General features: G+C 71.1%; 46 protein-coding genes, 1 pseudogene and 1 riboswitch (1 of these 48 running past the window's edge). Of the genes and pseudogenes, 26 read left to right on the plus strand and 21 right to left on the minus strand.

Going from position 1 to position 57,671, the window contains the following annotated elements:
• Positions 1-569, plus strand: partial view of a hypothetical protein gene (locus IE107_RS14560; protein ID WP_189544163.1) — the 3' portion only. 97 nt of this gene lie to the left of the window's left edge; the window shows 569 of its 666 coding nt (coding positions 98-666); the start codon falls outside the window, past its left edge; the stop codon is at positions 567-569.
• Positions 570-619: 50 nt separating this feature from the next.
• Positions 620-922: pseudogene (locus IE107_RS34875) on the plus strand (hypothetical protein); the annotation flags it as partial.
• Between the two features lie 25 nt (positions 923-947).
• On the opposite strand, the gene IE107_RS14565 reads toward IE107_RS34875, so the two are convergent.
• Positions 948-2,216, minus strand: a complete 1,269-nt coding sequence (locus IE107_RS14565) for a THUMP-like domain-containing protein (protein WP_189544164.1) — start codon at positions 2,214-2,216, stop codon at positions 948-950.
• 82 nt (positions 2,217-2,298) lie between these two features.
• On the opposite strand from IE107_RS14565, the gene IE107_RS14570 reads away from it, so the two are divergent.
• Complete coding sequence (locus IE107_RS14570; protein WP_189544165.1) at positions 2,299-3,330, plus strand: polysaccharide deacetylase family protein; 1,032 nt, start codon at positions 2,299-2,301, stop codon at positions 3,328-3,330.
• Positions 3,331-3,538: 208 nt separating this feature from the next.
• Here IE107_RS14570 and IE107_RS14575 read toward each other — a convergent pair whose 3' ends face one another.
• Positions 3,539-4,012 carry a DUF6234 family protein gene (locus IE107_RS14575; protein ID WP_189544166.1) on the minus strand — a complete coding sequence of 158 codons (474 nt, stop codon included), beginning with the start codon at positions 4,010-4,012 and terminating at the stop codon, positions 3,539-3,541.
• A gap of 316 nt (positions 4,013-4,328) precedes the next feature.
• On the opposite strand from IE107_RS14575, the gene groES reads away from it, so the two are divergent.
• Complete coding sequence (gene groES / locus IE107_RS14580) at positions 4,329-4,637, plus strand: co-chaperone GroES (RefSeq protein ID WP_093540722.1); 309 nt, start codon at positions 4,329-4,331, stop codon at positions 4,635-4,637.
• A gap of 98 nt (positions 4,638-4,735) precedes the next feature.
• A complete protein-coding gene (gene groL, locus IE107_RS14585) occupies positions 4,736-6,361 on the plus strand; it encodes a chaperonin GroEL (protein WP_189544167.1) in 1,626 nt (541 codons plus the stop codon).
• Between the two features lie 78 nt (positions 6,362-6,439).
• On the opposite strand, the gene IE107_RS14590 is transcribed toward groL, so the two are convergent.
• From IE107_RS14590 to IE107_RS14615, 6 genes are all read right to left on the minus strand, one after another.
• Positions 6,440-7,153, minus strand: coding sequence for an ester cyclase (locus IE107_RS14590; protein ID WP_189544168.1), 714 nt, complete (start codon positions 7,151-7,153; stop codon positions 6,440-6,442).
• Between the two features lie 101 nt (positions 7,154-7,254).
• Positions 7,255-8,283, minus strand: coding sequence for a hydroxyacid dehydrogenase (locus tag IE107_RS14595; protein ID WP_189544169.1), 1,029 nt, complete (start codon positions 8,281-8,283; stop codon positions 7,255-7,257).
• 37 nt (positions 8,284-8,320) lie between these two features.
• A complete protein-coding gene (locus IE107_RS14600; RefSeq protein WP_189544170.1) occupies positions 8,321-9,175 on the minus strand; it encodes a carbohydrate ABC transporter permease in 855 nt (284 codons plus the stop codon).
• Complete coding sequence (locus IE107_RS14605) at positions 9,172-10,065, minus strand: carbohydrate ABC transporter permease (protein ID WP_189544171.1); 894 nt, start codon at positions 10,063-10,065, stop codon at positions 9,172-9,174. The genes IE107_RS14600 and IE107_RS14605 overlap by 4 nt, the downstream gene beginning before the upstream one ends.
• Positions 10,065-11,393, minus strand: coding sequence for an ABC transporter substrate-binding protein (locus IE107_RS14610; RefSeq protein ID WP_189544172.1), 1,329 nt, complete (start codon positions 11,391-11,393; stop codon positions 10,065-10,067). Before IE107_RS14610 ends, IE107_RS14605 begins: the two co-directional genes overlap by 1 nt.
• A 247-nt stretch (positions 11,394-11,640) precedes the next feature.
• Positions 11,641-12,732, minus strand: coding sequence for a substrate-binding domain-containing protein (locus IE107_RS14615; protein WP_189544173.1), 1,092 nt, complete (start codon positions 12,730-12,732; stop codon positions 11,641-11,643).
• Between the two features lie 222 nt (positions 12,733-12,954).
• On the opposite strand from IE107_RS14615, the gene IE107_RS14620 reads away from it, so the two are divergent.
• A complete protein-coding gene (locus tag IE107_RS14620) occupies positions 12,955-14,484 on the plus strand; it encodes a right-handed parallel beta-helix repeat-containing protein (RefSeq protein WP_189544174.1) in 1,530 nt (509 codons plus the stop codon).
• 8 nt (positions 14,485-14,492) lie between these two features.
• On the opposite strand, the gene IE107_RS14625 is transcribed toward IE107_RS14620, so the two are convergent.
• A complete protein-coding gene (locus IE107_RS14625; RefSeq protein WP_189544175.1) occupies positions 14,493-15,266 on the minus strand; it encodes an SDR family NAD(P)-dependent oxidoreductase in 774 nt (257 codons plus the stop codon).
• A 35-nt stretch (positions 15,267-15,301) separates the two neighbouring features.
• A complete protein-coding gene (locus tag IE107_RS14630) occupies positions 15,302-15,976 on the minus strand; it encodes an MOSC domain-containing protein (protein WP_189544333.1) in 675 nt (224 codons plus the stop codon).
• Between the two features lie 107 nt (positions 15,977-16,083).
• Here IE107_RS14630 and IE107_RS14635 point away from each other — a divergent pair, with 107 nt between their 5' ends.
• Positions 16,084-16,974 carry a LysR family transcriptional regulator gene (locus tag IE107_RS14635; protein ID WP_189544176.1) on the plus strand — a complete coding sequence of 297 codons (891 nt, stop codon included), beginning with the start codon at positions 16,084-16,086 and terminating at the stop codon, positions 16,972-16,974.
• A 96-nt stretch (positions 16,975-17,070) separates the two neighbouring features.
• On the opposite strand, the gene IE107_RS14640 is transcribed toward IE107_RS14635, so the two are convergent.
• A complete protein-coding gene (locus IE107_RS14640) occupies positions 17,071-17,403 on the minus strand; it encodes a WhiB family transcriptional regulator (RefSeq protein ID WP_189544177.1) in 333 nt (110 codons plus the stop codon).
• 412 nt (positions 17,404-17,815) lie between these two features.
• Between IE107_RS14640 and IE107_RS14645 the strand changes: the two genes are divergently transcribed.
• The 4 genes from IE107_RS14645 (at position 17,816) to IE107_RS14660 (ending at position 22,174) form a co-directional block, all read left to right on the plus strand.
• Positions 17,816-18,427 (plus strand): response regulator transcription factor, encoded by a 612-nt coding sequence (locus IE107_RS14645; RefSeq protein WP_003948568.1) that lies wholly within the window; start codon positions 17,816-17,818, stop codon positions 18,425-18,427.
• Between the two features lie 297 nt (positions 18,428-18,724).
• Positions 18,725-19,300: a sigma-70 family RNA polymerase sigma factor gene (locus IE107_RS14650; RefSeq protein ID WP_072486721.1), complete on the plus strand. Its 576-nt coding sequence runs from the start codon at positions 18,725-18,727 to the stop codon at positions 19,298-19,300.
• A gap of 139 nt (positions 19,301-19,439) precedes the next feature.
• Positions 19,440-20,942: an IMP dehydrogenase gene (guaB, locus tag IE107_RS14655; RefSeq protein ID WP_189544178.1), complete on the plus strand. Its 1,503-nt coding sequence runs from the start codon at positions 19,440-19,442 to the stop codon at positions 20,940-20,942.
• 107 nt (positions 20,943-21,049) lie between these two features.
• Positions 21,050-22,174 carry a GuaB3 family IMP dehydrogenase-related protein gene (locus IE107_RS14660; protein WP_189544179.1) on the plus strand — a complete coding sequence of 375 codons (1,125 nt, stop codon included), beginning with the start codon at positions 21,050-21,052 and terminating at the stop codon, positions 22,172-22,174.
• 70 nt (positions 22,175-22,244) lie between these two features.
• On the opposite strand, the gene IE107_RS14665 is transcribed toward IE107_RS14660, so the two are convergent.
• Both IE107_RS14665 and IE107_RS14670 read right to left on the minus strand, forming a co-directional pair.
• Positions 22,245-22,820, minus strand: a complete 576-nt coding sequence (locus IE107_RS14665; protein WP_189544180.1) for a hypothetical protein — start codon at positions 22,818-22,820, stop codon at positions 22,245-22,247.
• A gap of 105 nt (positions 22,821-22,925) precedes the next feature.
• Positions 22,926-24,188, minus strand: coding sequence for a nucleotide sugar dehydrogenase (locus tag IE107_RS14670; protein WP_189544181.1), 1,263 nt, complete (start codon positions 24,186-24,188; stop codon positions 22,926-22,928).
• A 261-nt stretch (positions 24,189-24,449) separates the two neighbouring features.
• Between IE107_RS14670 and IE107_RS14675 the strand changes: the two genes are divergently transcribed.
• Complete coding sequence (locus IE107_RS14675) at positions 24,450-26,156, plus strand: glycerol-3-phosphate dehydrogenase/oxidase (protein WP_189544182.1); 1,707 nt, start codon at positions 24,450-24,452, stop codon at positions 26,154-26,156.
• On the opposite strand, the gene IE107_RS14680 is transcribed toward IE107_RS14675, so the two are convergent.
• The gene (locus IE107_RS14680) at positions 26,153-27,241 is read right to left on the minus strand and encodes a serine hydrolase domain-containing protein (protein ID WP_189544183.1); all 1,089 of its coding nucleotides are present in this window, start codon (positions 27,239-27,241) and stop codon (positions 26,153-26,155) included. The two genes, IE107_RS14675 and IE107_RS14680, sit on opposite strands and share 4 nt — an antisense overlap.
• 120 nt (positions 27,242-27,361) lie before the next feature.
• Between IE107_RS14680 and IE107_RS14685 the strand changes: the two genes are divergently transcribed.
• The 5 genes from IE107_RS14685 to IE107_RS14705 all read left to right on the plus strand — a co-directional run bounded on the left by IE107_RS14685 (position 27,362) and on the right by IE107_RS14705 (position 37,838).
• Positions 27,362-29,356 (plus strand): serine/threonine-protein kinase, encoded by a 1,995-nt coding sequence (locus IE107_RS14685; protein ID WP_189544184.1) that lies wholly within the window; start codon positions 27,362-27,364, stop codon positions 29,354-29,356.
• 181 nt (positions 29,357-29,537) lie between these two features.
• On the plus strand, positions 29,538-32,402 hold the full coding sequence (locus tag IE107_RS14690) for a serine/threonine kinase C-terminal domain-containing protein (protein ID WP_189544185.1): 2,865 nt from the start codon (positions 29,538-29,540) through the stop codon (positions 32,400-32,402).
• A gap of 131 nt (positions 32,403-32,533) precedes the next feature.
• A complete protein-coding gene (locus IE107_RS14695) occupies positions 32,534-34,189 on the plus strand; it encodes a serine/threonine-protein kinase (RefSeq protein WP_189544186.1) in 1,656 nt (551 codons plus the stop codon).
• A 140-nt stretch (positions 34,190-34,329) separates the two neighbouring features.
• Positions 34,330-35,958: a succinic semialdehyde dehydrogenase gene (locus IE107_RS14700; RefSeq protein WP_189544187.1), complete on the plus strand. Its 1,629-nt coding sequence runs from the start codon at positions 34,330-34,332 to the stop codon at positions 35,956-35,958.
• 50 nt (positions 35,959-36,008) lie between these two features.
• The gene (locus tag IE107_RS14705; RefSeq protein ID WP_189544188.1) at positions 36,009-37,838 is read left to right on the plus strand and encodes a GMC family oxidoreductase; all 1,830 of its coding nucleotides are present in this window, start codon (positions 36,009-36,011) and stop codon (positions 37,836-37,838) included.
• A gap of 173 nt (positions 37,839-38,011) precedes the next feature.
• On the opposite strand, the gene IE107_RS14710 is transcribed toward IE107_RS14705, so the two are convergent.
• Both IE107_RS14710 and IE107_RS14715 read right to left on the minus strand, forming a co-directional pair.
• Complete coding sequence (locus tag IE107_RS14710) at positions 38,012-39,046, minus strand: LAETG motif-containing sortase-dependent surface protein (protein WP_189544189.1); 1,035 nt, start codon at positions 39,044-39,046, stop codon at positions 38,012-38,014.
• 510 nt (positions 39,047-39,556) lie between these two features.
• Positions 39,557-39,874, minus strand: coding sequence for a chorismate mutase (locus IE107_RS14715; protein ID WP_189544190.1), 318 nt, complete (start codon positions 39,872-39,874; stop codon positions 39,557-39,559).
• A gap of 359 nt (positions 39,875-40,233) precedes the next feature.
• On the opposite strand from IE107_RS14715, the gene guaA reads away from it, so the two are divergent.
• From guaA to IE107_RS14740, 5 genes are all read left to right on the plus strand, one after another.
• Positions 40,234-41,829 (plus strand): glutamine-hydrolyzing GMP synthase, encoded by a 1,596-nt coding sequence (gene guaA, locus IE107_RS14720; RefSeq protein WP_189544191.1) that lies wholly within the window; start codon positions 40,234-40,236, stop codon positions 41,827-41,829.
• A gap of 114 nt (positions 41,830-41,943) precedes the next feature.
• Complete coding sequence (locus tag IE107_RS14725) at positions 41,944-42,552, plus strand: Uma2 family endonuclease (protein ID WP_189544192.1); 609 nt, start codon at positions 41,944-41,946, stop codon at positions 42,550-42,552.
• Positions 42,553-42,664: 112 nt separating this feature from the next.
• The gene (locus tag IE107_RS14730; protein ID WP_189544193.1) at positions 42,665-43,435 is read left to right on the plus strand and encodes a class II aldolase/adducin family protein; all 771 of its coding nucleotides are present in this window, start codon (positions 42,665-42,667) and stop codon (positions 43,433-43,435) included.
• A gap of 112 nt (positions 43,436-43,547) precedes the next feature.
• The gene (locus IE107_RS14735) at positions 43,548-44,816 is read left to right on the plus strand and encodes a hypothetical protein (RefSeq protein WP_189544194.1); all 1,269 of its coding nucleotides are present in this window, start codon (positions 43,548-43,550) and stop codon (positions 44,814-44,816) included.
• Between the two features lie 113 nt (positions 44,817-44,929).
• On the plus strand, positions 44,930-45,439 hold the full coding sequence (locus tag IE107_RS14740; RefSeq protein WP_189544334.1) for a DoxX family protein: 510 nt from the start codon (positions 44,930-44,932) through the stop codon (positions 45,437-45,439).
• A 156-nt stretch (positions 45,440-45,595) separates the two neighbouring features.
• On the opposite strand, the gene IE107_RS14745 is transcribed toward IE107_RS14740, so the two are convergent.
• A complete protein-coding gene (locus tag IE107_RS14745; protein WP_189544195.1) occupies positions 45,596-46,933 on the minus strand; it encodes a PspC domain-containing protein in 1,338 nt (445 codons plus the stop codon).
• 179 nt (positions 46,934-47,112) lie between these two features.
• On the opposite strand from IE107_RS14745, the gene IE107_RS14750 reads away from it, so the two are divergent.
• Entirely contained in the window at positions 47,113-48,411 is a 1,299-nt protein-coding gene (locus IE107_RS14750) for an ATP-binding protein (RefSeq protein ID WP_189544196.1), read from the plus strand.
• A complete protein-coding gene (locus tag IE107_RS14755; protein ID WP_189544197.1) occupies positions 48,395-49,090 on the plus strand; it encodes a LuxR C-terminal-related transcriptional regulator in 696 nt (231 codons plus the stop codon). Before IE107_RS14750 ends, IE107_RS14755 begins: the two co-directional genes overlap by 17 nt.
• A 79-nt stretch (positions 49,091-49,169) precedes the next feature.
• Here the strand turns inward: IE107_RS14755 and IE107_RS14760 are convergent, their stop codons facing one another.
• Entirely contained in the window at positions 49,170-49,931 is a 762-nt protein-coding gene (locus tag IE107_RS14760; RefSeq protein WP_189544198.1) for a GNAT family N-acetyltransferase, read from the minus strand.
• Positions 49,932-50,053: 122 nt separating this feature from the next.
• On the minus strand, positions 50,054-51,115 hold the full coding sequence (locus IE107_RS14765; protein ID WP_229866923.1) for a C40 family peptidase: 1,062 nt from the start codon (positions 51,113-51,115) through the stop codon (positions 50,054-50,056).
• A gap of 314 nt (positions 51,116-51,429) precedes the next feature.
• On the opposite strand from IE107_RS14765, the gene IE107_RS14770 reads away from it, so the two are divergent.
• Positions 51,430-51,783 (plus strand): hypothetical protein, encoded by a 354-nt coding sequence (locus IE107_RS14770; RefSeq protein WP_189544200.1) that lies wholly within the window; start codon positions 51,430-51,432, stop codon positions 51,781-51,783.
• Positions 51,784-51,838: 55 nt separating this feature from the next.
• Here the strand turns inward: IE107_RS14770 and IE107_RS14775 are convergent, their stop codons facing one another.
• Entirely contained in the window at positions 51,839-52,996 is a 1,158-nt protein-coding gene (locus IE107_RS14775) for a C40 family peptidase (RefSeq protein ID WP_189544201.1), read from the minus strand.
• Positions 52,995-53,160, minus strand: a riboswitch (cyclic di-AMP (ydaO/yuaA leader). It overlaps the preceding gene by 2 nt.
• Before the next feature lie 247 nt (positions 53,161-53,407).
• Between IE107_RS14775 and pcrA the strand changes: the two genes are divergently transcribed.
• On the plus strand, positions 53,408-55,870 hold the full coding sequence (gene pcrA / locus IE107_RS14780; RefSeq protein ID WP_189544202.1) for a DNA helicase PcrA: 2,463 nt from the start codon (positions 53,408-53,410) through the stop codon (positions 55,868-55,870).
• Between the two features lie 36 nt (positions 55,871-55,906).
• On the opposite strand, the gene IE107_RS14785 is transcribed toward pcrA, so the two are convergent.
• On the minus strand, positions 55,907-57,460 hold the full coding sequence (locus IE107_RS14785; protein ID WP_189544203.1) for a M23 family metallopeptidase: 1,554 nt from the start codon (positions 57,458-57,460) through the stop codon (positions 55,907-55,909).
• Between the last annotated feature and the right edge of the window lie 211 nt (positions 57,461-57,671).

Below are 57,671 nucleotides of genomic sequence, written 5' to 3' on the forward strand. Positions count from 1 at the left end.
TCGGTGCGTTGGTGAAGGCGCATGTCTCACCGGGCCGGCTGGCCATGCTGTGGATGTGGGGAGCGCTCTGCGCGCTCGGCTGGCTGCTGGTGGGCTCGGCGTTCATCACCTTCGAGGAGTCGTACGACGTCATCAGCGCCGGGATCGGCGTGCTCCTCGCCGCGATGGGCGCCTGTTGCATGGTGCCCGCGGTCGTCCTCGTCGTCATCGGCCTGCGCCGGGACCGCAGGATCCGCCGACTGCTCGACGCCTGGGGCGCCCTGGACCGCGATCCGGCACGTGACGCGGTGCTGCGGATGCCGGGTGCCTCCCTCGCGTGGCTGCTGATGTCCTTCGGGCTCTGCGCGGCCGGGCTGTACGCCTGCTTCGCCGTCCCGGCCAGTGGCGTGCTGGACGGAAACGCCTACGGCCTGGCCGTCCTGGTCATGGGGCTCGGGCTGACCGGCTGGATCGTCGGACTCATCGGCCTCGTCAAGGCGTTCGCCCACCGGCGCTGGGTGCTGCGCGTCCTGGCCGGGGCGCCCGCTCCGGAGCCGCTGTTCTCCGTCGGGGGCGGTGCCCACCGCTGACCGCGGACCTGTCCTGACGTGACCCAGGGGGTCACGTCGGGAAGGGCGACATGGAGTGGTACTGGTGGGTGCTCATCATCTTCTGGACGGGCGGCTTCGGATGGGCCGTCGACAACGTCCGTGCGGCACTGCGCAACCGGCACGACCGCAAGCTGGAACTGCTCAGGCCCAAGCAGGAGCGGCTGGCCCTCGCAGCGGCGAACAGGCCACCTGAGCCGGTCAGCGGCTGTACGCACCATCTCGCCGAGCGCGACAAGCAGGGCAAGTGCCATGAGCGGACGGGACAGTGCAACTGCCGGCAGTACGTGGGCCCTCAGCCGCTCTCGCAGGTGTACGCGGAGGACCTGACCGACCTCGACCGACCGGCCGCCGGGCCCTTCAGGCCGGGCCGGTCAGCGGGTGGCCGATCAGCATCGTCGGCGCTCCGGCCACCCGGGTCAGGAAGACCGTCGCGGAGTTCGGCCCCTGGAGCTTCATCCGGCGGCGCAGCTCCTCCGGTTCGACCGCCGAGCCGCGCTTCTTCACGGTCAGGACGCCCACCTTCCGCTCCCGCAGCAGCGCCTTCAGCTTCTTCATGTTGAACGGCAGCTGGTCGGTGATCTCGTACCCGGAGGTGTACGGGGACTCGTACGGCTGGTCGCTCGTGATGTACGCGATGGTCTCGTCGAGCAGTCGGCCCTCGCACCGCGCGACGACGTCGGCGACCAGATGGGCGCGGATGACGGCGCCGTCAGGCTCGTACAGATAGCGGCCGACCGGGCCGACGGGCGGGGCGGGCAGCGGGGCCCCGGACCACAGGGTGGCCCCGGCCGGCAGTACGGTGGCGCGGTACGAGCCGGCCGCGAAGCCCTCGCCGAACCAGAGCACCGCCTCCTTCACGTCCCCGCCGTCCGAGATCCACTCGGCCTCCGCCTGTGCCGGGATCGCCTCGTGCGGGATGCCCGGAGCGATCTTCAGCGCGGCGCGGGGGGCCGCCAGCGCGGCACCGGTCGCCCAGGAGAGCGGCGGCGAGTACGCCTCGGGGTCGAAGATCCGGCCCCTTCCGCCGCGCCGGGCCGGGTCGACGAAGACCGCGTCGTACGGCGCGGTGTCGATCTCGGCGACATCGGCGCACCGCACCTCGATCAGCTCGGCCAGTCCCAGCACGGCGGCGTTGGCGCGGGCCACCTCGGCGGTCAGCGGGTCGCGGTCCACGGCGAGCACGCGGATACCGGCCCGTGCGAGCGCGATCGCGTCGCCGCCGATCCCGCAGCAGAGGTCGGCGACGGCGCGCACCGCGCCCGTCTGCGCGAACCGCCGCGCGCGATGGGTGGCCACCGACGTACGGGTCGCCTGCTCGACGCCGTTGGGCGTGAAGAACATCCGGTACGCGTCCTCGGCGCCGAACTTCGCCACCGCCCGCTGCCGCAGCCGCGCCTGTCCCAGGGCCGCCGACACCAGGGCGGCCGGGTGGGTGCGGCGCAGCCGGGTGGCGATCGCGAGTTCCTGGGAGGGGTCGTACGAGCGCAGCTCGTCCAGGAGCGCGGTGCCCTCCGGGGTGCGCAGGGCCAGGAGGTCGGCGATGGGGGAGCTCGGGGAAGGGTCGGGGGTGTCGGACCGGCCGGCGGCGGACGGGTCGTTCGGGGCGAGAGCGTTCACCTGCCCCATTGTGAGCCAGCCGGGTAGACCGGCGGGCCCGGTGGCGGTGTCGGGCCGGAGGGCCGATCACGTACTGGCAGGATGCGGCGCCATGCAGCTTGTACGACAAAAGGAAGAAATGACCACGAAATGGCGCGGATCGTTCGCGCCCGATTCCGGACGAGGAGGGAGTCCCGGCGGGCACCGGCCGGTCTGCACCGTCCTGGCCGCGCTCCTGGTCGCCGCGGTCGGCTCCGGCTGTGCCTCCGGATCCGGCGGACAGCCGGGCGACACCGGGCACCGGGACCGGCCCGCCGTCGGGCACCCGGGCGGAGAACCCGCCGCCGGGCACCCGGGCGGCCCCGGACGGCGCGCCGGCGAGGCACGCGTACCCGGCGGCGTGCATGAGAACGCGAAGCTGAGCCCGGCCGTGCGGGCGGCGCTCGCCAAGAAGTGGGGGTTGGAAAAGCCGCCGCTGATCGCACCGCGGCCGCCCGCCGTGAAGCCGCGCATCACCACCCGCGAGGGCTTCGAGGTGGAGGGCGGCGACGACTCGCTGCCGCCGGTCTTCACCACCGTCCCGACCAGGGACCGCGTCGTCTTCCTGACGATGGACGACGGCTCCGAGAAGGACCCCGAACTGTTGCAGATGATGGACGAGCTGGACATCCCGTACAGCGCGTTCCTCAGCGACCACGTGGTGAACAACAACTACGGGTACTTCAGCGAGGCGCAGCGGCTGGGCGTCACCCTCAACAACCACACGCTCACCCACCCCTATCTGCCCGGCCTCTCGTACGCCGAGCAGGAGCGCGAGATCTGCGACGAGCAGGAGATCATCGAGAAGTGGTTCGGGAAGCGCCCCAGGCTCTTCCGCCCGCCGTACGGCAACTACAACCGGGACACGCTCCGCATCGCGAAGTCCTGCGGAGTCAAGGCCGTGCCGCTCTGGAACGCCGAGGCGTTCCCGGACCGCATGGAGTGGCGCGAGGAGGACGAGGACCTGCACCCCGGCGACATCATCCTCACGCACTTCCGGGGCCGCGCGGAATGGGGCGGCAGCATGACCGACCTGGTCCGCGCGGTCATGAAGACCGTCACGGACCGGGGATACGCCGTGGCCCGGCTGGAGGACTACGTATGAGAAGGGAGCACCGGCTGCTGGCCGGACTGCTGGCGGCCGGTGTGCTCCTGACCGCCACCGGCTGCGCACAGTCGGTGGACCCGATCGAACGGCTCGGCCGCAAGGCCGCGCAGCGGGTGCACCACCCGTCGCCCACGCCCGCGGCGGGCCCGTCGGCGGCACACGGTGACCACGGCGGGGCGGCGCCGACGGCCGTGATCTCCTGCCGTCAGCTGCCGGAGTCCCGGCACTCGCGGTCGTCGCCGCCGCTGAGGCACTGGTGGCCGGTCCCGCCGGGGCCGTACGAGGGGGCGGGCGCGGGCGTCGGGTGCGAGCGGCGGTAGTCCTCGTGCCCGACCTGCACCGTCACCACGCACAGCGCCAGCGCCACCAGCAGCTGGATCGCGCCCGCCCGGGGCCAGTTGCCGCGGATCAGCACGACGCCGATCAGGCAGATCACCGCGCCGATCCCGCCGAGGACGAGAACGGGCGTCCAGTCCATCGGCGGCGGGCCGGCCGTCTCCGTGCCGCCGAGGCCCGTGCGCGAGAAGGCCAGCCGGATCGTGGCGACCGCACAGATCAGCCCTTCCAGGAGAACCAGCAGCAGTCCGAGCACCACATCGAGGCAGCCGTTCACGGCGCGCGACGCGTACGGCGGCCCGGACTTCCGGTCCGGCCGGGGGGAGGGGGAGGGGTGGGTCATGCCCACACGGTCGTACGGAACGGTCCGGTCCGTCCGCACGTTGTCCCCATGTTGTCCGGACTGTTGTCCGGACCGTGCCCCCGTCGTTGCCCTCCGCGCCGCCGGAACCGGGCACCGGCGACGCCACGCTCGCTCGAATTGGCACTCCGCTTGACCGAGTGCTAATCGCGGTCATAGTCTCGGTGCTGGCACTCACCCCTGGAGAGTGCCAGCAGTACTGCGCGACTGGCAGGTCCGGCACCCGCGACGACGGATCCACCTGGTCGCCACCCCAAGACTGTTACCCCGTGAGATCTCCGAAGGGGGAGACCGGATCGTGTCGACCGCCAGCACCAAGGTTGCGATCAAGCCGCTCGAGGACCGCATTGTGGTCCAGCCGCTCGACGCCGAGCAGACCACGGCCTCCGGCCTGGTCATTCCGGACACCGCCAAGGAGAAGCCCCAGGAGGGCGTCGTCCTGGCCGTGGGCCCGGGCCGCTTCGAGAACGGCGAGCGCCTTCCGCTCGACGTCAAGACCGGCGATGTTGTGCTGTACAGCAAGTACGGCGGCACCGAGGTGAAGTACAACGGCGAGGAGTACCTCGTCCTCTCGGCTCGCGACGTGCTCGCGATCATCGAGAAGTAATTCACCCACGTTTGCTTCTGTTCTGCGCCCCTGGCCCCCGCGAATAACCAGCCGGGTGGTCGGGGGCGCAGTTCGTTCGAGAGGAAAGCTCAGCTCCCATGGCGAAGATCCTGAAGTTCGACGAGGACGCCCGTCGCGCCCTTGAGCGCGGCGTCAACAAGCTTGCCGACACGGTCAAGGTGACGATCGGCCCCAAGGGCCGCAACGTCGTCATCGACAAGAAGTTCGGCGCTCCCACCATCACCAACGACGGTGTCACCATCGCGCGCGAGGTCGAGCTCGACGACCCGTACGAGAACCTCGGTGCCCAGCTGGTGAAGGAGGTGGCGACCAAGACCAACGACGTCGCGGGTGACGGTACGACCACCGCCACCGTGCTCGCCCAGGCGCTCGTCCGCGAGGGTCTGCGCAACGTCGCCGCCGGTGCCTCCCCGGCCGCCCTGAAGAAGGGCATCGACGCCGCGGTCAAGGCCGTGTCCGAGGAACTCCTCGCGACCGCCCGCCCGATCGAGGACAAGACCGACATCGCCGCCGTGGCCGCGCTCTCCGCGCAGGACCCGCAGGTCGGCGAGCTCATCGCGGACGCGATGGACAAGGTCGGCAAGGACGGTGTCATCACCGTCGAGGAGTCCAACACCTTCGGTCTGGACCTCGACTTCACCGAGGGCATGGCCTTCGACAAGGGCTACCTGTCCCCGTACATGGTGACCGACCAGGAGCGTATGGAGGCCGTCCTCGACGACCCGTACATCCTGATCCACCAGGGCAAGATCGCCTCGATCCAGGAGCTCCTCCCGCTGCTGGAGAAGGTCATCCAGGCCGGTGGCTCCAAGCCGCTGCTGATCATCGCCGAGGACGTCGAGGGCGAGGCGCTGTCGACCCTCGTCGTCAACAAGATCCGTGGCACCTTCAACGCCGTCGCCGTGAAGGCCCCGGGCTTCGGTGACCGCCGCAAGGCCATGCTCGGCGACATCGCCACCCTCACCGGTGCGACCGTCATCGCCGAGGAGGTCGGCCTCAAGCTCGACCAGGCCGGCCTGGACGTGCTGGGCACCGCCCGCCGCGTCACCGTCTCCAAGGACGACACGACGATCGTGGACGGCGGCGGCGAGCCCGGCGACGTCAAGGGCCGGGTCAACCAGATCAAGGCCGAGATCGACGCCACGGACTCCGACTGGGACCGCGAGAAGCTCCAGGAGCGCCTCGCGAAGCTGGCCGGCGGCGTGTGCGTGATCCGTGTCGGTGCCGCCACCGAGGTGGAGCTGAAGGAGAAGAAGCACCGTCTGGAGGACGCCATCTCCGCGACCCGCGCCGCGGTCGAGGAGGGCATCGTCTCCGGTGGTGGCTCCGCCATCGTCCACGCCGTCAAGGTCCTGGAGGGCAACCTCGGCAAGACCGGCGACGAGGCCACCGGTGTCGCGGTCGTGCGCCGCGCCGCGGTCGAGCCGCTGCGCTGGATCGCCGAGAACGCCGGCCTCGAGGGCTACGTCATCACCTCGAAGGTCTCCGAGCTCGACAAGGGCCAGGGCTTCAACGCCGCGACCGGTGAGTACGGCGACCTGGTGAAGGCCGGCGTCATCGACCCGGTCAAGGTCACCCGCTCCGCGCTGGAGAACGCCGCGTCCATCGCGTCGCTGCTGCTCACGACCGAGACCCTGGTCGTCGAGAAGCCGGCCGAGGAGGAGGCCGAGGCCGCCCACGGCGGTCACGGCCACTCGCACTGACGCACAGCCGCTCAGGGCGCACAGCCGCAGAAGGCCCCCTGTCCCACCGTTCGGCGGAGGGACAGGGGGCCTTCGCGTTCAGGCGGGTGCCGCGTCCCCGTCATGGGCACCGAGCTCGCGCAGCAGGCCCATGAGGTCCTCGTGCCACCAGCCTTCCTGGATCCTGCCGTTCTCGAACCGGAAGATCGTGGTGCCGGTCATGACGCACTGCCTGCCCGTGGGCGCGATGCCCATGAACTCGCCCTTGTGGGTGCCGGTCCAGGTCCACAGCGTCACGACGTCGTCACCCTCGCAGATCTGCCGGTCCAGTTCGAAGGTGAAGTCGAAGGCGGCCCGCCAGCGCACGACGTCGTCGCGCAGCCGGCCGGAACCGACCATGACCCGTTCCGTCTTCGCGATGTCGTGGTCGGTGTAGTCGGCCGCGAACACTTCGTCGATGACATCGAGATGGCCGCCGACGGCGATCTCGTGGAAGAAGCGGCGGGCCCGCGCCCGGTTCAGCTGCTCGTCGCGGACCACGTCGAGGTCGGTGATGGTGGGCATCCCGTCGCAGAGCGCCACCATCTCCTGGAAGATCCGCTCGGTCTCGGGCAGCCCCGAATTCGCCATCGCGTCCTGGTACGAAGGAAATTCGACGATCTCGACATAGTGGGACCCGTCGGAGCGGTCCTTGCCCACGAGGCTGTGCGTGGCGGTCCGGGTGCCCCGGGTCTGCTCGGCCCAGCGGTCCATGAGACGGTCCATGTCCTCGAACCGCTCCGTTTTGCAGTCGATAACTTGTACGAATCTCATGGCATCTCCCGGCCTCACGTTCCGGATGGGATGCTTCCAGTTTAGTGAGGAACGGGCTTCCCGACGGCTCGGGCCGAGCGGCCCGGGAGCGGTTCGAGGGCTCAGGCGGAGTGGCTCAGACTCCCGGAGTGCACGGGGTCCGCGAAGGGCAGACCGGCCGCGAAGCGCTCCAGCTCGTCCAGCGCCTGGTCGGCCATCCGGTGCAGCTCGTCGCCCAGCGAACCCGCGACATGCGGAGTGAGCAGCACATTGGGCAGGGTGTACAACGGCGAGTGCGCGGGCGGCAGTTCGGGTTCCGTCACATCCAGTACCGCTTGCAGTCGGCCGGTCGTCAGCTCGGCCAGCAGCGCCTCCTCGTCGATCAGCGAACCCCGCGCCGTATTGATCAGCGTCGCCCCCGTAGCCATGGCGGACAGCTGCGCCGCACCGATCAGATGGTGCGTCTCCGGGAGCTGGGGCGCGTGCACCGAGACGACGGAGCTGCTCGCGCACAGCTCGTCGAGCGAGGTGAGCCGCACCCCGAGCCGCGCCGCCTCCGGACCGTCCACGTACGGGTCGTACAGCAGCACGTCCAGGTCGAAGGGGCGCAGCAGCTCGATCACGCGCCGGCCGATCCGGGAGGCGCCGACGATGCCGACCGTTCGGCGGTAGTTCCCGGCCCCGTCGAGCTCCGCGAGCCAGTCGTGGTCGGCGCGCAGATCGCGGTAGCGGTGTGCGGTGTGCAGCACCCGCTTGCCGGCGAACAGGATCGTGGCGAGGGTGAACTCGGCGACCGGCAGGGCGTTGGCCCCGGCCGCCGAGGTGACGGCGATGCCGCGCTCCCAGCAGGCGTCGGTGATGTGGTGCTTCACGGAGCCCGCGGCGTGCACCACGGCCCGCAGCCGGGGTGCGGCGGCCAGTACGCCGGCGGTGAGCGGTGTCGCGCCCCAGCAGGTGAACAGCACCTCGGCCTCGGCGAGGGCGGCGGCCACCTCGGGCGTCGGGTCGGTCAGGTCGTGGCCGACGAGGTACGGGTCGGTGCGGGCGATCTCGGCCAGCCGGGTGCGGTGGCGGTCGGCGAGGAGGCGGTCGGCGATGCCGGGGCCCATCGCGAGCAGGGCCTTCGGCCGGTTGTCGGTGGCGTGGGGCATGGTGGAACTCGTACTCCTCAGGGCTCGCGGGGGAGAGTCACTTGACGCTGCCGGCGGTCAGTCCGGCCTTCCAGTGCCGCTGCAGCGAGACGAAGGCGACGATCAGGGGGATGACGGCGAGGAGCGAGCCGGTGACGACGAGCGGATAGAAGCTCGGCTCGCCGTGGGTGTTGGTGTTCCAGGAGTACAGACCCAGGCTCAGCGGGAAGAGCTTGCGGTCCGAGAGCATCACGAGGGGGAGGAAGAAGTTGTTCCAGATCGCGGTGAACTGGAAGAGGAAGACCGTCACGAAGCCCGGCATGACCATGCGCAGTCCGATGGACCAGAAGACGCGCAGCTCGCCGGCTCCGTCGATACGGGCGGCCTCCAAGGCCTCGTTCGGTATGTAGCCGGTGCTGAACACCCGGGCGAGATACACGCCGAACGGGTTGACCAGCACCGGGATCAGTACGGACCAGTAGGTGTTGACCAGGCCGGTCTTGGAGGCCAGGAGATACATCGGCAGCGCGAGCGCCGTGGTGGGCACGAGCACACCCATCAGCACGAGCCCGAAGAGCTTCTCCTTGCCCCGGAACTCGTACTTGTCGAAGGCGTATCCCGCGGCGACGCAGATCAGCGAGCAGACGAGGGCGCCGACGCCCGCGTACAGCAGGCTGTTGAGGTACCAGCGGAAGTAGATGCCGTCGCCGTAGGAGGCCAGGTCGGACAGGTTCTGGCCGAGGTTGAAGCCCTCGAAGGAGAAGGCATTGCCGGCGAGCAGGCCGCCGGTGTCCTTCGTGGCGGCGGTGACCAGCCAGACGAGCGGGAAGAGCATGTAGACGACGGCGAGCAGAAGGAAGCCGTTGACGGCGGTCTTCGACATCCAGCGGCCGCGGGAGGCGGGGGAGTTCATGCTTTCTTGCCCTTCCGGCCGGTGAAGCGGGTGACGACGAAGGACAGCAGCGCGGCCGTGAGCGCCAGCAGGATGGAGGCGGCCGCGGCGAGACCGTAGTCGTTGCGCTCGAAGGCCGCGGTGTACGCGTACATGTTCGGCGTCCAGGTGGAGGAGACGGCCGAGCCGGTCCCCTTGTTGAGGATCAGCGGCTCGGTGAACAGCTGGAGCGAGCCGATGACCGTGAACAGCGCGACCATCACGAGGGAGGAGCGGATCAGCGGCACCTTGATGGAGAGAGCGGTGCGCCATGCACCGGCCCCGTCGACCGTGGCCGCTTCGAGTACGGAGCGGTCGATGGCCTGCAGCGCGGCATAGAAGATCACCATGTTGTAGCCGAGCCACTCCCACAGCGCGATGTTCACGATGGAGGGAAGGGCGCCCTCGGGGGAGAAGAAGTCGAATCCGATACCGCCGGACTCCATGGCGCTGACCACCGGGCTGAGCTGCGGGGTGTAGAGGTACACCCAGATCAGCGCGGCGATGATGCCGGGCACGGCGTGCGGCAGGAAGAGCGCGAGCTGGAAGAACCGGCGGGCGCGGGCCAGCGCGGAGTCCAGCAGCAGGGCAAGGGCGAGGGCTCCGACGAGCAGCAGCGGAATGTAGAACAGGCAGTATCCGAGGAGTACGCCGAAGCCCTCGCGGAACGCCCGGTCGCCCAGGGCCGCCGTGTAGTTGTCGAGTCCGCTGAAGACGGTCTCGGTGCCGCCGAAGCCCAGGCCGGACTGCTTTTCGGTGAACAGGCTGAGCCAGACCGCGTAACCGATCGGCAGCACCATGGCCACGGTGAACAGTACGAAGAAGGGCCCCAGCAGGATGGCGGCGGCTCTGGTCGTCCGGGCGCGCTTCATCAGCCTGCGTCCTCGACCTTCAGACCGCGCTTCTTCAGCTCGGCGACCGTGGCGTCGTGCCCGGCCTTCACGGCGTCCTTGATGGTGGTGCCGCCGCTCGCGACCTTGCCGAACTGGTCCTTCATGGTGGTGTTCGTCGTGCCGGTCGTCGGGCCCCAGTTCCAGTTCTGGCCGATCGACGTCGCGGCGCCCTCGAACACCTGGTAGATGTCCTGGCCGCCGTAGAAGCCGGCGTCGAAGGACTTCTTCGCCACCGGGCGCAGGGCCGCCGCCGCCGGGAAGGCGCTCGAAGTGCCGGACTCGATGCGGGCCTTGATGCCTTCCTCGGTGGTCGACATCCAGGTGGCGAACTCGACCGCGGCCTTCGCCTTCTTGCTGGTCTTGGTCACCGCGAAGGTGGAGCCGCCGAGCATGCCGCTGGCCGGCTTGCCGTCCCAGCTGGGCATCGGGGCGACGGCCCACTTGCCGCTCTGCTCGGGCAGCGTTCCCTTGAGGACGCCCGCGCCCCAGGCGGCGCCGAGGTAGCCGACGGTGCCGCCGTTCTTGAGGGAGTTGGTCCACTCGGGGCTGAAAGAGGCGTTGGAGCGGATCAGGTCGTCGTCGAGCAGACCCTGCCAGTAGTCGGCGACCTTGTTGGTGGCCGCGTCGGCGGTGCTGACCTTCCAGGTGTCGCCCTCGGGCTTGTACCACTGGGCGCCGGCCTGCCAGGCCATCGCCTGGAACGTGGTCGGGTCATCGGGGAAGAAGGTGCCGATCCGGGCCTTCTTGTCGGCCTTCTTGATCTTCTCGGCGGCCTTGCGGAACTCGTCCCAGGTCTTGGGGACCTCGACGCCGTACTTCTCGAACAGGTCCTTGCGGTAGTAGAAGGACTGCGGCGAGGCGTCGAACGGAACGGCCCAGTTCTTGCCGCCGAGCGTCGTCAGCTCGACGGCCTGCGGCAGCAGCTTCTTCCTGATGTCCTCGGTGAAGTACTCGCCGATGTCCTGGAGCGCGCCCTGGCTGACGTACTCCGGAAGCTGCGGGTACTCGATGGAGACCAGGTCGGGGGCGTTGCCCGCCTTCACCGCGTTGGAGATCTTGGCGTAGCCGCCCGCGTTGCCGGACGGGATCTCCTCGTAGACCACCTTGATGTTCTTGTGCGAGGCGTTGAACGCGTCAACGACCTCCTTGGACCCCTTGGCCCAGCCCCAGAAGGTGATGCTGACGGGCTTGCCGTCGCTTCCGGCGGCTGCATCGTCGTCGCCGCTGCCGCCACAGGCCGTGAGAAGGGCGAGGACGGTGGCGGTGCCGACTACGGCGAGGGACGTTCTGCTCGTACTGCGGCTCACAGCGAGGCTCCTGAACTGGCGGCGACATTGGCGTTGGCCGTGATCCTTGGACCAGTTGTGACCGAAGTCAAGAGCGAAAGATCGATTGATCGAAAAAAGATCAGACAAGTTACGTGCGGAAGCGGTCGACGTACGCTGCGGAACCGGACGCGAACCTGGTGGGAACGGGCGGCGACCGGGACGGAACAGGGGGCGAACCGGCGCGGGAGAGCCGCCGGAACGCCTGCGCCGAGGGATGCCCGCGCGCCTACGGCAGGCGCGCCCCGCACGAGTCCCTGACCCTCAGCTGCGGCAGCAGCGTCAGATGCCGCCGGGGTGCCCCCTCGCCCTGGCCCAGCCGCTCCACCAGCAGTTCCGTCGCGTGCCGGCCCACCTCGCGCTTGGGCGGCGCCACCGCCGTGAGCGGGGTGTCCGCGAGCGCCGCCACCTCGTCGTCGTAGGCGATCAGGGCCAGGTCCTCCGGCACCCGCACACCCAGTTCGGCCAGGCGCTGCACCACCTGGATCGCGTCCACGTCGTTGTGGATCAGCGCCGCCGTCGCCACCCCCGACAGGACCGCCTCGCGCAGCGCCTGCACGGCCTGCTCGAAGGCGTCCGGGGCGAGTTCGGCCGGTACGGAGTCGATCACGTCCTGCGGTGCGCGCAGCCCGAGCACGGTCAGGGCCTCCGCGTATCCGGAGCGCACCGCGACGGCGGTCGGGGAGTCCGCGCGGGCCATCAGCAGCGGCGCCCCGTGCCCGAGGCCCACCAGGTGGCGGACGGCCAGCAGCACGCCGTGGGCGTGGTCGGAGCAGACCCGGTCCAGGCCGTCCAGTGGGGAGCCCGCGGTGGGCCGACGCTCCAGCAGTACGGTCGGCACGGGCAGCGAGGCGATCCAGTCGCCGAACGCGGCGGGGTCGCCCGGGTCCTGCCAGCCGGGGGCGACCAGCAGCCCCTCGGCGCCCGCGGAGAGCAGCCCCTCGGTGCGGGACTGGTCCTCCTGCGGACGGTAGTCGGAGATCCGCAGGATGAGCCTGGCCCCGGCCCTCGCGGCGGCCTCGTGGGCGCCGCGGATGACCTCGGCGAAGTAGTAGGTCGACGAGGGCGCGAGCATGCCGAGGACCAGGCCGCTGCCCGTGGAGCCAGGTCCGGCGGCGGCGCCCGGGGCGCTCTCCTGCGGCCAGGAAACCGATCCGTGCACCCGGTCGAGAAGGCCGCGACCGGCCAGCTCCTCCACGTCGCGGCGGGCCGTGACGGGCGAGACGCCCAGCTGCGAGGCCAGATCCGAGACCCGGGCCGAACCCCGTTCCCGTACCAGTCCGAGCAGGCGGTCATGACGTTCAGCAGCACTTTCGCGCACGGCAGCAGTCCCCTCGCAGTGTGTGGCGCGTCCCCCGGTCCGGCCGGTGCCGAGGCCATGGTCCGACCCTAGACCACCGTGATCGAACGATGGGAGTTTCGATCATTCAAACGCCATCCATTGACGTTCGATCAATCCGAGTCCAGGATTCCGGCGATGCGGACTCGTCCCGCCCCCACCCCGACTGTCCGTCCCGACCCCGACTGTTCGTACGGAGGAATTGTGAGACATCGCGTCACCGCTGCGGCGCTCGCGGCCCTGACGGCCGCCGGCGGCCTGACCGTCGCGAGCCAGACCGCCGCACAGGCCGCGCCCACCGGCCGTACCTTCCACGTCGACTGCGCAGCGGACCCGGCCGGCGCCACCGGCAGCAAGCAGCACCCCTGGACCTCGCTCGCCGAGGCCAACGCGCACACCTACGGCCCCGGTGACCGCCTTCTCTTCAAGCGCGGCGCCACCTGCACCGGCACCCTCGCCCCCACCGGCACCGGCTCCGCCGACGCTCCGTTCACCATCGCCGACTACGGCAACGGCCCGGCCCGCGCCAGGCTCGACGGCGCGGGCGCCCACGACGTCGTCCTGCTCGCCAACACCCAGTACGTGCACCTCAAGGCGCTGGAGATCACCAACGCCGACAACCCCGGCAGCGAGCGCAACGGCGTCCGGGTCCGCCTCACCGACTACGGCGTCGCCCGCGGCTTCGACATCTCCGGCCTCTACATCCACGACGTGCGCGGCGGCGACCACAAGACGGTCTCCGGCTCCAGCGCGATCCACATCGCGGTCGAGGGCAGGACGAAGGCCAGCTGGTACGACGGCCTGGACATCGGGCACAACCGCATCGAGGACGTCGACCGCGAGGGCATCTACTTCAAGTCGACCTTCTCCAAGCGCGATCTGGTCGGCCAGCAGCAGGACCCGAACGTGTACCCGGGGGAGTGGACGCCCAGCACCGGCGTCCGCATCCACCACAACACGCTGAAGTCCCTGGCCGGTGACGGCATGAAGCTGGACACCACCAGCGGCGCCCGCGTCGACCACAACCGGGTCGACGGCTTCCAGCTCCGCTCGCCCTCCGCCAACGCGGGCATCTGGACCTTCAACACCGACGACACGACCATCGAGTACAACGAGGTCTCGGGCGGCGGCAACACCCACGACGGAATGTCCTTCGACGCCGACGGCGCCTCCCGGAACACCGTCTTCCAGTACAACTACAGCCACGACAACAAGGGCGGCTTCCTGCTGATCTGCCCGTACAGCGGCGCCAAGACCATCGGCACGGTCGCCCGCTACAACGTCAGCCGCAACGACGGTGCCCGCCTCATCCAGAACTGCTGGGGCCCGATCCTCGGCACCGAGATCTACAACAACACCTTCCACAACAAGGAGCAGATCCCCGGCTACCTCGTCCAGGACGACGCCGGCAGCCCCGCCACCACCCAGCACGAACTTTCCATCCGCAACAACGTCTTCGTGAGCGAGGGCACCGGCGGCTACGCCTTCAAGAACCCGACCCCCGGGCTCTCCTTCGACCACAACGCCTTCTACGGCATCGACATGACCCGCCCCGACCCCGGCGGCATCACGGCCGACCCGAAGCTCCGGGCCGACTTCCGGCTCGGCGCCGGCTCGCCCGCCCTCGCCGCCGGAGCCGTCATCGAGAACAACGGCGGCAAGGACTACTTCGGCAACGTACTGAAGCCCGGCGCCCCCAACATCGGCGCCTACGCGGGCCGGGGGGTGCGGTAACCGACCGCTCACTGAGGACCGTACTTGCGGCCTGTCTTGGAGGTGACGCCTCCGAGCAGGCCGCGCGGCGTCACCTTCACGAGCCCCATCAGCGCCTTGTACCGGGGGTCGGGAACCGAGACCGACTTGCCGCGCGCCAGATCCGCCAGGGCCGTCTCCACCAGCTTGTCCGCGTCGAGCCACATCCAGCCCGGGATGTTGCCGGTCCCCATCCCGGCTCGCTGGTGGAACTCGGTCCGCACGAACCCCGGGCACAGCGCCATCAGCCGGACCCCCGAACCGGCCATGTCCTTCGCCGCACCCTGGGTGAACTGCACGACCCACGCCTTGGACGCGCCGTACGTCCCGCGCGGCACGAACGCGGCCACCGAGGCCACGTTGACCACCCCGCCCCGGCCGCGCTCCCGCATCCCGGCCGCAGCCGCCGAGGTCAGCCGCAGCACCGCCTCGCAGTGCACCTTCAGCATCTTCAGCTCATCGGCCATGGGCACTTCCAGATATTGGCCCTTGTTGCCGAACCCGGCGTTGTTGACCAGCAGGTCGACCGGATGCCGACGGTCCGTCAACCGGTCCTCGACCGCGCCGATCCCGTCGTCCTCGGACAGATCGGCCCTCAGCACCTCGGCCTCGATGCCGTGCCGGTCGTGCAGCTCGGTCGCCTGCTCGCGCAGCCGCTCGGCGTTCCGCGCCACCAGCACCAGGTTGTGCCCATCGGCCGCGAGCCGCCGCGCGAAGGCGGCACCGATCCCCGCGGTCGCGCCCGTAATCAGTGCAGTCGTCATACGTGGCACGTTAGTGCCTGTCCGGCACGCCGTGATCAGCTGTCCGCCGCCGGCTTCCCGGCGTGCTTCAGAGCGGCGCGCAGGGTCTCGGGATGCAGCGCGTCCCCGGCCGCGAGCAGACCGGGCAGCAGCTCCCGCCGCGTCGTCGAGGCCAGGAACTCAATTTCCACGGTGACGTCGTGGTCCGGGCGGTGCACGATCTCGACCGGGTCCCCGGCCCGGATCTCACCCGGCTCGATCACCCGCAGATAGGCGCCGGGAGCGGCCGCCTGAGTGAACCGCCTGACCCAGCGCCGCTCGTCGAGATGAGCGGCGAACGTGCGGCACGGAATCCGCCCCGACGTCACCTCCAGCACCAGATCGGGGCCGATCCGCCAGCGCTCGCCGATCCTCGCGCCGCTCACGTCGAGCCCGGCGGTCGTCAGGTTCTCGCCGAACGAACCATTGGCCAGCGGGCGGCCGAGCTCCCGCTCCCACCCGTCGAGATCCTCGCGGGCGAAGGCGTACACCGCCTGGTCGGAGCCGCCGTGATGGCGCAGATCGCACACCGCGTCCCCGGCCAGACCACTGCCCCCGGTGCCCTTGGGCCCGGGGTCGCTGACACGTACCGGGCCCTCGGCAGGCCGCTTGTCGATGCCGGTCAGGCCCGCGGGGGCGTCGGTGTAGCCGACGGCCTTCGGCCGTCCCACATTCACGCTCAGCAGCCGCATCGGCTCTGTCGGTTCCATGGACGTCATGAGGAGAACGCTAACCACCCGCCCTCAAAGAAGCACGGCAATACTTCGCACCCGACCCAAGGTCCGCTTATGGTTGAGGGGTGATCGAAGCCCGTCATCTCCGTGTCCTGCGCGCCGTGGCCGCCACCGGCTCGTTCTCCGCCGCCGCCCGCGAACTGGGTTGCACCCAGCCCGCGGTCAGCCAGCAGATGAAGGCCCTGGAGACCTCGGTGGGCACCACGCTGCTGATCCGTACGGGACGCGAGATGCGGCTCACCCAGGCCGGCGAGGCGCTCGTCCGGCACGCCTCCGGCATCCTCGCCGGGCTCACCGCCGCCGAGGAGGAGGTCGCCGCCATCGCCGGGCTGCGCTCCGGCCGGGTCCGGCTCGTCTCGTTCCCCAGCGGCAGCTCCACCCTGGTACCCGGCGCCCTCGCCGCACTGCGCGAGGCCCACCCCGGCACCCGGGTCTCGCTGGTGGAGGCCGAGCCACCGCGCTCGGTCGAGATGCTGCGCGAGGGCGACTGCGACATCGCGCTGGCCTTCCGCTACGGCGCCGCCGGCACCGAGTGGGACGACCTGGTCGTCCGCCCGCTGCTCACCGACCGGCTGATCGGCCTGGTCCCCGAGGGGCACCGGCTCTCGCGCTCGGCCGAGGTGGACATCGCCGACCTGGCCGGAGAGTCCTGGATCGCCGGCTGCCCGCGCTGCCGTCGCCAGCTGGTGGAGGTCTGCGAGGACTCGGGCTTCACCCCCCGGATCGACTTCGCCACCGACGACTACCCGGCGGTGGTCGGCCTGGTCGGCGCCGGCCTCGGGGTGGCCGTGCTGCCGGAGCTGGCGATCGAGTCGGTACGCCCCAAGGGGGCGCGCACGGTGACGGTGGAGCCGGCCATCGAGCGCGAGATCGTCGCGCTGACCCTGCCCGACCTTGCGCAGGTCCCGGCGGTGGCGGCCACCCTGGACCGGCTGTCCCTGGCGGCCGCCCGCTGAGCGGCCTGCCTGCAGCCCGGCCCCGGGGTCATGCCGTCACCGTGGCCGGGTGAATTGCCGAAACGATTCTCTGGTTGTTGTCCGGGCGTGGCGGAGTCAGCCGTGCCCGGACGGGGACGGAAGGCCCGCGGGTGCCGCCGCGATCAGCCGGCTGCGGGCCCGTCCCATGAGCTCCTCGCGCTCGTCCTCGGTCAGTCCGCCCCACACCCCGTAGGGCTCTCGTACCGCCAGGGCGTGTGCCGCGCACTCGGCGCGTACCGGGCATCGCATGCAGACCTCTTTCGCCGAGTTCTCGCGGGCGCTCCGTGCCGCCCCGCGCTCACCCTCCGGGTGGAAGAACAGCGAGCTGTCGACCCCGCGGCAGGCCGCCAGCAGCTGCCAGTCCCAGAGATCGGCGTTGGGTCCGGGAAGCCGGGAGAAATCTGCCATTGCTTGTCCCCTCGAAACCATGCTGAGTCGGAAACGTCGTTGTCGTCCGGCATCGACCGTGCCCACGACCGCACATCTACGGTCTAAGCAGATGTAAATATGACTGATTGAGAATCTATCCGCAGACACCAGGAAAAGGGAAGAAAACCCGCTAAATGGGGCACTCCTTTATATGAAGTTTCGGTTGATCGTTGGATGACCCGCGCCGTTCCCCTCCGTGCGCGCCCCCTCACGTAGAGTGCCGAACCCGCTTGTCCGACCCGTAACTCTTTCGAGTGACCATCGTTGAGAAGGCGGAGGCGGTTGACGAAAAAAGCGATCGGGCAGGTGTCCGAGAGTGTCAACCGCACAGGTGACGACATGTAACAGCCTGGAGGCTCAAGGTGACGTGCATCAGCTGCGGAGGACGGTCATGACATCCGTCCTCGTCTGCGACGACTCCCCGCTTGCCCGAGAAGCGCTCCGTCGCGCGGTCGCGACCGTGCCCGGCGTCGAGCGGGTGACGACGGCGGCCAACGGCGAGGAAGTCCTCCGCCGCTGGGGCGCCGACCGTTCGGATCTGATTCTGATGGACGTACGCATGCCCGGTCTCGGGGGTGTGGAGACGGTCCGGCGACTGCTCTCCGCCGACCCCGGCGCCCGGATCATCATGCTGACCGTCGCCGAGGACCTGGACGGTGTCGCGCTCGCGGTCGCCGCCGGTGCCCGCGGCTATCTGCACAAGGACGCCTCCCGCGCGGAGCTGCGGGCCACCGTCACCCAGGCGCTGGCCGATCCGACGTGGCGGCTCGCCCCGCGTCGGCTGCGGTCGGCCGAGATGGGTGCGGCGCCGACGCTCACCGCGCGTGAGATCCAGGTGCTCGAAGGAATGAGCCACGGCCGCTCGAACGCCGAGATCGGCCGTGAGCTGTTCCTCTCGGAGGACACGGTGAAGACGCACGCCAGGCGTCTGTTCAAGAAGCTCGGTGCCTCGGACCGGGCACACGCCGTGGCACTCGGCTTCCGCTGGGGCCTGGTCCGCTGAGGGCCGGCCGTGGCCGGCATCCGAGCGATTCCCCGTCCGCGCCACGGCGGGCGGGGCGACCTGGCCGACGTGCGCGGAACGGGCTCCGCTCCAGCGGTGGAGCCCGTCGCGCCGACGGTATGTGAAGCTTCCCGGCCGATGCCGCATCCTTGAGGCGTGGAGTTCCTCGGGAACGATTCGGTCGAGCGGAAGGGGAGGGCGCAGGGCATGACTTCCGGCGCACCCGCTCATAACGCTTCGGTGCACAACTACGGACGCGGCAGCACGGATGACGCGGCTCCGAGGCACCATGGTCCGATGCGTGACGACGAGACGACGGGGATCGGTGCCCTGGTGCACCGTGCTGTCGAGGGCGACGCGCAGGCCACCCACGATCTGCTGGCCCATGTCCACCCCCTCGCGCTGCGCTACTGCAGGTCGCGGCTGAACCGGCTGCCCGGTGATGCCCGCCACTTCGTGGAGGACCTGGCGCAGGAGGTCTGTGTCGCGGTGCTGATGGCGCTGCCGCGCTACAAGGACACCGGCAGGCCCTTCGAAGCCTTCGTGTTCGCCATCGCGGGTCACAAGGTCGCCGATCTCCAGCGGGCCGCCATGCGGCACCCGGGATCGACGGCCGTGCCGTCCGACGAGATGCCCGAGCGGCCGGACGATTCGCTCGGGCCCGAGGAGCGCGCCCTGCTCAGCAGCGATGCCGCCTGGGCGAAGAAGCTCCTGGCCAACCTCCCGGACAACCAGCGCGAGCTGCTCGTCCTCCGGGTCGCCGTAGGGCTGACCGCCGAGGAGACCGGACAGATGCTGGGGATGTCACCGGGCGCGGTCCGGGTCGCCCAGCACCGCGCTCTGAGCAGGCTGCGGGCCCTCGCGGAGCAGTGAGCGGACCCGTCCGGGCCCGTTCGGAAGGTTCCGTATGAAGCTACAGAACCTCTAGGTGATCTTGCTCGTGGAATGAGACACCCCCGAAGGCCGTTAGCATGGACATCCGCACCGATCAAGGCCATTTGGGGAAGGTGTCATGACTGCAAACGTCGACGGAGTGCCCGAGAAATTCGCGACGCTCGGGCTGACATACGACGACGTGCTGCTGCTGCCGGGCGCATCCGAAGTGCTGCCCAACGCAGTCGACATCTCGTCCCGCATCTCCCGCAACGTACGCGTGAACATCCCGCTGCTCTCCGCGGCGATGGACAAGGTCACCGAGTCCCGCATGGCGATCGCCATGGCGCGGCAGGGCGGTGTCGGTGTGCTGCACCGCAACCTGTCCATCGAGGACCAGGTCAACCAGGTCGACCTCGTGAAGCGCTCCGAGTCCGGCATGGTGACCGACCCGATCACCGTGCATCCGGACGCGACGCTGGCCGAGGCCGACGCGCTGTGTGCCAAGTTCCGCATCAGCGGTGTCCCGGTGACCGACCAGGCGGGCAAGCTGCTCGGCATCGTCACCAACCGCGACATGGCGTTCGAGTCCGACCGCAGCCGCCAGGTGCGCGAGGTCATGACGCCGATGCCGCTCGTGACCGGCAAGGTAGGCATCTCCGGCGTCGACGCCATGGAGCTGCTGCGCCGCCACAAGATCGAGAAGCTTCCGCTGGTCGACGACGCGGGTGTGCTCAAGGGCCTCATCACGGTCAAGGACTTCGTGAAGGCCGAGCAGTACCCGAACGCGGCCAAGGACGCCGAGGGCCGCCTCCTCGTCGGCGCGGCCGTCGGTGCCAGCCCCGAGGCCCTGGAGCGGGCGCAGGCCCTGGCCGCGGCGGGCGTGGACTTCCTCATCGTCGACACCTCGCACGGACACAACAGCAACGCGCTGAACTGGATGGCGAAGATCAAGTCCAGCGTCGGCGTCGACGTCATCGGCGGCAACGTCGCGACGCGTGACGGCGCGCAGGCCCTGATCGACGCCGGTGTCGACGGCGTCAAGGTCGGCGTGGGCCCCGGCTCCATCTGCACCACGCGCGTGGTCGCCGGTATCGGCGTCCCGCAGGTCACCGCGATCTACGAGGCCGCCCTCGCCGCCCGCGCGGCCGGCGTCCCGGTCATCGGCGACGGCGGTCTGCAGTACTCCGGCGACATCGGCAAGGCGCTCGCCGCCGGTGCCGACACGGTCATGCTGGGCAGTCTTCTCGCGGGCTGCGAGGAGTCTCCCGGCGAGCTGCTGTTCATCAACGGCAAGCAGTTCAAGTCGTACCGCGGCATGGGTTCCCTCGGGGCGATGCAGTCCCGCGGGCAGGGCCGCTCGTACTCCAAGGACCGCTACTTCCAGGCCGACGTGGCCTCGGACGACAAGCTCGTGCCCGAGGGCATCGAGGGCCAGGTGCCCTACCGCGGCCCGCTGGCCAACGTGCTGCACCAGCTCGTCGGCGGCCTCCGCCAGACCATGGGCTATGTGGGCGCCGCCTCCATCGACGAGATGGAGACCAAGGGCCGCTTCGTCCGCATCACGTCCGCGGGCCTCAAGGAGAGCCACCCGCACGACATCCAGATGACGGTCGAGGCGCCGAACTACAGCAGGAAGTAACGCGACAGCGCAGCCGAGGGGCGGTCCCGGGGGTTCCCGGCACCGCCCCTCAGCCGTGTGTCGGGGATACTGGACAGCGCAGACATAGAGGGAAAGGCCACACCATCGTGACTGAGATCGAGATCGGGCGCGGCAAGCGCGGCCGCCGGGCATACGCATTCGACGACATCGCCGTCGTTCCGAGCCGACGCACCCGCGACCCGAAGGAGGTCTCGATCGCCTGGCAGATCGACGCCTACCGTTTCGAGCTGCCGTTCCTGGCCGCTCCCATGGACTCCGTGGTCTCCCCGCAGACCGCGATCCGCATCGGTGAGCTCGGTGGCCTCGGCGTCCTCAACCTCGAAGGGCTGTGGACCCGCCACGCCGACCCGCAGCCGCTTCTCGACGAGATCGCCGAGATGCCCGTCGAGTCGGCGACCCGCCGCCTCCAGGAGATCTACTCCGCCCCGATCCAGGAGGAGCTGATCGGGCAGCGCATCAAGGAGGTGCGCGACTCCGGTGTCGTCACCGCCGCAGCGCTCTCCCCGCAGCGCACCGCACAGTTCTCCAAGGCAGTCGTCGACGCGGGCGTGGACATCTTCGTCATCCGCGGTACGACGGTCTCCGCCGAGCACGTCTCGGGTGCCGCCGAGCCGCTCAACCTCAAGCAGTTCATCTACGAGCTGGACGTCCCGGTGATCGTCGGCGGCTGCGCCACGTACACCGCCGCGCTGCACCTGATGCGGACCGGTGCGGCCGGTGTCCTCGTCGGCTTCGGCGGCGGCGCCGCGCACACCACGCGCAACGTCTTCGGCATCCAGGTCCCGATGGCGACCGCGGTCGCCGATGTCGCCGGTGCCCGCCGCGACTACATGGACGAGTCCGGCGGCCGGTACGTGCACGTGATCGCGGACGGCGGCGTCGGCTGGTCCGGTGACCTGCCCAAGGCCATCGCCTGCGGCGCGGACGCCGTGATGATGGGCTCCCCGCTGGCCCGCGCGACGGACGCGCCCGGCCGCGGCCGACACTGGGGCATGGAGGCCGTCCACGAGGACGTGCCGCGCGGCAAGCTGGTGAACCTGGGCTCGGTCGGCACCACCGAGGAGGTCCTGACCGGTCCCTCGCACACCCCCGACGGCTCGATGAACATCTTCGGCGCGCTGCGCCGGGCGATGGCCACGACCGGGTACAGCGACCTCAAGGAGTTCCAGCGCGTCGAGGTCACGGTGGCGGACTCGCAGCACCGCCGCTGAACCTTGCGAGCGCACGGGAGGGCCCGGACCGCGACGGCGGTCCGGGCCCTCCCGTGCGCGGGGCCGCGACTCAGCCGGCGGCCTTCTTGGCGCCGGAGAACGCGGCGACGGCCGCGATGGCGAAGAAGAGGTACGAGATGAAGTCCGAGTCGGCCTTCCACGCCTCGTTCAGCAGGCCGAAGTGGTCGAAGAAGAGCTCGGAGACGGTGACCGGGAGCTCCTTGGCCGCGATCATCGCCTCGCCGAGCAACTGGCCGAAGTAGACGGCGACCAGCGAGAGCACCGCGCTGACGACCGGCAGCACGGGGTTGCGGCCGCCGAGCTTGCCCGCCGCGAAGCCGACGACGAAGCCGACGCCCACGGCTGCGTAGCCGATCTCGTGCTTGGTGGCGCCGATGATGGCCCCGTAGATCCCGGCGGCCACGACGGCCGCGACGACGGCGGCGACCAGGCCGAGGCCGATGTTGTTGCGCGCGGGGGCCGGCGGGGTGAAGGGCGCGCCGCCGAACGGGGCGCCGGGCTGCTGGCCCGCGAACGGGTTGCCGCCGGACTGGGGGCCGGGCTGCTGGCCCGCGAAGGGGTTGCCGCCGGACTGGGCGTCGTACGGCTGCTGCGGCTGGTTCGGCGGCGGCACGGGCTGGCTCATGTTGGTATCCCCCCTGGGACGGAAGCGCACGACTGTGCGAGAAGTGACGCCGCAGGCTAGCAGCAGCCTGTGACATCTCCCCACCCAAATCCCGGGGGAGGGTTCTCACAGCCGGTGCGCGGCTCCCGCCGGGGTCGCGCCCCGGGTGTCCAGGAGGAGCTGGGCCTTCACCGCGAGGCCCTGGAGGTCGTACGTGCGGTGGTGCTGGAGCAGCACCGTGAGGTCGGCGCTGGACGCCGCCTCGTACAGGGAGTCGGCGCGCGGCACCGGGAGCTCGCGCACCCGCCAGTCCAGGACGTGAGGGTCGTGGTAGCCGATCTGGGCGCCCATGTCCATCAGCCGGCTCGCGATCTCCCGGGCGGGGGAGCTCTCCTGGTCGGCGAGGTCGGGCTTGTAGGTGACCCCGAGCAGCAGTACCCGGGCGCCGCGGACGGACTTGCCGTGTTCGTTCAGCAGGGTGGCGCAGCGCTGGATCACGTACTGCGGCATCCGGTCGTTGATCTCCTGGGCGAGCGAGACCATCCGCAGGGGGTGGCCGGGGGTGCGGCTGCGGTACGGGAGGTAGCCCGGGTCGACGGGCGCGCCGTGGCCGCCGACGCCGGGGCCCGGACGGAACGGCTGGAAGCCGAAGGGCTTGGTCTCGGCGCACCGGATGACGTCCCACAGGTCGACGCCGAGGTCGTGGCAGAGCACCGCCATCTCGTTGACCAGGGCGATGTTGACGTGCCGGAAGTTGGTCTCCAGGACCTTGGTCATCTCGGCCTCGCGCGGGCCGCGGGCCCGGACGACCTTGTCGGTGAGCCGGCCGTAGAAGGCGGCGGCGGACTCGGTGCAGGCGGGGGTGAGGCCGCCGATGACCTTGGGGGTGTTGGCGTAGACGTGGGTGCGGTTGCCGGGGTCGAGGCGGCTGGGGGAGCAGGCGAGGTGGAAGTCGCGGCCGGCGCGCAGCCCCGAGCCCTCTTCGAGCAGCGGCAGCAGGTAGTTCTCGGTGGTGCCGGGCGGCACAGCTGATTCCAGCAGGACGGTGGTGTGCGGGCGCAGCCGGGCGGCGAGCGCGCGGGCCGCGTCGCCGACGGCGGTCAGGTCGAGGGTGCGGTCGGCGCCGAGCGGGGTGGGCGCGCAGATCACCGCGGTACGGACCCGGCCCAGCTCGGCCGGGTTGGTGGTGGTCCGGAAGCCGCCCGAGAGCATCCGGCGGATGTCCGAGGCGGTGAGCGAACCCTCGACGGGGGTGCGGCCCGCGGAGAGTTCCGTGCAGGCGCGTGGGTCGGTGTCGTAGCCGACGGTCTGCACGCCTGCGGTCACGGCGGCCTGGGCGAGGGGCAGGCCGAGGTGGCCGAGTCCGATGACTGCGAGGTCTGCGGGCATGTGGATGGGCCGTCCTTCCCGGTCGGTCTATGGACCCTGAGGGCAGAAAGCGCAACCGCTGTGGACAGCGCAATGTCACACTAGGCGTAAATATGACCTATATGTCGCATTGCGGGCCTCCTGTCGTCCTGGTGTTGTCCACAGGCGGTGGCCGAAGTCGGGGACGGCGGACAGAATCGAGAGGTGGGCACGGGCCGCCCCGGCCGCCGGGGCGGGTCGCGTTCCTGTGCCGGACCACCCCGATCGACCCGGGAGGCAGCAGTGAGGACAGCGACACTGGGACCTGCGGAACGCGCCGAGGCGCTGGCCGCGATGGCCGAGCGCGAACTGGACGTGCTGGTCGTGGGAGCGGGCGTGGTCGGCGCCGGTACGGCGCTGGACGCGGCGACGAGAGGGCTCGCGACCGGCCTGGTCGAGTCCCGCGACTGGGCGTCGGGCACGTCGAGCAGGTCGAGCAAGCTGATCCACGGCGGGCTGCGCTATCTGGAGATGCTCGACTTCGCGCTCGTCCGGGAGGCGCTGAAGGAGCGCGGGCTGCTCCTGGAGCGGCTGGCCCCGCATCTGGTGAAGCCGGTGCCGTTCCTCTATCCGTTGCAGCACAAGGGCTGGGAGCGGCTCTACGCCGGATCCGGAGTGGCACTCTACGACGCGATGTCGGTGTCGTCGGGCCACGGCCGCGGCCTGCCCGTGCACCGGCATCTCTCCCGCCGCCAGGCCCTGCGTGTCGCCCCGGCGCTGAGGAAGGACGCCCTGGTCGGGGCGTTGCAGTACTACGACGCGCAGATGGACGACGCCCGCTATGTGGCGACCCTGGTGCGCACCGCCGCCGGTTACGGCGCGCATGTGGCCAACCGTGCACGGGTGACCGGTTTCCTCAGGGAAGGCGAGCGGGTCGTCGGTGTCCGGGTGGAGGACGTCGAGGTGGGCGGGGAGTACGAGGTCAGGGCCAAGCAGGTGGTCAACGCGACCGGGGTCTGGACGGACGACACCCAGGCGCTGATCGGGGAACGTGGACAGTTCCACGTGCGGGCGTCCAAGGGCATCCACCTGGTCGTCCCCAAGGACCGTATCCACTCCTCGACCGGCCTGATCCTGCGGACGGAGAAGTCCGTCCTCTTCGTCATCCCGTGGGGTCGGCACTGGATCATCGGGACGACCGACACCGACTGGGACCTGGACAAGGCGCATCCGGCGGCGTCCAGCGCCGACATCGACTATCTCCTCGAGCACGTCAACTCGGTCCTGGCCACGCCCCTGACCCGGGACGACGTCCAGGGTGTCTACGCCGGGCTGCGGCCGCTGCTGGCCGGCGAGTCCGACGCCACCAGCAAGCTCTCGCGCGAGCACACGGTGGCGCATCCGCTGCCGGGCCTCGTGGTCGTGGCGGGCGGCAAGTACACGACGTACCGGGTGATGGCGAAGGACGCCGTGGACGAGGCGGTGCACGGCCTCGACCAGCGGGTGGCGGCCTGTGTCACCGAGGAGATCCCGCTGCTGGGGGCGGAGGGGTACCCGGCCCTGTGGAATGCCCGCGCGAGGATCGCGGCCCGTACCGGCCTCCACGTCGCCCGGGTGGAGCACCTGCTCAACCGGTACGGCTCGATGACCGAGCAGCTCCTCGAACTGATCCTCGGCGATCCGGTACTGGGCGAGCCGCTGCCCTCGGCGGACGACTATCTGAAGGCCGAGATCGTCTACGCGGCCTCGCACGAGGGGGCCCGCCATCTCGACGACGTACTGACCCGCCGGACCCGGATCTCCATAGAGACCTTCGACCGGGGCACGAACAGCGCCCGGCTCTGCGCGGAACTGATGGCGCCGGTGCTGGGCTGGGACGAGGGGCAGATCGACCGGGAGGTCGAGCACTACGAGAAGCGGGTGCAGGCGGAGCGGGAGTCGCAGCGGCAGCCGGACGACCTCACGGCCGACGCCGCGCGGCTCGGGGCTCCGGACATCGTGCCGATCTAGGAACCCCGGGAATGCTGCGGCCGGTCGCAGAACTCCGCGTCCAGCAGTGCGGCTTCGAGGGTCTCCGCGTCGGCCAGGGTGTCCGTGTCGACGCGGTAGGTCAGGGTGTGCCTGCCGTCGCGGGTGGCGGCGGTACGGACGTAACTGCCCGGGATATGGCCGTTGTGACCCCAGACGGTGATGCCGCAGGAGAGCTTCTGCGGATAGATGCCCAGGCCGTAGACGCCGTGCGTGGCCCGGGTGTTCAGCAGGAGCTTCAGCTGGGCGGGCGCGAGGAGACGGCCGCCCAGCAGGGCCGCGTAGAAGCGGTTCAGATCGTCGAGCGTGGAGACCACCTCGCCGGCCGCGCCCGCCGCGCGCGGGTCGAGCACGGTGACGTCGCGCAGGCGGCCGTCGGCCGGATCGCGGGTGTAGCCGCGGCCGTGCGGGGAGGGCAGAGCGGTACGGGCACCCGGGAGGGAGGTGCCTGTGAGACCTAGGGGGGTGATGATGCGATCGCGGACCTCGGTGGCGTAGCCGTGTCCGGTGACCCGTTGAACGACGAGTCCGAGTACGGCGTAATTGGTGTTGGAGTAGGCGTAGCGGCCGGGGGCGCCCGTCGGACGGTGGGTCAGGGCGACGTGGACCGCCGCGGTGGCGGAGAGGGGGTGGGCCGATGGGGCGGCGGTGTAGTCGTAGAGGCCGCTGGTGTGGCTGAGCAGAGCGCGCAGGGGGATGCGGCGGCCGTCGTTGCCGTTGCCGTGCACCAGTCCCGGCAGCAGTCGTTCGACCGTGTCCGACAGGCGCAGCTTCCGTTCCCGGACGAGCTGGAGTACGACCGTGGCGACGAAGGTCTTGGTGATGCTGCCCGCCCGGAAGCGGTCCGCCCGTCGGATGCCGGGCCCCGTCGAGCGGTAGGTGTCGTACGGTGCGGAGGAGGCGCTACGGGCCAGCAGCGCCGCCGTGGGAGCACCGCCGTCGGCGACGAGCCGGGGGAGATGGGCGGCTGCGGGGGTGAGGTGTGGTTCGCTGGACAGCGGCACCGTCCCGAGCCCGAGCAGCACCAGCATCAACGGGGCGGCGAGCAGCGCCCTGAGTATCGGCATGGCAGGGATTCCCTTTCGCTGGGCACATCATGACGGCCCTGCGGACCCGGCACCATGACCGGTGCCGGGGTGAGGGACAATGAACGCTCTGCCAGGGCGGGTTGATCGCAGAGGGGACGCATGTCGGAGGCGGAGCAGGCACAGGAGCCCCAACAGGACAAGGACGGACGTCTTCTTGCGGGGCGTTACCGGCTCGGGGAGGTGCTCGGCCGGGGCGGTATGGGCACGGTCTGGCGTGCCGTCGACGAGACGCTGGGCCGCACGGTCGCGGTCAAGGAGCTGCGGTTCCCTTCGGCCATCGACGACGACGAGAAGCGACGGCTCATCACACGCACGCTGCGTGAGGCGAAGGCGATCGCCAGGATCCGCAACAACGGCGCGGTGACGGTCTACGACGTGGTCGACGAGGACGACCGGCCGTGGATCGTGATGGAGCTCATCGAGGGCAAGTCCCTCGCCGAAGCGGTGCGCGAGGACGGTGTGCTGACGCCGAAGCGCGCCGCCGAGGTCGGCCTCGCCATCCTCGACGTGCTGCGCTCTGCGCATCGCGAGGGCATCCTGCACCGCGATGTGAAGCCGTCCAACGTGCTGATCGCCGAGGACGGCCGGGTCGTGCTGACCGACTTCGGCATCGCCCAGGTCGAGGGCGACCCGTCGGTCACCTCCACGGGCATGCTCGTCGGCGCCCCCTCGTACATCTCTCCCGAGCGCGCCCGTGGCCACAAGCCGGGACCGCCCGCCGACCTCTGGTCGCTCGGCGGACTGCTGTACGCCAGCGTCGAGGGCTCCCCGCCGTACGACAAGGGGTCGGCCATCGCCACCCTGACCGCGGTGATGACCGAGCCGCTCGACCCGCCGAAGAACGCCGGTCCGCTGGAGGAGGTCATCTACGGCCTGCTCGCCAAGGACCCCGAGCAGCGGCTCGACGACGCGGGCGCCCGCGCCCTGCTCAACGACGTGATCCACGCCCCCGAGAAGCCGGACCCGGTGGCGCCGCCGCCCGCCGAGGCCACCCAGGTCATGGCGCTGCCCAAGTCGCCGGCCGAACCCCGTGCCAAGACGAAGCCGGCCTCCGCGGAAGGGGGCGAGGGCACGCGGGACCGGCTGCGGGGCGCACTGCGCTCGGTACGGAACGCGAAGGCGGCACCGGCCGCCGCGACGGCTGCCGCCGCGGCCCCGGTCACCGCGCCGCCGAGGCCCCCGGCGCCGCCGTCGGGCTCCCCCTCCGCCGGTGGCACGGGCACCCCCGCGAAGCCGGCCCGGCCCGCGGCCGCCTCCGCCGCCGTACCGCCGCCGCGCCCGGCGACGTCACCGGTCACCCCGCCCCGGGCGTCCATCACGGACGTGGTCCCGCGCCGCACCCTGGCGATCATCGCGGCCGTGATCGTGCTCGCCGTGATCGGTACGATTCTCGCGCTCACGGTCGGCGGGGACGACAAGAACGACGCGGGCAACGAGGGCGGCAAGGGCGACAAGTCCACCTCGGCCGGGCCCTCGACGGCGACCGGCGGCTCCACGGAGACCGACAGCGGCAGCAGCAAGGATCAGGGCAAAGGCCAGGATCAGAGCGGCGATCAGGGTCAGAGCCAGGGGCAGGGCAAGGACAAGGGCAAGGACAAGGACAAGGGCGACGGCAAGGAAAAGCCGGGTGACGCGCTTCCTGCCGGATTCAAGACGGTCACGAACAAGAAGTTCCACTTCGCGATGGCCATGCCCGAGGACTTCCGCTTCGATCAGCCGGCGGGCAACAACTCCGGTGCCATCTACAACGTCAGCGGCGGCTTCCCCCGTGTCCAGGTCGACTACACCGATTCGCCCGGTGGCGACGCGGCCGCGGCCTGGAACGCCGCAAAGGCCGGCGTCGCGGCCAGCAGCAACGGCTACCGGCATCTCGACGTCAAGAAGGTCCAGTACAACGGCTACCCGACCGTCGCCGACTGGCAGTTCGAGCGCACCCAGCACGGCCAGCGGGTCCATGTGCTCAACCGGGGCTTCAAGGTCGACGCCACCCACGGCTACGCGATCATGATCAGCTGCAAGGCGGACGAGTGGGACGACTCGGAGTGCCGGGCGCTGCGCAAGACCGCGTTCGACACCTTCAAGCCCACCGACTGACCTGCGGGGAAAAGGGCCGGGATGCGACGACCCGGCCGCGTGGCTGTCACTTGCCACGTATCGTGAGAGCCTGAAGGCCTTATACAGCCAGAACGGTGAGTCAATTGCACGGCAAGTGACCGCAATTGATGGATCGACGCGGTCTTCGTGGCCGGGGGACAGCGCGCTCTGGGGAGGCGTCGTGGACGACTACGCGGGTCGGGTGCTTGCCGACCGCTACCGCCTTCCGCTGCCCTCGACCGATGAGTACGAAGTGGTCGAGATCCGGGCGTTCGACACCTTTAGCGGACAGGAAGTCCTGGTCCGGCAGGTGCCGTTGCCCGAGGTGGTGGACGCCGAGGTGCTCGACGCCGACGATCCGGCCCCGGCATCCCGCCGTGATGCCACCGGACGGGCCGTGCGCGAGCCCGCGGACCCGGCGGTCCGGCGCGCGGTGGAAGCCGCGCGGGCGGCGGCCCAGGTGCCCGACCACCCCAGACTCGCCCAGGTCTTCGACGTGTTCGCCGAGGAGGGCTCGCTCTGGATCGTGAGCGAACTCGTCGCGGCCCGCCCGCTCGCCGCGCTGCTCACGGAGCGGTCGCTCAACCCCTTCCGGGCCGCCGAGATCGGTTCCGACGTGCTGACCGCGCTGCGTGTGCTGCACGCCCACGGCTGGACCCACCGGAACATCACCGTCCGCACGGTGCTGATCTGTGACGACGGCCGCGTCGTGCTGACCGGCCTGGCGGCCGGGGCGGCGGAGGAAGCGCTCTGCGGCTACGTACCGACACCGCAGCCCGACGAGGACGAGGACGGGCACGAGGGCGGCTTCGGAGACGAGGACGGCTTCGGCCGCCCGGCCATCGGCACGGGCCCGGCCGGGATGTACGCACCGCCCCCGCCGGCCATACCGCCCATACCGTCCATGCCGTCCGTGCCCGCCCCTCCGGCCCAGGTACCGGCCTCACGCGCCCCGGCGGCGATCGAGACGGGCCGGGCGACCGGCGTCCCCCACGACGGTGACGGCGCCGACCCGCACGACGAGGACGTGTACGACGAGGATCGGCGCGGCAAGGACGCGTACGACTACGCCGAGGATCCGCGCGGCGAGGACGTGTACGACTACGCCGAGGATCCGCACGGCGAGGATCCGTACGACCACGGCGACGGCCCCGACGACCGTCGTGGCGGGACGGCGGACGCCGCCCACCTGCGGGCCGAGCGCGCCGGTGCCATAGCCGCCTACCGCGAGGGCGCCCGCGCCGCCGTCCGCGTCACCGAGGACCGGCGCCGCACCGGGACGGCCGGGGCGGAGGACACCGGCAGCCTGCCGGTCCAGCGCCTCGCAGGGCCCGAGGACGACGGACCGGCTGCCCCCCGGAGCCACGTCACCGACGACCCGTACACCAAGGACCGGTACGCACAGGACCCGTACGCCAGGAATCCGCACGACGACAGCGACAGCGACGACGACAGCGACGACGAGGACGGCCGCCCGCCCGCGCGTCGGCTGCATCTGACCGGCTCCTGGCGCGACGGCCCCGGGGCCGGGCGCCCCGTCCCCGCCGGAGGCTCGGGCGAGGAGGCCCTGCGCGCCGACGCCCGGCGCCGCGGCGACTCCCCGGCACTGCCCGCGCACCGCCCCGGCGGTCAGCGGCGGCCGGGCCGCTGGGAAGAGGCGGCCGAGAGCGGCCAGACCGGCTCCGCCTACCGCGGCCCCGCCACCCCCCTCGCCGCCGAGCGCGCCCGGCAGGCCCGGATCGCCGTGGTCGGCGCGGTCACCGAGCGCTGGGCGCCCGAGCAGGCCGGCCCCGTCCACGAGAACTGGCGGCTGGCCCCACCGATCGGACCCGCCACCGACCTCTGGGCACTGGGCGCCCTGCTCTACCGCGCCGTCCAGGGTCACGCCCCCTACCCCGAGGAGAACGCGGCCGAGCTCGTCCAGATGGTGTGCGGGGAGCCGCCCGCCTTCGCCGAGGAGTGCGGCCCGCTGCGGCCCGTCGTCGAGTCCCTGCTGCGCCAGGACCCCACCGAGCGGCCGGACTTCGAGGAGCTGAGCGGCTGGCTGCGCTCCCTGGTGCGCTCGGCGCCCGAGCCCGAGGCCGGCCTGGACGTCGTACCCCTGCCGTCCGCCGACAGCGCCCGGCTACCCGTCGTACGCCGCAGGGGCGAGCTGGTCCGCAGACGGCGCGGCAGGAACGCGGCCCACGGCCGCCACCGCCACACCAAGGACAGAACCGACCGAACCGACCGGCAGGACAGGCCCAGGCCGGAGAAGGCCCCCCGGGTCGCCCAGCCACCCCGGCCACCGCGCGAGCCCAAGGGCCCCAAGGCACTGCGCACCCCGCCCCGCCCCCGGGACGGCGAGCGGCAGGCGCCGCGGCGGCTCGGGCAGCTGCTCCTCGCACTGATCCTGCTGGCCCTCGTCGCGGCCATCGCGTACGCCGTGATGTTCATGCCCAAGGCGGACACCGAATCGGGCAAGGGCTCCACGGGCCCGGCGTCGTCGACGTCCGGTTCGCCCGAGCCCGGGTCCGGCGGGTCCGGCGGCTCGGGGGCCTCGCGGTCACCGGGTGCGCAGCAGCCGCAGACCAGCCGCTCCGCCGTCGCTCTCGCCCCCGGCTACACCCTGCGCAAGGACCCGGAGGGCTTCGAGGTCGGCGTGGCCAAGGGCTGGCAGCGCAGTCCCGCCAACGCGGACCGTCAGATCCGTTACGACAGCGACGGCTTCAGCCTGCTGATCGTCCCCGGCCGCGACACCGTCAAGGCCGGCGGCGAGGACCCGCTGGCGTACCAGGCCGACAAGGAGCTGGAGTTGCAGCCGTTCCGCGACTCCACGTGGTCGGGGTCGAGCGGGCTGCGCCGGATCGACGTCGGACGACAGGCCATGGCTGAGGGCCAGTTCACCTGGCAGGACGCGTCGGGACGCGAGGTGTACGTGCGCAACCTCGTGATGGCCGTGGGCGGCCGATACCACATCATCCAGGTCATCGGCCCGGAGAACCGGCGCGACAAGGTTTCGGAGATCTACCAACAAGCCATCTCCTCCTACCGCGTGACGTCCTGAACCCTCTCCGTGCATCACCCGGCCGACGCGGGAAGCGACAAGCATCACAGTGCGGTCTCGTGGGCGGTGCGAGGTTCCGTGGCCGTGCGTCCGCTCCGTAATCTGGCACCCGAGGAACGGGGCGGGGACACGTGGATCGATCACAGGGCACGGACACGGGACTGGTGCTGGCCGGAAGGTACCGGCTGGGCGAGGTCCTCGGGCGCGGCGGCATGGGCAAGGTTTGGCGTGCCCACGACGAGGTGCTGCACCGCACGGTCGCGGTCAAGGAGTTGACCGCCGGTCTGTACGTCGCGGAGGCGGACCGGATCGTGCTGCACGCCCGCACGCAGAAGGAGGCCCGTGCGGCCGCCCGGATCACGCATCCGGGCGTGGTCACCGTGCACGACGTGATCGAGTACGACAGCCGGCCCTGGATCGTCATGCAGTACGTCGACGGCCCGTCCCTCGCCGATGCCGCCAAGGAGTCCGGCGAGATCGAGCCGCGCGAGGCCGCGAGGATCGGCCTCCATGTGCTGAGCGCCCTGCGCGCCGCGCACGGGGCAGGGGTCCTGCACCGCGACGTGAAGCCCGGCAACGTGCTTCTCGCCAAGGACGGCCAGGTGCTGCTCACCGACTTCGGGATCGCCGCCATCGAGGGCGACTCGACCATCACCCGGACCGGCGAACTGGTCGGCTCCATCGACTACCTGGCCCCCGAGCGGGTACGCGGCGGCGACCCGGGGCCGGCGTCCGACCTGTGGTCGCTCGGCGCCACGCTCTACACCGCGGTCGAGGGGCGCTCGCCGTTCCGCCGTACGTCCCCGATCTCCACCATGCAGGCCGTCGTCGCCGAGGAGCCTCCGCCGCCCGGCCGGGCGGGCCCGCTGGCGCCCGTGATCACCGCGCTGCTGCGCAAGGAGCCGGACGAGCGCCCCTCGGCCGCGGAGACGGAACGGATGCTGCTGGACGCCATGGAGGGCCGCGCGCCCGTGGCGGCGCAGGCGTACGTGCCGACGCAGAGGGTCCCCGACGAGGCCCTGCGCTCACTGGGCCAGGACGGCCCCGCCGGGCCCGGCACCACTCAACTGCCCCACCCGGCGACACCCGCACCGGTACCGGCCCCGGCGGTCCGGCGCAGCCGCGGCCGCTGGCGCACCGCGGTCCTGGTCATCGCGGCCGCGGCGCTGGTCGGCGGCGGCGCGGGACTCGCCGCGATGAAGTACGGCGACCGGACGGAGAACACCACCGGGCGCGACGGCACGGGCACGCACGCGCCCGTCGACCCCGGCAAGCCCGACCGCGGGACCCCGTCCTCGGCCGAGCCCGATGTGCGGGTGAAGGACGTGCCCCAGGGCTGGAAGCGGGTGAACGACCCCGAGGGCTTCAGCCTGATCGTGCCCGAGGGCTGGGAGCGCCGGGCGGACGGCAACCAGATCGACTACACCCCGGACAACGGCGTGCACTACATCCGGATCAGCATCGACCCGGCGCCCGACTTCGAGAACCCGTACATGCACATGCTGGGCCTGGAGAAGCAGCTCTCCGAACGGCTTCCCGGCTACCAGCGCAAGACCCTGCACTCCAACACCTACCGGGACCGGCCGGGCTCGCTCTGGGAGTTCACCTGGACCGAGACCAAGGACCACCCGGGTCCGCGCCACGCGATCGACCAGATGTACTTCGGGGAGGAGGGCGGTCCGGAGTACGCGCTGTACATGACGGGCCCGGCGGACGATTGGGACACGACCCGGTCGCAGTTCGACACGATGCTGCGCGGATGGCGTGCGCCCGGCAGCTCCGGCTGAGGCCCGCCGGACCGCTCCGCGACCGCAGGGCTCCTGATCAGGGGCTTTGTTGCCAGTGATCGCTGGCTTGTTTGTGAGGAGTGTGAAAACCTGTTACTCACGGGTACCCAAAGCGTGCGGCGGGACGTACTCTCGCCCTCATGACGGACTCGCAGGCCTCCACATCCACCTCCGCAGCCCCGCTCGGCACCAATCCGGTGGCCGCCGCCCCCGCAGGGGTGCGCACCGCCGCCGATGTGGTGACCCCCGAGGTGGTCGCCCGGCTGACCCGGGGCGTGGCCGGGTCGGGCCGCACGGCCAACCACACCCCCTTCACCGGGGAGAAGCTGGCCGATCTGCCGGAGTCCACGCCCGAGGACGTGGCGGACGCCTTCGAGCGGGCCCGTGCAGCCCAGCCCGCCTGGGCCGCGACGCCCGTCCGCGCCAGGGCCGCCGTGCTGCTCCGTTTCCACGACCTCGTCCTCAGCCGCCAGGCCGAGGTGCTCGACCTCATCCAGCTGGAGACCGGCAAGGCCCGGCTGCACGCCCACGAGGAGGTGCAGGCCGTCGCCGTCGTGGCCCGCCACTACGGGCGCCGGGCCGGCGCGTATCTGAAGCCGAAGCGGCACACCGGAGTCGTACCGGTCCTCACCAAGGTCACCGAGCTGCGTCAGCCGCGCGGTGTCGTCGGCCAGATCGCGCCGTGGAACTACCCGCTGGAGCTGTCCGTCGGTGACGCGCTGCCCGCGTTCGTCTCCGGCAACGCCGTCGTGATGAAGCCCGACACGGAGACCGCGCTGACCGCGCTGTGGGCCCGCGACCTGCTGATCGAGGCCGGGCTGCCCGCCGAGGTGTTCCAGGTCGTGCTCGGCGAGGGACCCGTTGTCGGCCCCGAGGTCGTCGAGCACGCCGACTATGTCTCGTTCACCGGCTCCACCCGCACCGGCCGCCAGGTCGCGCAGGGCGCGGCGGCCCGGCTCGTCGGGGTCTCGCTGGAGCTCGGCGGCAAGAACGCCATGCTGGTCCTGAAGGACGCCGACGTGGAGAAGGCCGCCGCGGGCGCCGTCCGTGCCTGCTTCTCCTCCGCGGGGCAGCTCTGCATCTCCATCGAGCGGCTGTACGTCCACGAGTCGATCGCCGACGACTTCGTGGCCCGCTTCGCCGCCCGTACGAAGGCCATGCGGCTCGGCAGCTCCCTCGCCTACGGCGCCGACATGGGCTCCCTGGTCAGCGAGCGCCAGCTGGAGACCGTCACCCGGCATGTCGCCGAGGCCGTCGAGAAGGGCGCCAGGCTGGTCGCGGGCGGGGCCGCCCGGCCCGACATCGGCCCGCTGTTCTACGAGCCGACCATCCTCGACGGAGTCGAGGCGCCGATGGCCGTCTGCAACGAGGAGACCTTCGGTCCGGTCGTCTCCGTCTACCGCTTCACCGACGAGGACGAGGTCGTCGCCCTCGCCAACGCCACCCCGTACGGCCTGAACTCCAGCGTCTGGACCAAGGACTCCCGGCGCGGCCACCAGGTCGCCGCCCGGCTGCGGACCGGCACCGTCAACATCAACGAGGGCTACGCCCCCGCGTACGGCAGCGTGCAGTCCCCGATGGGTGGCATGAAGGACTCCGGCCTCGGCCGCCGGCACGGTTCCGAGGGCATCCTCAAATACACCGAGGCACAGACCGTCGCCCAGCAGCGGCTGATCCAGCTCGCCCCGTCCTTCGGCATGGACGACGAGAAGTACGCGGCGTTCATGAGCGCCAGCCTCAGGGCGATGAAGGCGTTCCGCCTGCGCTGACACCGGGGTGCCGCAGCACCTTCCGTCCGTTCCCCGCACCGAGGAGAGCCATGCCCCAGGACAGCCCTGCCCGGAATCGGCCCGTCGCCGCGGAGAACGCCGACGGCGACGCCCGCTACGACTACGACGTGCTCGTCGTCGGCTCGGGCTTCGGCGGTGCGGTGTCGGCCCTGCGGCTGACCGAGAAGGGGTACCGCGTCGGGGTGCTGGAGGCGGGCCGCCGCTTCGCCCGGTCCGAACTGCCCAAGAACTCCTGGGACCTGAAGAACTTCCTGTGGGCCCCGACGCTCGGCCTCTACGGCATCCAGCGCATCCATCTGCTGGGCAACGTCATGGTGCTGGCAGGCGCGGGCGTCGGCGGAGGTTCGCTGAACTACGCCAACACCCTGTACGAGCCGCTCGCGCCGTTCTTCGACGACCCGCAGTGGAAGGACATCACCGACTGGCGCGAGGAACTGGGCCCGTACTACGACCAGGCCAAGCGGATGCTGGGGGTCCGGCTCAACCCGACCATGACCCCGTCGGACGTCCACCTGAAGGCGACCGCGCAGGCCATGGGCATCGGCGACACGTTCCACATGGCGCCGGTGGGCGTCTTCTTCGGGGACGGTGAGGACGGCGACGGCACGGGCAGGGCCCGGCCGGGCGGCGAGGTCGCCGACCCGTTCTTCGGCGGGGCGGGGCCGTCCCGCAAGGCCTGCACCGAGTGCGGCGAGTGCATGACCGGCTGCCGGCACGGCGCGAAGAACACCCTCAACGAGAACTACCTCCACCTCGCTCAGAAGGCGGGCGCGGTCATCCACCCGATGACCTCGGTCGTCGCGGTCACCGAGGACTCCCGGGGCGGCTACGCGGTCAAGACCCTCCCCACCGACAACCGGAGGAAGGGGAAGGGCCGCACGTTCACCGCCCGCAAGGTCGTCGTCGCCGCGGGCACGTACGGCACCCAGACACTGCTGCACCGGATGAAGGACACCGGCCTGCTGCCCCGGATCTCGTCCCGGCTCGGCGAACTGACCCGCACCAACTCCGAGGGCCTGGTCGGCTCGCAGACCAGCGACCGGCGCTACCGGAAGAAGCACGGGACCGCGCGGGCCGACTTCACCCGCGGCGTCGCCATCACCTCCTCGATCCACCCGGACGAGAACACGCACATCGAGCCGGTCCGATACGGCAAGGGCTCCAACTCGATGGGCGCGCTGACCGTCCTCCAGGTGCCGTTCGGTGCGCACCGGGTGCGCAGGTGGCTGCTCGAACTGGTCAAGCACCCCGCGCTCGCGGCCCGGTCGCTCTCCAACCGCCGCTGGTCGGAACGGACCATCATCGGGCTCGTCATGCAGTCGCTCGACAACTCCCTGACGACGTATCGCAAGCCCGGCGGTGTGGGAAAGGGCCTGCTCACCGCCCGGCAGGGGCACGGCGCACCCAACCCGACCCAGATCGAGGCGGCGACGCGCAGCGCCACGCTGCTCGCCGAGGAGATCAACGGCTTCGCGGGTTCGAACGTGGGCGAGCTGATGGGCACCCCGCTCACCGCGCACTTCCTCGGCGGCTGCCCCATCGGTTCCACCGCCGACAACGGGGTGATCGACCCGTACCACCGGCTCTACGGGCACCCCGGCATCTCGGTGGTCGACGGCTCGGCGGTCTCCGCGAACCTCGGCGTCAACCCCTCGCTCACCATCACCGCACAGGCCGAGCGCGCCATGTCCTTCTGGCCCAACAAGGGCGAGGCGGACCCGCGTCCGGCGCAGGGCGAGGCGTACGAACGGCTGTCCGCGGTCGAGCCCCGGTCACCGGCCGTGCCGAAGGACGCCTTCGGTGCGCTGAAGCTGCCGTTCCTGGGGCTGCCGGCCGTCCCGCCGAAGAAGAAGCCGTAGCGGAGACATCCGATCGGGCAGCAGGTCGGCGGAACAGCAAGCCGGCCAGAACAGCAGGTCGGCCAGAACAGCAGGTCGGCAGAACAGCAGGCCGACAGGGCAGCAGGGCAGCAGAAAGGGGCTGCACCCCCCTCCGAGTGCAGCCCCTCCGCGAGCACGGTGAAACGGGCGCGTCACGCGCCGGCGTCACCGTTCCTGCGGCGCCGCACGATGAACATCGCGCCCGCGCCGAGCACTACGGCCACCCCGCCCGCGGTGGCGAACACCGGCAGCGCGGAGGACGAACCGGTCTCCGCGAGGCTGCCGGAGACCTTGCCGGTCGGGTTGTCGGCCGGCTTCGTGGACGGCACCGGGGCGCTGCCGCCGGTCTGCGGCGTCGAACCGCTCCCGCCGGACTCCACGATCTTGAACTTGTACGCGACGTCGCTGACGCCCAGGCAGTCCTTGTCGCCCACGTACAGACCGGCACCGAGCGTGAAACCGGCGCCCACGGGGGCGGTCGGCTTCACATTGATGCGCAGCGGGATGTCGACCTCGTACCCCGCGGGGATCTCGTCGGACTGGCCGACGTAACCGACGGCGCGGCCGTCCTCACTGAGCTCCACCCACTTGTCGGTCTCCGGGTCGAGGGCCTGGAGGCTGACCTGCTTCGAGCGGAAGAGGTCGTTGCCCTCCTTGTCGGAGGCGGCGCCCGCGAAGTAGTCGATCTCCTTCACGGTGGACTTCGAGGAGTTGTAGACGTTCATCTTGAACGTGTGCCAGCCGCTGCCCCGGGCGATCCGGCCGGGCAGGCCGTTGATGGAGATGTCCAGGTCGGACTTGGCGCACTGCGCCGGCTCCTCCGGGTCCTCGGACTCCGACGGGGAGGCGGAGGCGGACGACGAGGCGCTCGCCGAACCGCTCGGGGTCGCGCCGACGGCCTCGTCCGCGGCCGGGCCGGTGCCCCCGGCGGAGTCGGAGTCCTCGCCCGGACCGGGCTCGCCGGGCTCCTCGGCGGGGTCTTCGGAGGCCTCCTCGGCGGGCGTGGAGGCGGACGCGTCCGGCTCGGCCTCCGGGGCCCCGGAGTCGCTCGGCGAGGGCGAGCCGGTGGCCTCGGCGGTGGTGGTCCCGTCCGTCGCCACGGCGAGCGCGGCGGGGGCGGCCAGAACCGCGGCGGGGGCGATGACCGCCGTGGCGGCGGCGAGTGCCAGGGCGCGGCGAAGCTTCATGGTGACCTCAGAATTCCGGCGTACCACCGCGAGGGGTGATACGGGTTCGGGACGGGCCCGCCGTGAGGGGGCACGAGCGGGGCCGGTGGTTCCGCATGGTTGACCCGTGGTCCGCCGCAATGGTTGTCCGGATACTCACAGAACCCTTATGTGACGCCTCTCACGTCCGCGGCCATGAGAAAGGGCCCCTCAGGCCGGAAACCGGCCGGTGGGGGCCCTGGGGAGTCTCGGACGCGGCCGGCTCCGGGCGTCCCCGGAGCCGGCCGTTTCCTGGGGTGACCGGACTGCTGTCCCCTGCCGACCGGTCACGCACGCTGGGGCGCGGTCCCACGGCGCACCTGCGGTACGCCACACGCTCCAGCGGAGCCACGCGTGGTTTCTTTCCAGAGCCGCCCCTGGCTGGCACGGACACCGGGACCAACGAAGCCGCGCTGGACCCGGTCACGCTCCGTACGGGTGAGAGTCGGCCCGAACTGGGATACGCCGGGGTACCCCGGGGCCCGCGGGGTGTCAGGCCCGGCCGCGGCACAGCTCCAGCAGCGTCATGGCGAGCGAGGTGCCGGGCCGGCCGAGCGCGTTCCGGTACGAGGCGAGGATCTCCATCTCGCGCGAGAGGTTGATCCGTCGGCCGCCGGACGTGATCCGGGCCTCCTGGACGACCGCCGAGACGGCCATCCGCTCCTGGACGAGCCCGATGATCCGGTCGTCGAGGGTGTCGATGCGGGCCCGCGCGTCGTCGATCAGTGCGGCGGCCTCCTCGGTGTGCGCACCGGTCTTCTCTGCGGCGGTCTTCGCGGGAGCGGTCTTCGCGGGGGCGGTGCTGGTCATGGTGGTGACTCCTCGTGGGTGCGGTCCCCGAGGCCGGCCGGTCCGTAACGCCAAGGCGCCCCGGGCCTTTCGGCCCGGGGCGCCTGGAACGTTGCTTGTGCGGATCAAGCAGCACGACCATGGCAGCCGGCGGGCCGGATGCCATAGGTAAAGACGAAGGTCGTGTGCTGACGCATGGATTCAGTATGGCCCCGTCGCCGAGGAGGGACCAACACGGGGCCCGGATGCTGAGACGCCCGGTCCGGGCGGGCCCCCGCGGGGTCCGCGCCCGCACTCCTGTACGGGCGGGACGAGGGCCGACTCCGCAACCCCGGTAGAATCGACAAAACAGACCCCCCTTCACCGCCGGAAGGCCGCCCGTGCCAGCAGCACCCCCCGCCGCCCCCGACGCCACCACGGACGTGGTTCTCGTCGTCGACTTCGGCGCGCAGTACGCCCAGCTCATCGCCCGACGCGTCCGTGAGGCCCGGGTCTACAGCGAGATCGTCCCGTCCACCATGCCGGTGGCCGAGATGCTGGCCAAGAACCCCCGGGCGATCATCCTGTCCGGCGGTCCCTCGTCGGTGTACGCCGAAGGAGCGCCCTCCCTCGACCGTGCGCTCTTCGAGGCCGGGGTCCCGGTCTTCGGCATGTGCTACGGCTTCCAGCTGATGGCCACCACCCTCGGCGGCACCGTCGACGACAACGGTGCCCGTGAGTACGGCCGTACCCCGCTCACCGTCTCCAAGACCGGCTCCACGCTCTTCGAGGGAACGCCCGCCGAGCAGTCGGTCTGGATGTCGCACGGCGACGCCTGCTCCGCAGCCCCTGAGGGCTTCACCGTCACCGCGTCCACCGACGTCGTGCCGGTCGCCGCCTTCGAGAACGACGAGAAGAAGCTCTACGGCGTCCAGTACCACCCCGAGGTCCTGCACTCCACGCACGGCCAGCAGGTCCTGGAGCACTTCCTCTACCGCGGCGCCGGTATCGAGCCGACCTGGACCACGACCAATGTGGTCGAGGAGCAGATCGCGCTGATCCGCGAGCAGGTCGGCACCAAGCGCGCCATCTGCGGCCTGTCCGGCGGGGTGGACTCCGCGGTCGCCGCTGCCCTCGTGCAGAAGGCCATCGGCTCCCAGCTGACCTGCGTGTACGTGGACCACGGTCTGATGCGCAAGGGCGAGAGCGAGCAGGTCGAGAAGGACTTCGTGGCCTCCACCGGGGTCCAGCTGAAGGTCGTCGACGCCGAGGAGCGCTTCCTCACCGCGCTGGCCGGGGTCTCCGACCCCGAGCAGAAGCGGAAGATCATCGGCCGCGAGTTCATCCGCGTCTTCGAGCAGGCCCAGGCCGAGATCGTCGCCGAGGGTGCCGCCGACGGCGAGGAAGTCGCCTTCCTCGTCCAGGGCACGCTCTACCCGGACGTCGTCGAGTCCGGCGGCGGCACCGGCACCGCCAACATCAAGTCGCACCACAACGTGGGCGGCCTCCCCGAGGACATCGAGTTCCAGCTCGTCGAGCCGCTGCGCCAGCTGTTCAAGGACGAGGTCCGCATGGTCGGCCAGGAGCTCGGCCTGCCGGAGGAGATCGTCCAGCGCCAGCCGTTCCCCGGCCCCGGCCTCGGCATCCGCATCGTCGGCGAGGTCACCAAGGAGCGGCTCGACCTGCTCCGCGAGGCCGACGCCATCGCCCGTGAGGAGCTGACCGCGGCCGGCCTGGACCGGGACATCTGGCAGTGCCCGGTGGTCCTGCTCGCCGACGTCCGCTCGGTCGGCGTCCAGGGCGACGGCCGCACCTACGGCCACCCGATCGTCCTGCGCCCGGTCTCCTCCGAGGACGCCATGACGGCCGACTGGTCGCGCCTGCCCTACGAGACCCTCGCCCGGATCTCGACCCGCATCACCAACGAGGTCGCCGACGTCAACCGCGTCGTGCTCGACGTGACGAGCAAGCCGCCGGGCACCATCGAGTGGGAGTGACCCCTCCCGCAAGGTCAATGCCGATGCCGTCGCTCATTCGTTTGGGCGGCGGCATCGTCGTATGAGCTGGGTACGCTGGCTGAGGAGACGAGACTCTGCCCCATGGGAGCAATCATGAGCGCCGCACCCGAGCCCAGGCTTGAGAAGCAGCGGTACCGGTGGCCCGTCCCGCCCGAGGGCGGATGGACAGCGGACGACCTCGACCGGATTCCGGGCCTCCCGCCCCACACCGAGCTGATCGACGGGAGTCTCGTCTTCATGAGTCCGCAGCGGAAATTCCACACCCGCACGATGTGGTTGCTGGAGCAGGCGCTGCTCGCGCATCTGCCGCCGGATCTCGATGTCGACCGGGAAATGACCATCAGGATCGACAAGCGGAATCGCCCGGAGCCCGACATGGTGGTCTACCGGGCGGAGGCGGACACCGGGGCAGACCAGACCTGGTACGAGCCCGAGGACGTCGTCCTGGCCGTGGAAGTGGTCTCACCCGACTCGCAGGACCGCGATCGCGACGTCAAACCGCGCAAGTACGCCGCCGCCGGAGTCGTCCACTTCTGGCGGGTGGAAGCGGACGCCGACGGTCTGCCGATCGTGTACGTGTACGAACTCGACCCGGCCCGGCAGGCTTACACCCCGACGGGCATCTACCACAACAAGCTCAAGCTGGACGTTCCGTTCCTGATCGAAGCGGACCTCACCCAGATCTACAACCGCGGAAGGTAGGGGGCGTGCTCGGGGCGGTTCCGCCCAGGGCCCCGCCCCGCACCCCTGGCCACTTGCGGCAACCAGCGGTAACTTCCGGTCCCGTACGCCCTGGGATCCCCGAGGAGCCGCCATGTCCGAGCCCATACCCGTCCCCGTGGACCAGCTCCACTTCGCGATGCCGCCCGTCCATGAATCCGTGGGCGACGAGCGCGCCCACCGGAAGGAACGGCTGACCGGGGCGCTGCGGCTGTTCGGGGAGTACGGGTACGAGGACGGCGTCTCCGGTCACATCACCGCACGGGACCCGGAGTTCACCGACTGCTTCTGGGTCAACCCCTTCGGGGCCCCGTTCGCCGGGCTCACACCCGACGAGCTGATCCTGGTCAACGGCCAGGGCCAGGTCGTCGAGGGGCGCCACCACGTCAATCAGGCGGCGTTCGCCGTCCATGCGCAGGTGCACCGGGCCCGCCCGGACGTCGTCGCCGTCGCGCACACCCACTCCGTGCACGGGCGGGCCCTGTCCGCGCTCGGCGAGCTCATCGAGCCGATCACCCAGGACTCCTGCGCCTTCTACGAGGACCATGTCCTGTACGACGCGTACACCGGCGTCGTCGTGGACGAGGAAGAGGGGCGCCGGATCGCCGCCGCGCTCGGCGGGCACAAGGCGATCGTGCTGCGCAACCACGGACTGCTGACCGTCGGCGACTCGGTGGACGCGGCCGCCTGGTGGTTCATCGCACTGGAGCGCTCCTGCCAGGTGCAGCTGGCCGCACGGGCGGCCGGGAAACCGGTCCTGATCGAGCACCGTGACGCGGTCGCCACCCGTGACCAGCTGGGCAGCGACCTGGTGGGCTGGATCAACTACCAGCCCCTGTGGCGCCGGATCAGCCGCACATTCTGACGATACGCGCCGAGGGCCGCCCCGATGCGGTCCACAGCCCCGCCGTACGGCACAATTCGCTGCAATAGCAGCCGAGTTGGCTGCACCGGGGCTTGAAGGGGCGGCGTTCTCAGTGGCGTTGGACGAGGCGAGGGCGGGCAGCACGCACGGGGGCGGCTGCACGTGCGGCGACTGCCCGCACGGGGCACGCGAGGGCCACCGGCGCGCGGTGGCCGCGTTCCTGGCCAAGCGGGACGAACTCGCCGTCGGCCAGGGCCTGCCGCCCGGGGTGGCGCAGTCCGCTTCGGCGACCCGTCAGTGGGTCTCGGACGAGCTGACCCAGTCCGCCAGGACCGTCGCCGAACGGGGCCGGGAGGCGGGCGACGCCTGGCTGTACCGGGTGTGGCGCCGCACCCTGATCGTGGTGTGGGCAGGCGTCGCCCTGCTGATCATCGGCGAGGCCGCCACCGCCATCGGCGCGGGCTGGACCAACGCCCGTACGGCGGGGCTGGTCGCGGGACTCGTCACCGCGGGCCTGCTGACCGGTGCCGCTCATGTCCACCGCGCCCGCGGCGGCCTCCTCGCCCCGTTGATCGGCGAGGACAACCGGCTCTCCACCTCCCGGGCGGTCGCCGTCTCCTGGGTGCTGCTCGCGGTCTTCTCCGTGCTCGTGCTGGCGCTCCAGCTGGCGGGCGCCTCCCGTCACGCCGAGCGCGACGCACTCATCGAGGGGCTGGACCTGGCCCGGGGCGCAGGCGTGGTGACCGTGCTCGCGCTGGTGTGCGCCGTCGCCGTCGTCGTACGCCGAGTGGTGACCGTACGGACCCTGTCCGGGCGCCTCCAGAAGCTGCGGGCCGTCCGGCCGCGCGCCGCCGATCTGCTCACCGACGACTCCGGGCGGGGCAGCTTCACGGATGTGCAGTACGTGCTGGTGAGCACCGTCGCCGTGCTGTTCGCCGCGGTCCGCCTCGCCCGCCGGCCCGAGCAGTTGCCGGACCTGCCCTGGGGCCTGGCGCTGCTGGTCACCGTCTCGGCGCTCGCCTACTTCGCCGGGAAGTACGCGGAGGGCGGGCGCCCGGTGATCCTCTCGGTGGTCCGGGCCCGCGAGGCCGGGGACCTGGACGCGTCGGTCCGTACCGGCGACGACATCGAGATCCGCGGTGCGGGCTTCGTGCCGCCCGGCGCCGGGACACCGGACCGGCTGGCCCGCATGGTCGTCCGGATCGGCCGGGTCCATGTACATGTGCCGCTGATCCCGGTCACCGGCGGCTTCGCCAATCCGACGGACGGCGTCCTGACCGTGCCGGTCCCGGTGGAGGTCGAGCCGGGAGTGGTGGAGGTGCAGGTCGTGACCGCCGCAGGGGTGGAGACGAACCGGGTCGAGATCGACGTGACGGACTGACCGCCGTACCGCGTGGCGGGTACCGGCTGGACGGCCCACCGGGTGAGCAGCGCGTCCGCCGCGTACGTAAGGTCTGGTGACGGGTCTACGGAAGGCGGTGCGGGCACATGCTCATGCAGGGATTCGGCACGAACGTACGAGGTCTGGGCGAGGCGCGAGGGCTCAAGGACGTGGCGCGGGAGCACGCCCTGCTGCCGTTGCGGATCTTTCTCGGCGTCACCTTCGTCTACGCCGGGCTCGACAAGCTGACCGACAGCTCCTTCTTCCGGGCGAGCGGCCCCGGTTCCATCGGCGAGACCTTGCACGCGGTACGCGACTCGTCCGCGGTCCCGGCCCTCGTCGACCTCGCGCTGAAGAGCCCCGCCGCCTTCGGGTACGCCATCGCCATCGGTGAACTCGCCGTCGGCCTCGGCACCTTCTTCGGGCTCTGGACGCGGCTCGCCGCGCTCGGCGGGGCGCTGATCTCGCTCAGCCTGTGGCTGACCGTGAGCTGGCAGGTCTCGCCGTACTACTTGGGCAATGACCTGGCCTATCTCATGGCCTGGCTGCCGCTGGTGCTCGGCGGGGCCGCGGCGTTCTCCGTGGACGCCCTTCTCGCCACACGACGGCGACGGATCAGGTAGTTCACCCAGGTCACGGTGGCGGCCAGCCAGAGACCGCCGAAGAACAGCGGGAAGAAGAAGACCCACGGGGCATCCCAGGCCCCCGCGGCGTCCGCCGCGTATCCCGCCGCCAGCGCGAGCATGACCACACCCGCCACCGCCCGTCCGGGACGGATCTCATGACGCAGCACGGGTGACCTCCACCTGTCCGATGCCGACTTCGAGAGTGAGTTCCACCGTGCCCGCCGGTCTGCTGCCCGGGGGCGGCGGCAGCGTCCGGTGCTCGCTCTGCGACGGGTCGATGTTCACGTCACGCGGCTGCCCGGCCGAGTTGTCGCCCGGCCGACTGACCGGCATCGAGATGTCGCCGAGGCCCGTCTGCGCGTCCACCTTCACCGTCACCTCCTTCGGTACGACGACGACCGCGCGGCCCGCCCCGACCTCCACCCAGGTGCGGACCGTGTCCCCGCGGGGAACCGTGATGTCGGTGAGGTCCAGCCGTGCCGTCCCGGAGCCCAGCTCGTAGTGTGGCTGGACCGCCGCCACCGTGGCCGGCCGCCACTCCTCGCGCATCCACTGGGTGGTGATGTCCTTGGGCAGCGCGGACGCGCCCGCCAGCAGGGCCGCCGTGACCATCGCCAGCATGACCGTGCCGAACCCCGTCCGGCCCAGGAACGCGCTGACCAGCATCCCGAGCCCGAACACCGCGAGCGCGGCGGCCAGGCCGAACTGCAGACTCGTCCCGAGCGGCTGGGACTCCCAGCTGAGCCCCGTGCCCAGACCGCCCGCGATCAGCGCGAACAGGAACACGAGACCGCCGATCGAGGTCGGGCCCCTGGTGCCGGCCTCCTGCCGGGGCGCACGGAACGGATCCTTCGGCGCGGCGCCCGCGGGACGTGCCGCACGGGGCGGGAGCACCGCGTCGGCCGGACCCCACAGATAGCCCGCGCCCATCGGCCCCGTCGTGCCGTCCTTGACGATCGGGTCCCGCCACCACGACGGGCTGCCCGGCGACGGCGGCGCCTTCACCTCGGGGGGCGCGTCCGCCACCGCCTGCGCGGTCGCCGGATGCAGCGGGTCCTCGGGCGCCGCCGTCCTGCGGTGCTGCGTCCATACGGCGAAGCCGACGACCGCGAGCGACAGCATCGCGGAGAACGCCAGCGTGCCGCCGTTGCCCAGCATGGAGAGGAAGAGACCGCAGCCGATCAGCGCGAGCAGCGCCGCGATCAGCGAGGCCCCTTCCACCCGGCCGGACAGCAGCCTGCGCGCCTCGTTCTCCTCCTCGCCGTCCACGGGGACCAGCAGCCAGGCGAAGCCGTAGAAGATCAGCCCGATGCCGCCGGTCACGGACAGCACACCGAGCACGATCCGGAAGATCACCGGATCGATGTCGCAGTACCGGCCGAGCCCGCCGCAGACCCCGGCCACCACCTTGTGCTGCGGACTGCGCCGCAGCAGAGGTGCCGGGCCGGGGGGCGGAGCGACACCGGGGGCGGTGTCCTGGGGAACGGTCATGGCTCCATGGTGACGGGCCCGGAGCCCGTCCGGGACCCGCACCGACCCTGGACGGTCCCTGATATTGGCCGGCCCGGCCCCTGGGGGCGACCCGGGCCCGGGGCCCGCCGGGGCACTCAGGGTCGACTAGGGGGCCGACCCTGATGCCGTCACCCGCTCGGACATGTGACGATCGGGTCATGCCAGCCGCCACGACCCGAGCCGCCAGCTCCCGCACCACGGACCCGGAGGAGCCACCGCTGCGCAAGCTGTACCGCAGCGCCGACGGACGGCTGCTGGGCGGCGTCGCGCGCGGTCTCGCCGGACACCTCGGGCTGCCCGTCGTCTGGGTGCGGTTCGTCTTCCTCGGCCTGTTCTTCGCGGACGGCCTCGGGGCGCTGCTCTACGCCGTGTTCTGGATCGTCGTCCCGCTCGGCGTCGGAGGCGTCGAGGCACCGCGCTCGGTCTTCGAGACCGCCCCGGACGGCAGCCGCCGGCTCCGCAAGCCCGACAAGGGCCAGGTCTTCGCCCTGATCGCGCTGCTCTTCGGCGCCATGATCTTCGTCGGCAACGTCGACATGGGCACCGGGGCCAACCGTTACATCTGGCCCACGCTGCTGATCGGCGCCGGTTCGGTACTGGTGTGGCGGCAGGCCGACAACGCCCGGCGCGCCCGCTGGATGGAGGTCGGCAGCCGCCGCGGGGTCCTGCATCTGGCCCGGGGGCTCGCCGGGGTCGCCCTGGTCGGCCTGGGCCTGGCCGTCTTCATGGTGGTACGCGGCTCCGCGGCCCAGCTCGGCAACGTCATGACCGCGGCCATAGCCGTCCTCACCGGTATCGCGCTGCTGGCCGGCCCCTACCTCGTACGCATGACCCAGGACCTCTCCGAGGAACGCCTGATGCGCATCCGGGCCCAGGAGCGCGCCGAGGTGGCCGCCCATGTCCACGACTCGGTGCTGCACACCCTCACCCTGATCCAGCGCAACGCGGACGACGCGGGCGAGGTCCGCAGGCTCGCCCGCGCCCAGGAACGGGAACTGCGCAACTGGCTGTACAACCCCGAGGGCACCGGCAAGGACGAGGACGACGAGCCCGAGACCCTCGCCGAGGCGGTCAAGCGCGCCGCTGCCGAGGTCGAGGACAAGCACGGTGTCCCGCTGGAGGTCGTCGTGGTCGGCGACTGCCCGCTGGACGAGAAGCTGACCGCCCAGATGCAGGCCGCGCGCGAAGCCATGGTCAATGCCGCCAAGTACGGTGGCGAGGGCGGCGCCGTGCAGGTCTACGCGGAGGTCGAGGGCCGCACGGTCTTCGTCTCCGTGCGCGACCGGGGCCCGGGATTCGACCTGGACTCCGTACCGGGGGACAGAATGGGCGTACGAGAATCAATCATCGGCCGGATGCAGCGCAACGGCGGTACGGCGCGACTGCGTTCGGTGCCCGGTGGGGGCACGGAAGTCGAGCTGGAGATGGAGAGGGCGAGCGATGACGGAGACCACTGAGCCGGCCGGGGGGCCGGAGCGCCGGGTACGGGTCGTGCTCGTCGACGACCACCGGATGTTCCGCACCGGCGTCCAGGCCGAGATCGGCCGCACCGAGGAGACCGGTGTCGAGGTGGTCGGCGAGGCCGCCGACGTCGACCAGGCGGTCAACGTCATCACGGCGACCCGCCCCGAGGTCGTCCTCCTCGACGTGCATCTGCCCGGCGGCGGTGGCGTCGAGGTGCTGCGCCGCTGCGCCCCGCTGATGGGGGCCGTCGAGAACCCGGTGCGGTTCCTGGCGCTGTCCGTGTCGGACGCCGCCGAGGACGTCATCGGCGTCATCCGCGGCGGTGCCCGCGGCTATGTCACCAAGACCATCACCGGTACCGACCTGGTCGACTCGGTCTTCCGGGTCCAGGACGGCGACGCGGTGTTCTCGCCCCGGCTGGCCGGCTTCGTCCTCGACGCCTTCGCCTCCACGGACGCGCCGCCGGTCGACGAGGACCTGGACCGCCTCACCCAGCGCGAGCGCGAGGTGCTGCGGCTGATCGCCCGCGGCTACGCCTACAAGGAGATCGCCAAGCAGCTGTTCATCTCGGTGAAGACCGTCGAGTCGCATGTCTCGGCCGTGCTGCGCAAGCTCCAGCTCTCCAACCGGCACGAGCTGACCCGGTGGGCCACGGCGCGACGGCTGGTCTGAGCCGGCCGGAAGACGGTCCGGGCCCGTCGGCGGGCCGGACCTGCGTGAGGGCCGGGCCTGCCGACGGGCGGCGGGCTTCTCAGGCCGGTTCGAGCGAGATGTTCAGCTTCTCGCCGATCCTGCGGAAGCCGATGCCCGCGTAGATCCGCTCCACATCGGCGTCGCCCGGCTCCAGCCACACCACCCGGCAGCCGCGCTCGAAGGCGGTCGCGGTCAGATGGGCGGAGAGTGCGGCGCCGATGCCGCGGCGGCGGTGGGCGTCGGCGACGGCGAGACCGGCCAGTTCGGTGAGGCCGTCGACCGGGACGGAGCAGCCGCCCGCGCCCACCGGCACGCCGTCGACCGTGGCCAGGGCCGCGACCCCGCCGTCCCGGGCCGCGGTGCGCAGCCACTGGGCCACACCGTCCTCGGGCTCGCCGGTCCCGCCGTATCCGTGGTGCTGGACGAGCGCGGCGGCGGCCAGCTCCGCGTCGGTGGCCGGTTCGGTGATCGTGAGGGAGTCCACCTGCTTCGGCGGCAGCAGCCCGCCCGGTGCGCAGGCCATGATCGGGGCCCGGTTCTCGACGGTGAACCCGGCGGCGAGCAGCGCGGGTTCGACCGCGGGCGCCGTTCCGGGCAGGAACTCCAGCCGGGGCAGCCGGTCGTGCTCGCGGAACGCCGCGATCAGCGCGTCGAGATCGTCGGCGGTCGGCTCCGCGTCCTGGTCGGGTATGGCGTAATTGGCGTACTTGAGCGACCAGTTGGGGTTGTACCGCACCGTGAAGGGGCCGACCCGGAGGTGGTCCGGGGAGCGCTGGGCGAGCGTACGGGCATGGGTCTGGACATCGGCGTCCATGGGCATGTGGGGTGGTCCTCCGGCCGGTTGGGCGACGGCGGGCCGACCCGGTGGCGGGCCGGCCCGAAGCGGTTGCTCCGATGGCGGGTCGGACCGGCGAAGGGTCGGCCCGGATCGGAGACGGGAGCCTATGCCACCCGGGTGGCCCCGGCGAAGGGCATCTGGTCGATCGGCGCGATCCGGACCGGTGACCCGGTGCGCGGGGCGTGGATCATCTGGCCGTTGCCGATGTAGAGCCCGACATGGCTGATGCCGGAGTAGAAGAACACCAGGTCGCCCGGGGCGAGTTCGGAGCGCGATACGCGCCGGCCGGCGTTGATCTGGGTGTACGTGGTCCGGGGCAGCGAGACGCCGGCGGAGCGCCAGGCGGCCTGGGTGAGCCCGGAGCAGTCGAACGAGGAGGGGCCGGTGGCGCCCCAGACGTACGGCTTGCCGAGCGCCCCGTACGCGAACGCGACGGCCTCGGCGGCGCGGGCGTTCGGGGCACGGACGGGACCGCGCGCGGTGGAGCGGTCGGCGCGGTCGGCGGAATGCGCGCCGTGGGCCGATCCGTGGCCGGAGTTCTCGTAGGCGGTGCGCTCGGGCGGGCTCAGCCGGTCGAGGAGCCGCCGCGCGTCGGCGAGCCTGGCCGTGATCGTCGCCTTGTGCTTCTTCAGCTCGGCCCGGCGGGCGGCCAGTGCGGCCAGCTCTCCCTCGGCCTGCGAGCGCAGCTGGGCGATCTGGGCGACCTGCCGCCGGACCTTGCCGAGCGCGGCGGCCCGGCGGTCGCCGACGCGGTCCACGTACGAGGCCCGCTCCAGGTACTGGTCCGGGTCGGAGGAGAGTGCCAGCTGCACCGACGTGTCGAGGCCGCCGGTGCGGTACTCCGCGGCGGCGAACGAACCCAGCGCGTCGCGCGAGGCGTTGAGGCGCTCGGTCCTGCGGGTGGCCTCGTCGCGCAGGGAGTCGAGGGCGTCCTGTGCGGCGGACGCCTTCTCCTTCGCGCCGTTGTACTGCTCGGTGGCGACCTCCGCGTCGTGGTACAGCCGGTCCACCTCGGCCTTGACCTGGGCGGGAGTGCGCTGCGGGTCGGCGTGCGCCGGGCCGGGCATGACGGCGGCGGTGGCGGCACCGGCGAAGGCGAGGGTCGCCGCGGTGCGGGCAGCAGGGCCGGTGTACGGGCGCTGCTTGGGTTTTCGATGCGCTGCCACGAGGGCGTGCGTCCTTCCTGACGACTGCCCGTCGGGGGCTACCGACGGGCCCGCCGCAACTCTCGGCGGGGCGACCGGTGCGCCGTCCGCGTACGGAGCGGCGGTGCGGCCGGTCACCTGATCAGGGACGCTAAACCCGGGGCACGGGCAGGAGTCGTAATGACGCTTATTGCCTGAATTTGGCGTGGCAATGTCGCCCAGTGATCGGAAAAATTGCATCAGAGTCAGGCAATTGGTACAGACGCGAGTGAAGCGATCGGGAAGGTGTACCTGCCTGCCGAGTGGTGATATGGCCGGGGCTAGGCTGCGGCCTCATGGACGTACTCATTCATGTCTTCGTCGCCCTGCACATCATCGGCATCGCTTCCCTGCTGGGCGGTTTCCTGACCCAGATGAAGGCGATGGGCGCGGGCACGGCCCGGTTCGTCCCGGCGATGCTGCACGGCGCGCTGACCATGCTGGTCACCGGTGTCGCACTGGTCGGGCTGAACGAGGCCGACGGCAACCACGTGAACAACATCAAGATCGGCGTCAAGACGCTGGTCCTGGTCGTCATCCTCGCGCTCGTCTACATCAAGCGGGACGAGGAGAAGGTCGACAAGGGCGCCTTCGCGGCCGTGGGCGGACTGACGATGCTCAACATCTTCATCGCCACGCTCTGGACCTGATCCCGCCCGTGCCGCGCCGCCCCGGTGCCGGGGCGGCGCGGCACGTGGAGGCCCGCTACGCCGGCCGCACGCTGCCGTAGATCGGCATGTAGTAGATCGACTCCTCGCGCACGTTCGCCCCGGGCTTCGGCGCGTGGATCATCATCCCGTCGCCCTTGTAGATGCCGACGTGGCTGATGTCGTCGTAGAAGAAGACCAGGTCCCCCGGCCGCAGGTCCGCCGTGGCGACCCGGGTGCCGGTCTTGACCTGGTCCCAGGTGGTCCGCGGTATGTCCACGCCCGCCGACTTCCACGCGGCCTGGGTGAGCCCGGAGCAGTCGTACGACGCCGGGCCCGTCGCGCCCCAGACGTACGGCTTGCCGATCTGGGCCCTGGCGAAGGCGAGGACCTTCTCCGCCTTGGTGGTGGCTCTGCTGTCCGATCCGGACCCGGTGCCCGTCCCCGTACCGCTGCCGCCGCCCGACCCCTTCGCCGCCTCCTCGGCCTTGCGTTCGGCCTCGGCCTTCGCGGCGGCCTGCTGCTTCGCCAGCTCCTCGGCCTTGCGCCTGGCCCCCGCCTCCTTCTTGCGCTCGATCTCGGCGAGCCGCGCCTTCTCCTCGGCGGTCAGCTTCGACAGCAGATTGCGCGCCTCGCCCAGCTTCGTCTGGACGTCCTGCTTGCTGGTGCGCAGCGTGTTCTGCGTCGTCGTCAGCGTCTCCAGGCTCCGCACCGCCTCGGCGCGCTTCTTGGACGCCTTGGCCTGCTGCGTACGGAAGTCCGTGATCGCCTGCTGCTGCCGGCTGGTCATCCGGTCCATCAACTGGCTCTGGTCGAAGTACGACTGCGGGTCGTCGGCCAGGAAGAACGTGGCGTTCGGCGTGATGGAGCCGCTGCGGTACTGCGCGGCCGCGTAGGCGCCGAGCGTCCTGCGCGCCTCGTTGAGCTTGTCGGCGCGCTTCGCGACGTCGTCCAGCAGGGCGTCGACCTCGGCGCGCTGGGCGGCGGAGGCTTCCTTCGCCCGGTTGTACTGCTGGGTCGCGGTCCCCGCCTGCCGGTAGAGGTCGTCGACCTTCTTCTGTACCTCCTCGACGCCGGGCTTCGGGTCGGGGGCGGCCATGGCGCTCTGCGTGGAGAGCAGGGTCACGGACGCCAGTGCCGCCGTGGTGAGCCCGACGGCCGGTGCGGTGGTGCGCACCCGGGTGCGCGGTTTGCGATGCGACGCCAAGGCCGGCATCTCCTTCCGTGGACCGCCTACCGGGTTAGCTGTCGGGTTCGGGCGGAACGGAAGGCTGCCCTACGGTCCGAGTGGGGGATAAGGACCGATTCACCCCGGTACTGCATATGGGTCCCCGGTTCCGAACTCCCGCGGGGGCAGCCCGGATTCGGCGCAGGCGCCCGCTCGGCGTGGTTCGCCTCAAGGGGGTACGGGCCGCCCGGTCGAGCACGCTAGCCAACCCATGGTGCTGCTGTGAAGGTTGATGTTCGATATGCCCGATACGGTTTCGTGACCTCGGTGCGGCGGGTGGCGGAGGCCCGGAAATCCTCACGCGCTGTGGGTGCGCATCTCCGCTGGGTGTCCGTCGGTGGTGTGCGGTTCGCCATGCGGCCTCCGGGTGTCGGCGCGGCGGCCTAGACTCGACAAGCGATGAGCAGCCTCTTTGACGACAGCTTCCTGGCCGGCCTCCAGCACCCGGAGGAAGAGCCCCCGCCGCCCCCCGAGGACTCCGCACCCGAAGCGGTGCCGGAGGACCTCTTCGCGGGCATGTTCGACGGGCCCCCGCCGCCCAGGGACGCCTACTACCGCGACGGCGCGCACCGCCCCGTCATCGACTCCGCGGCGCTCCTCGACGGGCTGAACACCGAGCAGCGCGCCGCCGTCGTCCACGCGGGCTCCCCGCTGCTCATCGTCGCCGGGGCCGGCTCGGGCAAGACCAGGGTGCTGACCCACCGGATCGCCCACCTCCTCGCGGAGCGCGGGGTGCACCCCGGCCAGATCCTGGCCATCACCTTCACCAACAAGGCCGCGGGCGAGATGAAGGAGCGCGTCGAGCAGCTCGTCGGACCGCGCGCCAACGCGATGTGGGTCATGACCTTCCACAGCGCCTGCGTACGCATCCTGCGCCGCGAGTCGAAGCGGCTCGGCTTCACCTCGTCGTTCTCGATCTACGACGCCGCCGACTCCAAGCGGCTGATGGCCCTGGTCTGCCGCGATCTCGACCTCGACCCGAAGCGCTTCCCGCCGAAGTCGTTCACGGCCAAGGTCTCCAACCTGAAGAACGAACTGATCGACGAGGAGACCTTCGCCGGCCAGGCTGCGGACGGCTTCGAGAAGACCCTCGCCCAGGCCTACGCGATGTACCAGTCCCGGCTGCGCGAGGCCAACGCGCTGGACTTCGACGACATCATCATGACGACGGTCCATCTGCTCCAGGCCTTCCCGGACGTCGCCGAGCACTACCGCCGCCGCTTCCGGCACGTCCTGGTCGACGAGTACCAGGACACCAACCACGCCCAGTACACCCTCGTACGCGAGCTGGTCGGCCCGGCGGGCGAGGGCGACGCCCCGGCCGAGCTGTGCGTGGTGGGTGACGCGGACCAGTCGATCTACGCCTTCCGCGGCGCGACCATCCGCAACATCCTCCAGTTCGAGGAGGACTACCCGAACGCGACGACGATCCTCCTGGAGCAGAACTACCGCTCCACCCAGACGATCCTGTCCGCCGCCAACGCGGTCATCGAGCGCAACGAGAGCCGCCGTCCCAAGAACCTCTGGACGAACGCCGGCACGGGCGCCCGGATCACCGGCTACGTCGCCGACACCGAGCACGACGAGGCGCAGTTCGTCGCCGACGAGATCGACCGGCTGACCGACGCGGGCGACGCCAAGGCCGGCGACGTCGCGATCTTCTACCGTACGAACGCCCAGTCCCGTGTCTTCGAAGAGATCTTCATCCGCGTCGGCCTGCCCTACAAGGTCGTCGGCGGCGTGCGCTTCTACGAGCGCAAGGAGGTCCGGGACATCCTGGCCTACCTGCGCGTCCTCGCCAATCCGGAGGACACCGTCCCGCTGCGCCGCATCCTCAACGTGCCCAAGCGCGGCATCGGCGACCGCGCCGAGGCCATGATCGACGCGCTGTCCCTGCGCGAGAAGATCACCTTCCCGCAGGCACTGCGCCGGGTCGACGAGGCGTACGGCATGGCGGCCCGGTCGGCCAACGCCGTCAAGCGGTTCAACACGCTGATGGAGGAGCTGCGCACGGTCGTCGAGTCGGGCGCGGGCCCCGCGGTGGTCCTGGAAGCGGTCCTGGAACGCACCGGCTACCTCGCCGAGCTCCAGGCCTCCACCGACCCGCAGGACGAGACCCGGATCGAGAACCTTCAGGAACTGGCCGCCGTGGCCCTCGAATTCGAGCAGGAGCGCGGAGCGGCCGACGAGGCGGGCGCGGGCACCGCCGCGGGCACGGGCACCCTCGCCGAGTTCCTGGAGAAGGTCGCTCTCGTCGCCGACTCCGACCAGATCCCCGACGAGGACGAGGACGGCTCCGGTGTCATCACGCTGATGACGCTGCACACCGCGAAGGGCCTCGAATTCCCGGTCGTCTTCCTGACCGGCATGGAGGACGGGGTCTTCCCGCACATGCGGGCGCTGGGACAGGTGAAGGAGCTGGAGGAGGAGCGGCGGCTCGCCTACGTCGGCATCACCCGGGCCCGCGAGCGGCTCTACCTGACCCGGGCCGCGATGCGCAGCGCATGGGGCCAGCCCTCGTACAACCCGCCGTCGCGGTTCCTGGAGGAGATCCCGGACCAGCACCTGGAATGGAAGCGGACCGGACCGATGGCGGCTTCGGCCGGACCGACCGCGGGGATCACCTCGTCGCTGTCCTCGTCGCGTTCGCGCTCCGGACCCTCGGGCTTCGCGACCCGGCGGACCTCGGACAAGCCGACGATCACGCTGGCCGTCGGGGACCGCGTCACGCACGACCAGTTCGGGCTCGGCACGGTCACGGCGGTCGAGGGCGTCGGCGACCAGGCGAAGGCCACGGTCGACTTCGGCGACGAGCGCCCGAAGAAGCTGCTGCTGCGGTACGCGCCGGTCGAGAAGCTGTAGCCGGAGCGGGCGGGGCCGCGGCCCCGCCTCCCGGGCTCAGGTCGGGCTGACGCCGTGGCTGCGGAACCACGGCAGCGGGTCCACCGCCGCTCCGCCGCCGGGCCGCACCTCGAAGTGCAGGTGCGGGCCGGTCGAGTTCCCGGTGTCGCCCGAGTACGCGATGACGTCACCGGCCTTGACCGGGCCCGAGCGGATCTTGGTGCCGCTGAGGTGGCAGTACCAGGTCTCGGTGCCGTCGGCCATGGTGACGATGGCCATGTTCCCGTAGGCGCTGTTCAGCTGGGTGCGCACGGTGCCGTCCGTCGCGGCCATCACGGGCGTGCCCTGCATGACGGGGAAGTCGATGCCCGTGTGCACGGACATCCAGTTGACGCCCGCCTGGCCGAAATACGCGCTGAGGCCGTGCTGCTTGACCGGCATGACGAACTTGGGGCGCAGGGCCTCCTTGCGGGCGGCCTCTTCCTCGCGCTTCTTCTTCTCGGCGGCCTGCCGCTCCCGCAGGTCGATACGCTCCTGGGTGCGGCTGGCGCGGTCGGCGAAATTCTCGGCGTCGGCGCTGAGGTTGGCGAGCTGGGTGTCCAGCTTGTTGTTGGCCGCGCCCGCCTTGACGGAGCCGGGGTCGGCCGCCGCCATCGTGGTGTTGTCGTCCTTCTTGTCCTCACCGCCCAGCCCGCCGACCGAGGCAGCGGCGATACCGGCGACGCTCATCACGCAGGCGGAGGGGATGGCGACGGTGAGGAGTGCGGACCGCTTCGCGGGGGAACGCCGACGGTTGCGGCCGGCGCCGCCGCCGCGGGTGGCGGTGCGGTCGAGGGGGCGGTGCGGGCCGGGCGCGGCCTCTGAGATGACTGCGACGCTGATGGTGGCCGCGTCATGTACATCGACTGCTGCGCTGTCTGCGTCAGCCGCGCTGTCCGGGGCGACGGCGCTGTCCGCGGCATCGGCGGCGTAGGGCGCGTAGGGGTCGTAGGAGCCGGGGTCGGTGTAGGTCTCGTGGGTTCCGGGCGCCTCGTGCGCCGACAGTCCCTCGTGTGCCGACGGCGCTTCGTAGGACAGCTGTGCGGTTTCCGTGGTTTGCGCGATTTGCTGCTCGTGCTCGGGCGTGGCGCCGGTGTTCCAGGCGGTGGCGTCGTATGCGCCGGTGTCGTACGCGGCCGTTTCGCCCGTGGCCCACGGGTCGCTCGTGTGCCAGCCGATGGTGTTCCACTGAGCCGTGGCGTCCGGGGCGCCGCCCTGCGCCGGGATGCCGGCGAACGTGGCGGTGGCGGTGGTCGTGTTCGCTTCCGTGCCGTAGTCGGCCGCGGGTGTCCAGGTGGCGGTCGTCTCGTACGTCGGCCCCGCCTCGTACTGCTGCTGGGGCTGCGCGGCGTACGGGGCGTAGGCGTCGTAGGAGGTGGTGGGGTGTGCACCCGTGTCCCACTGCGTGGAGTCGTACTGGCCGCTGTAGCCGGACTGCCCGGCGCCGTAGCCGCTGCCGTACGCGCCGTCGTGACCGCCGGGGAGCGAGCCGAAGAGCGGATCGCTGTCGAAGCTGCCGGTCGCCTCGCTGTCGTATCCGGCGTACCCGGCGTGGGGGTGCTGGTCGTTCACCAACTTCTCTCTCGCCTCGGCAGCAGGACCTGTGCTCTGGGTTCCGGCGGGGAATCCCAGGGGGAGCAGTGGCCGCGACTGTACCCGGCGGTACGTGACGCCGACAATCTTCGGCGGGCATGGGCGGCTCAGGAAACGGGCAATCGACCGTCTTTCGACGGACTGCGCACACAGCCTTGGCTCTATGTTCGAAACGCGTTCTATTTGTGGG

This window comes from Streptomyces gelaticus (assembly GCF_014649535.1).
Taxonomy (GTDB): Bacteria; Actinomycetota; Actinomycetes; order Streptomycetales; family Streptomycetaceae; genus Streptomyces; species Streptomyces gelaticus.

Excerpts from the sequence above, each read along its gene's own strand:
- IE107_RS14565 (WP_189544164.1), bottom strand. The coding sequence starts at position 2,216 with ATGGGGCAGGTGAACGCTCTCGCCCCGAACGACCCGTCCGCCGCCGGC.
- IE107_RS14570 (WP_189544165.1), top strand. The coding sequence starts at position 2,299 with ATGCAGCTTGTACGACAAAAGGAAGAAATGACCACGAAATGGCGCGGA.
- IE107_RS14575 (WP_189544166.1), bottom strand. The coding sequence starts at position 4,012 with ATGACCCACCCCTCCCCCTCCCCCCGGCCGGACCGGAAGTCCGGGCCG.
- groL (WP_189544167.1), top strand. The coding sequence starts at position 4,736 with ATGGCGAAGATCCTGAAGTTCGACGAGGACGCCCGTCGCGCCCTTGAG.
- IE107_RS14590 (WP_189544168.1), bottom strand. The coding sequence starts at position 7,153 with ATGAGATTCGTACAAGTTATCGACTGCAAAACGGAGCGGTTCGAGGAC.
- IE107_RS14595 (WP_189544169.1), bottom strand. The coding sequence starts at position 8,283 with ATGCCCCACGCCACCGACAACCGGCCGAAGGCCCTGCTCGCGATGGGC.
- IE107_RS14600 (WP_189544170.1), bottom strand. The coding sequence starts at position 9,175 with ATGAACTCCCCCGCCTCCCGCGGCCGCTGGATGTCGAAGACCGCCGTC.
- IE107_RS14605 (WP_189544171.1), bottom strand. The coding sequence starts at position 10,065 with ATGAAGCGCGCCCGGACGACCAGAGCCGCCGCCATCCTGCTGGGGCCC.
- IE107_RS14625 (WP_189544175.1), bottom strand. The coding sequence starts at position 15,266 with ATGACGACTGCACTGATTACGGGCGCGACCGCGGGGATCGGTGCCGCC.
- IE107_RS14630 (WP_189544333.1), bottom strand. The coding sequence starts at position 15,976 with ATGCGGCTGCTGAGCGTGAATGTGGGACGGCCGAAGGCCGTCGGCTAC.
- IE107_RS14640 (WP_189544177.1), bottom strand. The coding sequence starts at position 17,403 with ATGGCAGATTTCTCCCGGCTTCCCGGACCCAACGCCGATCTCTGGGAC.
- IE107_RS14645 (WP_003948568.1), top strand. The coding sequence starts at position 17,816 with ATGACATCCGTCCTCGTCTGCGACGACTCCCCGCTTGCCCGAGAAGCG.
- IE107_RS14650 (WP_072486721.1), top strand. The coding sequence starts at position 18,725 with ATGCGTGACGACGAGACGACGGGGATCGGTGCCCTGGTGCACCGTGCT.
- guaB (WP_189544178.1), top strand. The coding sequence starts at position 19,440 with ATGACTGCAAACGTCGACGGAGTGCCCGAGAAATTCGCGACGCTCGGG.
- IE107_RS14665 (WP_189544180.1), bottom strand. The coding sequence starts at position 22,820 with ATGAGCCAGCCCGTGCCGCCGCCGAACCAGCCGCAGCAGCCGTACGAC.
- IE107_RS14670 (WP_189544181.1), bottom strand. The coding sequence starts at position 24,188 with ATGCCCGCAGACCTCGCAGTCATCGGACTCGGCCACCTCGGCCTGCCC.
- IE107_RS14680 (WP_189544183.1), bottom strand. The coding sequence starts at position 27,241 with ATGCCGATACTCAGGGCGCTGCTCGCCGCCCCGTTGATGCTGGTGCTG.
- IE107_RS14685 (WP_189544184.1), top strand. The coding sequence starts at position 27,362 with ATGTCGGAGGCGGAGCAGGCACAGGAGCCCCAACAGGACAAGGACGGA.
- IE107_RS14700 (WP_189544187.1), top strand. The coding sequence starts at position 34,330 with ATGACGGACTCGCAGGCCTCCACATCCACCTCCGCAGCCCCGCTCGGC.
- IE107_RS14705 (WP_189544188.1), top strand. The coding sequence starts at position 36,009 with ATGCCCCAGGACAGCCCTGCCCGGAATCGGCCCGTCGCCGCGGAGAAC.
- IE107_RS14710 (WP_189544189.1), bottom strand. The coding sequence starts at position 39,046 with ATGAAGCTTCGCCGCGCCCTGGCACTCGCCGCCGCCACGGCGGTCATC.
- IE107_RS14715 (WP_189544190.1), bottom strand. The coding sequence starts at position 39,874 with ATGACCAGCACCGCCCCCGCGAAGACCGCTCCCGCGAAGACCGCCGCA.
- IE107_RS14725 (WP_189544192.1), top strand. The coding sequence starts at position 41,944 with ATGAGCGCCGCACCCGAGCCCAGGCTTGAGAAGCAGCGGTACCGGTGG.
- IE107_RS14730 (WP_189544193.1), top strand. The coding sequence starts at position 42,665 with ATGTCCGAGCCCATACCCGTCCCCGTGGACCAGCTCCACTTCGCGATG.
- IE107_RS14740 (WP_189544334.1), top strand. The coding sequence starts at position 44,930 with ATGCAGGGATTCGGCACGAACGTACGAGGTCTGGGCGAGGCGCGAGGG.
- IE107_RS14745 (WP_189544195.1), bottom strand. The coding sequence starts at position 46,933 with ATGACCGTTCCCCAGGACACCGCCCCCGGTGTCGCTCCGCCCCCCGGC.
- IE107_RS14750 (WP_189544196.1), top strand. The coding sequence starts at position 47,113 with ATGCCAGCCGCCACGACCCGAGCCGCCAGCTCCCGCACCACGGACCCG.
- IE107_RS14755 (WP_189544197.1), top strand. The coding sequence starts at position 48,395 with ATGACGGAGACCACTGAGCCGGCCGGGGGGCCGGAGCGCCGGGTACGG.
- IE107_RS14760 (WP_189544198.1), bottom strand. The coding sequence starts at position 49,931 with ATGCCCATGGACGCCGATGTCCAGACCCATGCCCGTACGCTCGCCCAG.
- IE107_RS14770 (WP_189544200.1), top strand. The coding sequence starts at position 51,430 with ATGGACGTACTCATTCATGTCTTCGTCGCCCTGCACATCATCGGCATC.
- IE107_RS14775 (WP_189544201.1), bottom strand. The coding sequence starts at position 52,996 with ATGCCGGCCTTGGCGTCGCATCGCAAACCGCGCACCCGGGTGCGCACC.
- pcrA (WP_189544202.1), top strand. The coding sequence starts at position 53,408 with ATGAGCAGCCTCTTTGACGACAGCTTCCTGGCCGGCCTCCAGCACCCG.